The 55652-nt window shown below is 59.5% G+C and carries 55 protein-coding genes (1 of these 55 running past the window's edge); 27 read left to right on the top strand and 28 right to left on the bottom strand.

Annotated features, from left to right (window positions below):
• Both ACR0AZ_RS17435 and ACR0AZ_RS17430 read left to right on the top strand, forming a co-directional pair.
• Positions 1 to 1032: the 3' portion of a radical SAM protein gene (locus ACR0AZ_RS17435; protein ID WP_480667969.1), read on the top strand. Its footprint begins 354 nt before the window's first position; only the last 1032 of its 1386 coding nucleotides appear in the window; its start codon lies off the left edge, out of view; its stop codon occupies positions 1030 to 1032.
• Entirely contained in the window at positions 1029 to 1868 is an 840-nt protein-coding gene (locus ACR0AZ_RS17430) for a DUF547 domain-containing protein (RefSeq protein ID WP_480667968.1), read from the top strand. Before ACR0AZ_RS17435 ends, ACR0AZ_RS17430 begins: the two co-directional genes overlap by 4 nt.
• Before the next feature lie 17 nt (positions 1869 to 1885).
• Here the strand turns inward: ACR0AZ_RS17430 and ACR0AZ_RS17425 are convergent, their stop codons facing one another.
• Positions 1886 to 2875 carry an adenosine kinase gene (locus tag ACR0AZ_RS17425; RefSeq protein ID WP_480659925.1) on the bottom strand — a complete coding sequence of 330 codons (990 nt, stop codon included), beginning with the start codon at positions 2873 to 2875 and terminating at the stop codon, positions 1886 to 1888.
• Positions 2872 to 3516, bottom strand: a complete 645-nt coding sequence (gene nth / locus ACR0AZ_RS17420) for an endonuclease III (protein WP_480667997.1) — start codon at positions 3514 to 3516, stop codon at positions 2872 to 2874. The genes ACR0AZ_RS17425 and nth overlap by 4 nt, the downstream gene beginning before the upstream one ends.
• A gap of 118 nt (positions 3517 to 3634) precedes the next feature.
• Here nth and ACR0AZ_RS17415 point away from each other — a divergent pair, with 118 nt between their 5' ends.
• The gene (locus tag ACR0AZ_RS17415; RefSeq protein ID WP_480667967.1) at positions 3635 to 4486 is read left to right on the top strand and encodes a methylated-DNA--[protein]-cysteine S-methyltransferase; all 852 of its coding nucleotides are present in this window, start codon (positions 3635 to 3637) and stop codon (positions 4484 to 4486) included.
• 55 nt (positions 4487 to 4541) lie between these two features.
• On the opposite strand, the gene ACR0AZ_RS17410 is transcribed toward ACR0AZ_RS17415, so the two are convergent.
• Positions 4542 to 5981, bottom strand: coding sequence for an aldehyde dehydrogenase family protein (locus tag ACR0AZ_RS17410; RefSeq protein WP_480667966.1), 1440 nt, complete (start codon positions 5979 to 5981; stop codon positions 4542 to 4544).
• Between the two features lie 209 nt (positions 5982 to 6190).
• On the opposite strand from ACR0AZ_RS17410, the gene ACR0AZ_RS17405 reads away from it, so the two are divergent.
• The gene (locus ACR0AZ_RS17405) at positions 6191 to 6841 is read left to right on the top strand and encodes a peroxiredoxin (RefSeq protein ID WP_480471599.1); all 651 of its coding nucleotides are present in this window, start codon (positions 6191 to 6193) and stop codon (positions 6839 to 6841) included.
• Positions 6842 to 6933: 92 nt separating this feature from the next.
• Here ACR0AZ_RS17405 and ACR0AZ_RS17400 read toward each other — a convergent pair whose 3' ends face one another.
• Together ACR0AZ_RS17400 and pnp are read right to left on the bottom strand one after the other, a co-directional pair.
• Positions 6934 to 7773: an isocitrate lyase/PEP mutase family protein gene (locus ACR0AZ_RS17400; protein ID WP_480471600.1), complete on the bottom strand. Its 840-nt coding sequence runs from the start codon at positions 7771 to 7773 to the stop codon at positions 6934 to 6936.
• Between the two features lie 140 nt (positions 7774 to 7913).
• Positions 7914 to 10061 carry a polyribonucleotide nucleotidyltransferase gene (gene pnp, locus ACR0AZ_RS17395; RefSeq protein WP_480667965.1) on the bottom strand — a complete coding sequence of 716 codons (2148 nt, stop codon included), beginning with the start codon at positions 10059 to 10061 and terminating at the stop codon, positions 7914 to 7916.
• 426 nt (positions 10062 to 10487) lie between these two features.
• On the opposite strand from pnp, the gene ACR0AZ_RS17390 reads away from it, so the two are divergent.
• Complete coding sequence (locus tag ACR0AZ_RS17390; protein ID WP_480471602.1) at positions 10488 to 12089, top strand: BCCT family transporter; 1602 nt, start codon at positions 10488 to 10490, stop codon at positions 12087 to 12089.
• Positions 12090 to 12492: 403 nt separating this feature from the next.
• Here ACR0AZ_RS17390 and ACR0AZ_RS17385 read toward each other — a convergent pair whose 3' ends face one another.
• Entirely contained in the window at positions 12493 to 12867 is a 375-nt protein-coding gene (locus tag ACR0AZ_RS17385; RefSeq protein ID WP_480471962.1) for a hypothetical protein, read from the bottom strand.
• 546 nt (positions 12868 to 13413) lie between these two features.
• Here ACR0AZ_RS17385 and ACR0AZ_RS17380 point away from each other — a divergent pair.
• Positions 13414 to 14709: a hypothetical protein gene (locus ACR0AZ_RS17380; RefSeq protein WP_480472871.1), complete on the top strand. Its 1296-nt coding sequence runs from the start codon at positions 13414 to 13416 to the stop codon at positions 14707 to 14709.
• A 357-nt stretch (positions 14710 to 15066) separates the two neighbouring features.
• Here ACR0AZ_RS17380 and rpsO read toward each other — a convergent pair whose 3' ends face one another.
• The 6 genes from rpsO to rbfA all read right to left on the bottom strand — a co-directional run bounded on the left by rpsO (position 15067) and on the right by rbfA (position 19211).
• Positions 15067 to 15336: a 30S ribosomal protein S15 gene (gene rpsO / locus ACR0AZ_RS17375; protein ID WP_008757925.1), complete on the bottom strand. Its 270-nt coding sequence runs from the start codon at positions 15334 to 15336 to the stop codon at positions 15067 to 15069.
• A gap of 143 nt (positions 15337 to 15479) precedes the next feature.
• Entirely contained in the window at positions 15480 to 16496 is a 1017-nt protein-coding gene (locus tag ACR0AZ_RS17370) for a calcium-binding protein (RefSeq protein ID WP_480667964.1), read from the bottom strand.
• 94 nt (positions 16497 to 16590) lie between these two features.
• Positions 16591 to 17094: a DUF1643 domain-containing protein gene (locus ACR0AZ_RS17365; RefSeq protein WP_480659910.1), complete on the bottom strand. Its 504-nt coding sequence runs from the start codon at positions 17092 to 17094 to the stop codon at positions 16591 to 16593.
• A 21-nt stretch (positions 17095 to 17115) separates the two neighbouring features.
• Complete coding sequence (gene truB / locus ACR0AZ_RS17360) at positions 17116 to 18021, bottom strand: tRNA pseudouridine(55) synthase TruB (RefSeq protein ID WP_480659909.1); 906 nt, start codon at positions 18019 to 18021, stop codon at positions 17116 to 17118.
• Between the two features lie 60 nt (positions 18022 to 18081).
• Entirely contained in the window at positions 18082 to 18819 is a 738-nt protein-coding gene (locus ACR0AZ_RS17355; protein ID WP_480659908.1) for a phosphodiester glycosidase family protein, read from the bottom strand.
• Entirely contained in the window at positions 18816 to 19211 is a 396-nt protein-coding gene (rbfA, locus tag ACR0AZ_RS17350; RefSeq protein ID WP_480471610.1) for a 30S ribosome-binding factor RbfA, read from the bottom strand. The genes ACR0AZ_RS17355 and rbfA overlap by 4 nt, the downstream gene beginning before the upstream one ends.
• Positions 19212 to 19302: 91 nt before the next feature.
• Here rbfA and dapB point away from each other — a divergent pair, with 91 nt between their 5' ends.
• Positions 19303 to 20112 (top strand): 4-hydroxy-tetrahydrodipicolinate reductase, encoded by an 810-nt coding sequence (dapB, locus tag ACR0AZ_RS17345; protein ID WP_480471611.1) that lies wholly within the window; start codon positions 19303 to 19305, stop codon positions 20110 to 20112.
• 39 nt (positions 20113 to 20151) lie between these two features.
• Positions 20152 to 20835 (top strand): DUF2306 domain-containing protein, encoded by a 684-nt coding sequence (locus ACR0AZ_RS17340; protein WP_480667963.1) that lies wholly within the window; start codon positions 20152 to 20154, stop codon positions 20833 to 20835.
• Here the strand turns inward: ACR0AZ_RS17340 and ACR0AZ_RS17335 are convergent.
• The 4 genes from ACR0AZ_RS17335 to tmpA form a co-directional block, all read right to left on the bottom strand.
• Entirely contained in the window at positions 20832 to 21692 is an 861-nt protein-coding gene (locus tag ACR0AZ_RS17335; RefSeq protein WP_480667962.1) for a hypothetical protein, read from the bottom strand. The genes ACR0AZ_RS17340 and ACR0AZ_RS17335 overlap by 4 nt on opposite strands.
• A 92-nt stretch (positions 21693 to 21784) precedes the next feature.
• Positions 21785 to 22453: an ureidoglycolate lyase gene (locus tag ACR0AZ_RS17330; protein ID WP_480667961.1), complete on the bottom strand. Its 669-nt coding sequence runs from the start codon at positions 22451 to 22453 to the stop codon at positions 21785 to 21787.
• On the bottom strand, positions 22450 to 23040 hold the full coding sequence (gene tmpB / locus ACR0AZ_RS17325) for a (R)-1-hydroxy-2-trimethylaminoethylphosphonate oxygenase (RefSeq protein ID WP_480667960.1): 591 nt from the start codon (positions 23038 to 23040) through the stop codon (positions 22450 to 22452). The genes ACR0AZ_RS17330 and tmpB overlap by 4 nt, the downstream gene beginning before the upstream one ends.
• Positions 23037 to 24173 (bottom strand): 2-trimethylaminoethylphosphonate dioxygenase, encoded by a 1137-nt coding sequence (tmpA, locus tag ACR0AZ_RS17320; RefSeq protein ID WP_480667959.1) that lies wholly within the window; start codon positions 24171 to 24173, stop codon positions 23037 to 23039. Before tmpA ends, tmpB begins: the two co-directional genes overlap by 4 nt.
• Positions 24174 to 24271: 98 nt before the next feature.
• Here tmpA and ACR0AZ_RS17315 point away from each other — a divergent pair, with 98 nt between their 5' ends.
• Positions 24272 to 25132 (top strand): LysR family transcriptional regulator, encoded by an 861-nt coding sequence (locus ACR0AZ_RS17315; protein WP_480471617.1) that lies wholly within the window; start codon positions 24272 to 24274, stop codon positions 25130 to 25132.
• Here ACR0AZ_RS17315 and ACR0AZ_RS17310 read toward each other — a convergent pair whose 3' ends face one another.
• Positions 25133 to 25315 carry a DUF1674 domain-containing protein gene (locus ACR0AZ_RS17310; RefSeq protein ID WP_480471618.1) on the bottom strand — a complete coding sequence of 61 codons (183 nt, stop codon included), beginning with the start codon at positions 25313 to 25315 and terminating at the stop codon, positions 25133 to 25135.
• Positions 25316 to 25405: 90 nt separating this feature from the next.
• On the opposite strand from ACR0AZ_RS17310, the gene ACR0AZ_RS17305 reads away from it, so the two are divergent.
• The 7 genes from ACR0AZ_RS17305 (at position 25406) to ACR0AZ_RS17275 (ending at position 33875) form a co-directional block, all read left to right on the top strand.
• Positions 25406 to 26665 carry an RsmB/NOP family class I SAM-dependent RNA methyltransferase gene (locus ACR0AZ_RS17305; RefSeq protein WP_480667958.1) on the top strand — a complete coding sequence of 420 codons (1260 nt, stop codon included), beginning with the start codon at positions 25406 to 25408 and terminating at the stop codon, positions 26663 to 26665.
• 88 nt (positions 26666 to 26753) lie between these two features.
• Positions 26754 to 28493 (top strand): heparinase II/III family protein, encoded by a 1740-nt coding sequence (locus tag ACR0AZ_RS17300; RefSeq protein WP_480667957.1) that lies wholly within the window; start codon positions 26754 to 26756, stop codon positions 28491 to 28493.
• Between the two features lie 22 nt (positions 28494 to 28515).
• Complete coding sequence (gene purH, locus ACR0AZ_RS17295) at positions 28516 to 30105, top strand: bifunctional phosphoribosylaminoimidazolecarboxamide formyltransferase/IMP cyclohydrolase (protein ID WP_480667956.1); 1590 nt, start codon at positions 28516 to 28518, stop codon at positions 30103 to 30105.
• A complete protein-coding gene (gene lspA / locus ACR0AZ_RS17290) occupies positions 30105 to 30581 on the top strand; it encodes a signal peptidase II (RefSeq protein WP_480471622.1) in 477 nt (158 codons plus the stop codon). The genes purH and lspA overlap by 1 nt, the downstream gene beginning before the upstream one ends.
• A gap of 50 nt (positions 30582 to 30631) precedes the next feature.
• Positions 30632 to 31144, top strand: coding sequence for a DUF3035 domain-containing protein (locus tag ACR0AZ_RS17285; protein ID WP_480471623.1), 513 nt, complete (start codon positions 30632 to 30634; stop codon positions 31142 to 31144).
• A gap of 89 nt (positions 31145 to 31233) precedes the next feature.
• Positions 31234 to 32574: a M16 family metallopeptidase gene (locus ACR0AZ_RS17280; protein ID WP_480667955.1), complete on the top strand. Its 1341-nt coding sequence runs from the start codon at positions 31234 to 31236 to the stop codon at positions 32572 to 32574.
• A complete protein-coding gene (locus ACR0AZ_RS17275; protein WP_480659893.1) occupies positions 32571 to 33875 on the top strand; it encodes a M16 family metallopeptidase in 1305 nt (434 codons plus the stop codon). Before ACR0AZ_RS17280 ends, ACR0AZ_RS17275 begins: the two co-directional genes overlap by 4 nt.
• 3 nt (positions 33876 to 33878) lie before the next feature.
• On the opposite strand, the gene ACR0AZ_RS17270 is transcribed toward ACR0AZ_RS17275, so the two are convergent.
• The 4 genes from ACR0AZ_RS17270 to deoC form a co-directional block, all read right to left on the bottom strand.
• The gene (locus ACR0AZ_RS17270; protein WP_480667954.1) at positions 33879 to 34610 is read right to left on the bottom strand and encodes a Crp/Fnr family transcriptional regulator; all 732 of its coding nucleotides are present in this window, start codon (positions 34608 to 34610) and stop codon (positions 33879 to 33881) included.
• An 88-nt stretch (positions 34611 to 34698) separates the two neighbouring features.
• Positions 34699 to 35514: an SDR family oxidoreductase gene (locus tag ACR0AZ_RS17265; protein WP_480667953.1), complete on the bottom strand. Its 816-nt coding sequence runs from the start codon at positions 35512 to 35514 to the stop codon at positions 34699 to 34701.
• A gap of 24 nt (positions 35515 to 35538) precedes the next feature.
• Positions 35539 to 37872 (bottom strand): aldehyde dehydrogenase family protein, encoded by a 2334-nt coding sequence (locus tag ACR0AZ_RS17260; protein ID WP_480667952.1) that lies wholly within the window; start codon positions 37870 to 37872, stop codon positions 35539 to 35541.
• 11 nt (positions 37873 to 37883) lie between these two features.
• Positions 37884 to 38882, bottom strand: coding sequence for a deoxyribose-phosphate aldolase (gene deoC / locus ACR0AZ_RS17255; protein ID WP_480667996.1), 999 nt, complete (start codon positions 38880 to 38882; stop codon positions 37884 to 37886).
• Positions 38883 to 39083: 201 nt separating this feature from the next.
• Here deoC and ACR0AZ_RS17250 point away from each other — a divergent pair, with 201 nt between their 5' ends.
• The 6 genes from ACR0AZ_RS17250 (at position 39084) to ACR0AZ_RS17225 (ending at position 46405) form a co-directional block, all read left to right on the top strand.
• Complete coding sequence (locus tag ACR0AZ_RS17250) at positions 39084 to 40037, top strand: metal ABC transporter solute-binding protein, Zn/Mn family (RefSeq protein ID WP_480471630.1); 954 nt, start codon at positions 39084 to 39086, stop codon at positions 40035 to 40037.
• A gap of 3 nt (positions 40038 to 40040) precedes the next feature.
• A complete protein-coding gene (locus tag ACR0AZ_RS17245; protein WP_480471631.1) occupies positions 40041 to 40844 on the top strand; it encodes a metal ABC transporter ATP-binding protein in 804 nt (267 codons plus the stop codon).
• A gap of 3 nt (positions 40845 to 40847) precedes the next feature.
• A complete protein-coding gene (locus ACR0AZ_RS17240) occupies positions 40848 to 42053 on the top strand; it encodes a metal ABC transporter permease (protein ID WP_480667951.1) in 1206 nt (401 codons plus the stop codon).
• Complete coding sequence (locus tag ACR0AZ_RS17235) at positions 42050 to 42979, top strand: metal ABC transporter permease (protein WP_480471633.1); 930 nt, start codon at positions 42050 to 42052, stop codon at positions 42977 to 42979. The genes ACR0AZ_RS17240 and ACR0AZ_RS17235 overlap by 4 nt, the downstream gene beginning before the upstream one ends.
• A 284-nt stretch (positions 42980 to 43263) precedes the next feature.
• Positions 43264 to 45123: a DNA mismatch repair endonuclease MutL gene (mutL, locus tag ACR0AZ_RS17230; RefSeq protein ID WP_480667950.1), complete on the top strand. Its 1860-nt coding sequence runs from the start codon at positions 43264 to 43266 to the stop codon at positions 45121 to 45123.
• 52 nt (positions 45124 to 45175) lie between these two features.
• Positions 45176 to 46405, top strand: a complete 1230-nt coding sequence (locus ACR0AZ_RS17225; RefSeq protein ID WP_480471635.1) for a DNA recombination protein RmuC — start codon at positions 45176 to 45178, stop codon at positions 46403 to 46405.
• A gap of 3 nt (positions 46406 to 46408) precedes the next feature.
• Here the strand turns inward: ACR0AZ_RS17225 and ACR0AZ_RS17220 are convergent, their stop codons facing one another.
• Genes ACR0AZ_RS17220 through ACR0AZ_RS17210 form a run of 3 tightly spaced genes read right to left on the bottom strand, consistent with a single transcriptional unit; the run spans position 46409 to position 48176 of the window.
• Positions 46409 to 46813, bottom strand: coding sequence for a hypothetical protein (locus ACR0AZ_RS17220; protein WP_480667949.1), 405 nt, complete (start codon positions 46811 to 46813; stop codon positions 46409 to 46411).
• Positions 46814 to 46858: 45 nt separating this feature from the next.
• Positions 46859 to 47509 (bottom strand): ChrR family anti-sigma-E factor, encoded by a 651-nt coding sequence (locus tag ACR0AZ_RS17215; RefSeq protein ID WP_480471947.1) that lies wholly within the window; start codon positions 47507 to 47509, stop codon positions 46859 to 46861.
• A 10-nt stretch (positions 47510 to 47519) separates the two neighbouring features.
• Positions 47520 to 48176, bottom strand: a complete 657-nt coding sequence (locus ACR0AZ_RS17210) for a sigma-70 family RNA polymerase sigma factor (RefSeq protein ID WP_480667948.1) — start codon at positions 48174 to 48176, stop codon at positions 47520 to 47522.
• 144 nt (positions 48177 to 48320) lie between these two features.
• Between ACR0AZ_RS17210 and ACR0AZ_RS17205 the strand changes: the two genes are divergently transcribed.
• The 4 genes from ACR0AZ_RS17205 (at position 48321) to ACR0AZ_RS17190 (ending at position 50367) form a co-directional block, all read left to right on the top strand.
• Complete coding sequence (locus tag ACR0AZ_RS17205) at positions 48321 to 49094, top strand: DUF1365 domain-containing protein (RefSeq protein ID WP_480471639.1); 774 nt, start codon at positions 48321 to 48323, stop codon at positions 49092 to 49094.
• 86 nt (positions 49095 to 49180) lie between these two features.
• Positions 49181 to 49498, top strand: a complete 318-nt coding sequence (locus tag ACR0AZ_RS17200; RefSeq protein WP_480471640.1) for a DUF3775 domain-containing protein — start codon at positions 49181 to 49183, stop codon at positions 49496 to 49498.
• Positions 49499 to 49904: 406 nt separating this feature from the next.
• Positions 49905 to 50138: a DUF1127 domain-containing protein gene (locus tag ACR0AZ_RS17195; RefSeq protein ID WP_480471641.1), complete on the top strand. Its 234-nt coding sequence runs from the start codon at positions 49905 to 49907 to the stop codon at positions 50136 to 50138.
• Between the two features lie 28 nt (positions 50139 to 50166).
• The gene (locus tag ACR0AZ_RS17190; protein ID WP_480471642.1) at positions 50167 to 50367 is read left to right on the top strand and encodes a DUF1127 domain-containing protein; all 201 of its coding nucleotides are present in this window, start codon (positions 50167 to 50169) and stop codon (positions 50365 to 50367) included.
• Between the two features lie 71 nt (positions 50368 to 50438).
• Here the strand turns inward: ACR0AZ_RS17190 and ACR0AZ_RS17185 are convergent, their stop codons facing one another.
• The 4 genes from ACR0AZ_RS17185 to ACR0AZ_RS17170 are packed head-to-tail and all read right to left on the bottom strand — an operon-like array spanning position 50439 to position 53930.
• On the bottom strand, positions 50439 to 51581 hold the full coding sequence (locus tag ACR0AZ_RS17185; RefSeq protein WP_480667947.1) for a saccharopine dehydrogenase family protein: 1143 nt from the start codon (positions 51579 to 51581) through the stop codon (positions 50439 to 50441).
• 3 nt (positions 51582 to 51584) lie between these two features.
• Positions 51585 to 52640, bottom strand: coding sequence for a saccharopine dehydrogenase (locus ACR0AZ_RS17180; protein WP_480471644.1), 1056 nt, complete (start codon positions 52638 to 52640; stop codon positions 51585 to 51587).
• A gap of 14 nt (positions 52641 to 52654) precedes the next feature.
• Positions 52655 to 53269 (bottom strand): glutathione S-transferase family protein, encoded by a 615-nt coding sequence (locus ACR0AZ_RS17175; protein ID WP_480471645.1) that lies wholly within the window; start codon positions 53267 to 53269, stop codon positions 52655 to 52657.
• Between the two features lie 10 nt (positions 53270 to 53279).
• Positions 53280 to 53930 (bottom strand): histidine phosphatase family protein, encoded by a 651-nt coding sequence (locus ACR0AZ_RS17170; protein WP_480471646.1) that lies wholly within the window; start codon positions 53928 to 53930, stop codon positions 53280 to 53282.
• A 129-nt stretch (positions 53931 to 54059) separates the two neighbouring features.
• On the opposite strand from ACR0AZ_RS17170, the gene ACR0AZ_RS17165 reads away from it, so the two are divergent.
• The gene (locus ACR0AZ_RS17165) at positions 54060 to 55244 is read left to right on the top strand and encodes a Zn-dependent hydrolase (protein ID WP_480471647.1); all 1185 of its coding nucleotides are present in this window, start codon (positions 54060 to 54062) and stop codon (positions 55242 to 55244) included.
• Positions 55245 to 55652: the final 408 nt, after the last annotated feature.

The following is a 55652-nucleotide window of genomic DNA, read 5'->3' as shown; positions in this document are numbered from 1 at the left end:
GACCTCGAAGCGCTGTGCCGCGAGATCAGCCGTCTGGGGATGCGGTCCTGCCTGATGACCAACGGCATCCGCGCCAGCCGGGCCGCTCTGACACGGTTGGCGGCGGCGGGACTGGATGATGTGGCCTTTCACGTCGACCTGACGCAGGAACGTCGGGGATTTGAAACCGAGGTCGAACTCAACACGGTGCGCAGCGCCTATATCCGTCGGGCCGAGGGGCTGGGTCTGCGCATCCTGTTCAACACCACCGTGTTCGAGGGCAATTTTGCCGAGCTGCCCGCACTCGCGCGGTTCCTGCGCGACCAGCCCGAGGTTGCCTTCGTGTCCTTCCAGATGCAGGCCGATACCGGGCGTGGAGTACTGCGTGAACGGCCCGACATGATCACGCAGGACAGTGTTATGAGTGCCGTGGAAGAGGGCTACGAGACCCCCTTGCATTTTGGCGCCGCCGCAGTGGGTCATGCGAAATGCAACCGCTATGCCAGCGTGTTCACGGCGGGTGGCAAGGCCCGGTCGACCTTGTCCAACCACCGCCTCGTGCATCGCGTGATCGACGCGCTGGAACAGCAGGACCGGTCCGAGGACGGGCATCTGGACATCCACGACAGCGTGCGGCGCCTGGCACTGCGTCGGCCCTTGCTGGCCTTGCGCGCCGCGGCGCATCTGGTGGAATGCGTGCTGCGTCTTGGAACCGGTTTGCTGCGGGGTCCTGTGCGACGGCAGGCGGTGTTCATCCATAACTTCATGGCGGCTGACGCGCTGGAGGAGGATCGCTGCGCCTCCTGCGTCTTCATGGTCGCCACCGCCAATGGCCCGCTGTCGATGTGCGCCCACAACGCACAACGCGATCTGCATCTTGCGGCCCCCGACCGGATTGACGGTGAGGACGGTCCGCGCTGGTGGAACGCCGCCGCGCAAGATCTGTCCAAAGGCCCCGATTTGCCCGATTTGAACGACCCCGCGCTTGCGCCGATGAAAAAGCTCAAAGGACAGCTGAGGGCGCAACGCGCCAACCGGAAGGCCGCCTCATGAGAAACCTGCTTATCCTGCTGCTGCTTCCTCTGCTGGCCGCCTGCGCCAGCGTCGAACGTCTCGCCTTGCCCGCCGCCGCGCCGCTTGAGAACACGGCCCTGACCCGCACCGCGCTGCCACCCGGTGAGCGTGTCGACCATCGCGACTGGAGCACCTTTCTGAACCGCTATGTTATGACCGATGCGCAGGGTGTGAACCGCGTGACCTACGCGCAGGTCACCGAGGCGGACAAGGCGCGGTTGGACCGGTACCTGAGTGATCTGCAAAAGGTTGACCCGGCAGCGCTGACCCGTGATCAGCAACTCGTTTACTGGATCAATCTGTATAACGCTCTGACGGTTGATCTGATCCTTGAAAACTATCCCGTCGCCTCGATCCGGGACATCACGGATGGCGCGTTTTCCTTTGGGCCATGGGATCGGCCTCTGGCGTTGGTGCAAGGGCAGACGTTGACGCTGAACGAAATCGAACATCGCATCATCCGCCCCACATTCGATGAGCCGCGCATCCACTATGCTCTGAACTGCGCCGCCGTAGGATGCCCCAATCTGATGGACCGTGCGTGGCAGGCAGAGACACTGGAGCGGGACTTCGCAGCGGCCGAACGCGCCTATGTCAACGACCCGCGCGGCGTGCGGTATGACGCCCGCGGACGGCTGATCCTGTCCAAGATTTACATCTGGTTCCGCGAGGATTTCGGGCCGAACGAGAAGGCGGTGATCGCCTATCTCGAAACGGCGGCGGAGCCCGAGTTACGGGCGCGATTGCAGGAGACGCCGCGCGTGAGTGCCTATGAATACGACTGGGCACTGAACAACGCTGCGGTGGGTTCCTAAAGGCGCGACTCAGCGTTCTAGAGCAGTCCTTCGGCGCGCAGCAGTTCCTGCATATTCGCTTCCGGCCTCGGGCCGATATGGCTGATCACTTCACGCGCGCAGACATTGCCGATCCGGGCGCAGGTCTCGTAATCGCGGCCCGTGGCCATGCCGAACAGGAACCCGGCGGCGAACTGATCGCCCGCGCCAGTGGCATCCACGGGCACCACTTTTTCAACCGGCACGTCAACGCGCTGGCCGTCATACAGCACCGTCACGCCATCGCCCGAGCGGGTGCATACGATCAAAGGGCAGATCTCAGCCGTTTTGGCCAGCGCTTCCTCCAGATCGTCGGTTTCGAACAGCGACTTGATCTCTTCCTCATTGCCGATCACGAAATCCAGCTCATTTTCGATCAGCAGCAGGAAATCGACCCGGTGACGTTCCACGCAGAACGGATCCGAAATGGCGATCCCCGCCTTGCCGCCACCCTTGTGACAGGCGCGCGCGGCCTCTAGGAATGCGGCCTTGCCCTTTTCCTTGTCGAACAGATAGCCCTCAAGGAACATGATCTGGCTGCCGCCTGCGACGTCACTGGACACATCCTCGGACGACAGTTCCGAGGAAATCCCCAGATAGGTGTTCATCGACCGCTCGCCATCGGGTGATACAAAGATCATCGAGCGTGAGGTCGGCAGCTCACCGCCCGGCACCGGCGGGTTGACGAAATCCACCCCGTCTTCGTTCATCGCATCCGCATAGAACCGGCCCAAGGCGTCATCATGCACCCGTCCGATGAACGCGGAATCCAAACCCAGCGCACCTGCACCGGCAATCGTGTTGGCCACCGAGCCGCCCGGCGTCTGCACCCGACTTTCCATCGAAGCATAGAGCAGCTCACCCCGCTCCTGCTCGATCAGCTGCATGATGCCCTTTTCGATGCCCATCAGCTCCAGAAAACTGTCATCGGCCTGGGAAATCACATCCACAACGGCATTTCCGATGCCGGTGAGCTGGTAGGTCTTCATTGGGTCTTGTCCTCGAATTGACAGAGATCACGGATGATGCAGGTCGGGCATTGCGGCTTGCGCGCCTTGCAATGGTACCGGCCATGCAGGATCAGCCAGTGATGCGCATGGAGTTGAAAGTCAGCAGGAATATTGTCCTCGATGGCGCGTTCAACCGCGTCCACGTCTTTGCCGGGGCAGATGCCGGTGCGATTGCCGACACGAAAGATATGCGTATCCACCGCTTGCGCCGGTTGCCGCCACCACATGTTCAGAACCACATTGGCGGTTTTGCGGCCCACCCCGGGCAGCGACTGCAGCGCTGCGCGTGAATTGGGTACCTCGCCGCCATACTCCTCGACCAGAATACGGCTGAGCTTGATCACGTTCTTGGCCTTCTGGCGGAACAGGCCGATGGTCTTGATATGTTCGATCAGCCCCTCTTCGCCCAGATCCAGCATCTTCTGCGGCGTGTCGGCGATCTTGAACAGTTCGCGCGTGGCCTTGTTGACGCCCGCATCGGTCGCCTGCGCCGACAGCGCCACGGCGACGACCAGAGTATAGACGTTCACATGCTCCAACTCGCCCTTGGGTTCGGGGTCGGCGTCCTGAAAACGCGTAAAGATCTCGCGGATCGTGTGATAATCGAGTTGCTTTGCCATCCGCGCCTTAATGCCGCCCGCCGGGCCGTGACACAAGCCCAAAGCCAATGCGCAAGTTCCGGGTCGCTTGGGCGTGGCCCGCGCGTTATGGTTTAACCCAGAGAATGAGGTGAGACCCATGAACATCCAGACACCGGAAAGCGGATATCACTACAACGTCATGCGACGCGCGATCGAGCTGATTGATCAGGGCGGGGAAACACTCAGCCTCGAAGAACTTGCCCGCCAGATGGACATGAGCCCCGCGCATTTTCAGCGCCTGTTCTCGCGCTGGACCGGGGTTTCGCCGAAACGCTACCAGCAATACCTGACACTTGGCCACGCCAAGGCGCTGCTGCGGGAACGCTTCACCACTTTGGAGACCGCCCATAACGTGGGCCTCTCCGGCAGCGGGCGACTGCACGATCTGTTCCTGAAATGGGAATCCATGAGCCCCGGCGAATACGCCCGCAGAGGCGCAGGGCTGACCATCTATTGGGGCTGGTTCGAAAGCCCCTTTGGCCCGGCACTGGTCATGGGCACCGACAAGGGCATCTGCGGCATGGCTTTCGGCGCTGAGACCGGCGAAGAAGACGCGATGGACGACATGCTCTCCCGCTGGCCGCAGGCAGAGTTTATCGAAGACCCGATGCGCCTGCGCCCCTGGGTTCTAAGCGCTTTTGGCGCCGCCAGTGAAAAGTTGGAGCCGACACCCTTGTACCTGATCGGCTCGCCCTTGCAGATCAAGGTGTGGGAGGCGCTGATGCATATCCCCTCGGGCCAGGTCACAACTTATTCCGAGATTGCTGAGCGGGTCGGCTCACCGCAAGCCGTGCGTGCGGTCGGGACAGCCGTCGGGCGCAACCCGGTAAGCTGGCTGATCCCTTGCCATCGCGCCCTGCGTAAATCGGGGGGCTTGGGCGGCTATCACTGGGGTTTGCCAGTGAAGCGCGCCATGCTGGCGTATGAAGCCGCTCAGGCGGATGCCTGAGAAACAGAGCGAGGCACCCTTGGGTGCCTCACAATTGGATCACAACGGGCCGCGACTACTCTGCCGCCCAGCCGCCGACGGCCTTGACCTCAAGGAAGTCTTCCAGCCCGAAAACACCACCTTCGCGCCCGTTTCCGGACTGCTTCATGCCGCCAAAGGGTGAGCCTGCGCTGCGCGATTGCCCGTTCATCTCAACCATGCCCGAGCGCAACGCCCGCGCCATACGGTTGGCGCGGTCGCCATCCTGCGTCTGGACATAGTTGGTCAGCCCGTAAGGCGTGTCATTGGCGATCTCGACAGCTTCTTCCTCGGTATCGAACGGGATCATGGTCAGAACCGGGCCAAAGATCTCCTCGCGCGCGATGGTCATCTGGTTGTTGGCATCGGCAAAGACCGTGGGCCGCACATAGTAGCCCTTGTTCAGACCTTCAGGGCGACCAGTGCCACCTGCAACCAGCCGCGCGCCCTCATCGATGCCCTTCTGGATCAGGTCCTGGATCTTGGTCCATTGTACCTCATTCACAACGGGGCCAATATGACGGCCTTCCTCTGTGGCCGGGCCAACCGCGACCTTGTTGGCCACCTCGGCAGCGGTCTCAACCGCTTGGTCATAGATCGGGCGCTGCACCAGCATACGGCTTGGCGCGTTACAGCTTTGACCGGTGTTGTTCATCATGTGCAGAACACCACGCTTCACGGCCTTCTCATCCGCATCCGCAAAGACCACATTGGCACCTTTGCCACCCAGCTCAAGATGCACTTTCTTCAGCGTGTCCGCGGCATTTTTCGAAATCGCCGTGCCTGCGCGGGTTGAGCCGGTGAAGCTGACCATATCGACATCCGGGTGACCCGAAAGCCGTGATCCCACGCCAACGCCGTCGCCGTTCACAAGGTTGAACACACCAGCCGGGAATCCGGCCTCATCCATCATCTCGGCAAAGATCATTGCGTTCAGCGGGCTTTGTTCCGACGGTTTCAGCACCATCGTACACCCGGCAATCGCCGCCGCACCGACCTTGAGCGTGATCTGGTTCATCGGCCAGTTCCACGGCGTGATCAGGGCGGCCACGCCGACGGCTTCATAGATGATCCGGTCGTTTGGCGCGTGATCGCCCAGCGGACGCTCGAAGGGGAACGCCTTGGCCGCGCGGATGAAGTTCTTCAGATGCCAGTTCCCGGCCCCGACCTGCTGCGTGCGCGACATATCGATGGGCGCGCCCATTTCATGTGACATGGCCTGCGCCAGATCCTCGGTACGGGTGCTGTAGACCTCGACCAGCTTCTCGACCAGCGCGATGCGTTCTTCAACCGGAGTTGCCATCCAGCCGGGCAGGGCGGCCTTGGCTGCGGCAACGGCGGCATCCGTATCGGCGGTACCGCCCAGCGAGATCACCGCGCAGGGTTCTTCCGTCGAAGGGTCGATAACCTGAAAATCGTTGGGCTCGGCCGGTGCAGTCCACTGGCCATTGATATAGAAATCACGTTTTTCGATCATTGAGCGTGCCTCCGCAATAAAAGAAATCGACCGCTTGGTCGGTTATTAGCACTTTGTCACTGCATGTTTCCCGGGGCAAGTAGAAAGCTTTATAGATTTGCGGCACCGGCTGAAATGACGCTGGGTCAGGAATGAAAGGTTTAACCCGGCGGCAAAGTGATTAAGTTGACAGCAACCGAGTCGATAAACACAAACAGAGGAGACGCCCCATGGGTTTACGCATCAATGATACGGTCCCGAATTTCACGGCAGAAACGGATCAGGGAACCATTCAGTTCCACGACTGGATCGGCGACAACTGGGCGATCCTGTTCTCGCATCCCAAGGATTTCACCCCTGTCTGCACCACCGAATTTTCTGCCGTTGCGCAGCTGAACGACGAATGGACGGCCCGCAATACCAAGGTGATCGGCGTATCGGTTGATGGTGTCGAAGACCACAAGAAGTGGAAGAAAGACATCGAAGAGTATGGCAAGGCCAATCCCGGTTTTCCGATCATCGCCGATGACGGGCTCGCGGTATCCAAAGCCTTCGACATGCTGCCCGCCGAAGCCTACCTGCCCGATGGTCGCACTCCTGCTGACAGTGCCACTGTGCGCTCGGTCTTTATCATCGGGCCGGACAAGCAGTTGAAACTGTCGATGACCTATCCGATGACCGTGGGCCGCAACTTTGCCGAAATCTTGCGCGCGCTGGACGGGTTGCAGATGTCGGCTAAGGGTGTTGCGACGCCTGCGAACTGGGTTCCGGGTGAAGACGTAATCATCCCGCCTGCGGTTTCCAACGAAGAAGCCAAAGAGAAGTTCGGCGAGTTCGAGACGATCTTTCCGTATCTGCGCAAGACCAAAGCGCCGGGCTGAGTTGAAGGCTGGTCAGGGGGGCTGTCTGCCCCCCATCGCGCCTGAGGGCGCGATTCCCCCCGAGGATATTTCTGGCCAGATGAAGCTGGGGACTAGGATCTGTTTGTGGTTTTGGTCTGCGACATGAGCTGGCTTATGGCTTCGCCGGGCATTGCGTCCCGCGCGTAGTCGAAGGTTCCCGAAAGGCGGACTTCTTGCGCAGCGCGCATCAGCGCCCCGAATGCAGCGCGCGCGAAGGACCCGCCGACGCTGATGCGTTTCACACCGGCATCGGCCAGTTCAGCGACGCTGTATCCCGGGCCGCTCAATCCCATCACCACATTCACGGGTTTGTCCACTTCGCGGCAGACCGTTCGGATCGCTTCGATATCGGGCAGGCCCGGGGCGTAGAGCACATCTGCTCCGGCCTCGGAAAATGCCTGTAGGCGGCGGATTGTATCGGTGAGATCGGGGTTGCCGCAGATGAAATTCTCGGCGCGGGCGGTCAGCAGGAAATCTTGCCCCGATGCCGCCTCTGCCGCAGCGCGGATACGATCGATGGCCTGTGCGAACTCATAGATGGGGGTGCCGGGGTCGCCCGTGGCATCTTCGATCGATCCGCCGACAAGGCCGGCGGCGCAGGCCTTTACGACCGTCTCGGCGCAGATGTCGGAGGTTGCGCCAAACCCATCTTCGAGGTCTGCCGATACCGGCAACTCGGTCGCCGCAGTGATTTCGGTGGCATTGATCAGAATCTCCTGCCTGCTCAGGCCTGCGAAGGAATCACGCTTGCCTTTCGAGAAAGCGTAACCCGCGCTGGTGGTGGCCAATGCTTCGAATCCAAGGCTTGTCAGCAGCCGGGCCGACCCGGCATCCCATGGGTTAGGCATGACAAAGGCGGTGTCTCGTTCATGCAGCGCCTTGAAATGCTGGTATTTCTCGCTTCGGTTCATAGCTGTGACCCCGCGTGTAGAAGAAGATAGGGTCAGCATAGCGAAAAGGAACATAAAGTGAACAGTTGTGCTCCGGCCACAGCATAAAAAAAGACCCCGGCCTGAACCGGGGTCTTTCGTTTCTGGAAAGCGAGGGCAGATTACTCTGCGTCTTCTTTCTTTTCTTTCTTCTCGGGAACGACCTCTTCGCCGGTTTCCTGATCGACCACTTTCATCGACAGGCGCACCTTGCCGCGGTCGTCAAAGCCCAGCAGCTTGACCTTCACTTCCTGACCTTCCTTCAGAACATCCGACGGATGGTTCAGGCGGCGGTTTTCGATCTGGGACACGTGCACCAGACCGTCGCGCTTGCCAAAGAAGTTCACGAAGGCACCGAAGTCGACGATCTTGACCACTTTACCGGTGTAGATCTGGCCTTCTTCCGGCTCAGCAACGATCGAGTGGATCATTTCATAGGCCTTCTTGATCGATTCACCGTCGGGCGAGGCGATCTTGATGACGCCGTCGTCATTGATGTCGACCTTGGCACCCGAAACTTCGACGATCTCGCGGATGACCTTACCACCCGAGCCGATCACTTCACGGATCTTGTCGGTGGGGATGTTCATGGTCTCGATGCGGGGGGCGTGGACCGAGAATTCGTTGGTCTCGGACAGAGCTTTGCCCATCTCGCCCAGGATGTGCATCCGGCCGTCCTTGGCTTGCGCCAGGGCTTTCTCCATGATCTCGGGCGTGATGCCCGCAACCTTGATGTCCATCTGCAGCGAGGTGATGCCGTTTTCGGTACCAGCCACTTTGAAGTCCATGTCGCCAAGGTGGTCTTCGTCACCCAGAATGTCCGACAGGATGGCGTATTCTCCGTCATCTTCCAGGATCAGACCCATGGCCACACCGGCAACCGGTGCTTTGAGCGGAACACCCGCATCCATCATCGACAGCGAACCGCCACAGACCGACGCCATCGAGGACGAGCCATTGGATTCCGTGATCTCGGACACGATGCGGATCGTGTAGGGGAAGTCGGTCGCCGCAGGCAGAACCGCCTGCAGGGCGCGCCATGCCAGCTTGCCGTGGCCGATCTCACGACGGCCCGGGCCACCAACGCGGCCAACTTCACCAACCGAGTAGGGCGGGAAGTTGTAGTGCAGCAGGAAGTTCGATTTGAAGTTGCCGTGCAGCGCGTCGATGAACTGCTCATCGTCGCCAGTGCCCAGCGTGGTCACGGCCAGCGCCTGTGTTTCACCACGGGTGAACAGGGCGGAACCGTGTGTACGGGGCAGCATCGAGGTTTCTGCAACGATCGAACGGATATCGGTGGTCGAACGACCGTCGATACGCTTGCCGCCTTTGACGACGTCACCGCGCAGAATGCCGGCTTCCAGCTTTTTCATCGCGGAACCGAGGTTGCCGTCTTCCAGCTGCTCTTCGGTCAGTGCTTCCTTGATCGCTTCACGCGCAGCGGCAACAGCGGCGGTGCGCTCCTGCTTGTCGGTGATCGCGAACGCGGCGCGCATCTGCTCTTCACCGGCAGCTGAAACAGCGGCAGACAGCTCCGAGTAGTCGGGGGCAACGAATTCGAACGGCTCTTTCGCGGCTTCTTCGGCCAGCGAGATGATCAGGTCGATGACCGGCTGAATCTGCTCATGCGCAAAGTTCACCGCGCCCAGCATTTCCGCCTCGGACAGTTCGTACGCTTCCGATTCCACCATCATCACGGCGTCTTTGGTACCGGCAACAACCAAGTCCAGACGCTGTTCGGGGTTCAGGCGCAGGTCCTGCATGTCGTCGACGGTCGGGTTCAGAACGTATTCGCCATCCTCGAAACCAACGCGGGCACCGGCGATCGGACCCATGAACGGCGCGCCGGAAATGGTCAGAGCGGCTGAGGCCGCGATCATCGCAACGATGTCGGGATCGTTGACCAGATCGTGGCTCAGCACGGTGCACATCACCAGAACTTCGTTTTTGAAGCCGTCAACGAACAGCGGACGGATCGGGCGGTCGATCAGACGCGCGGTCAGCGTCTCTTTCTCGGTCGGGCGCGCCTCGCGCTTGAAGAAGCCACCCGGAACCTTACCGGCGGCATAGTATTTCTCTTGATAGTGCACGGTCAGCGGGAAAAAATCCTGACCGGGCTTTTGAGCACGGGCAAAGGTCACGTTTGCCATGACGCTGGTTTCGCCCAGCGTGGCAATCACGCTGCCGTCCGCCTGACGGGCAACCTTGCCGGTTTCCAGTGTCAGCGTCTCTTCGCCCCACTGAATCGATTTCTTTGTTACATCAAACATATGCGTATCCTAGAACGGAGCACTCCCGCCCCTGCGGGTCTCCGGTTTGCATGGCGGCCCCATTGCCGCCGACCCCATTTATCTTCCGTTCGAGTGCCGGGGTCAGGGCACAACGTCTCAGATACCGCGCGCATACATGAGATCGCGTTGAAAGGAAAGGGGAACTGAAGGGATTGGCAGACTTGCGCAGACTCGTTTTTTGGGAACCCTGTACAACGCTGTTTCGGTGACAACAGAACATCACCATTTTTGGCCCTACAACTTTAAGAATATAAATGCGTTTTGATAAAAACTGATTGCAGTGTAGGCTGTTACCACTGAACCCGCGGTCGAACAGACGGAAACGCGCCAAGGGGGCAATACACTCATAACCGTCACCCGGCCGACTACCTTGGCGTTTGCAGCTTGCGAACAGAGGGGCGAAGTATGGCTCAAACCAAGAAAATGCTGGATCCCGATCCACGGATCTACGACTTCGAAACCGAGTATGAACTGGGGCAGGATAATGTGCGCCCGTTCGGGCTCGATATCCACAATCCGGTTTTCCTGATTTCCAGTATATTGATCTTTGCGTTCGTCCTGATCGCATTGGCCAACCAAGAGGCCGCAGCTACCTTTTTCGGTTGGCTCAGACCATGGCTGACCAGCACGTTTGACTGGTTCCTCGTGCTGTCGGTCGATGCGATTACCCTGTTCTGTCTGGTGCTGATCATCCTGCCGGTGGGCAAGGTGCGGATCGGCGGCAAGGACGCCAAGCCTGACTATTCCTACGCGGGCTGGATCGCGATGATGTTCGCGGCTGGCATCGGTATCGGGCTGCTGTTCTTTGGCGTGATGGAGCCGGTCTATTACAATTTTGCCGAAGGCGGTAACGCCGCCCCATTGGGCATCGATATCGCGGTGCCCGGCAATGAATATGCCGGTATCGTGGGCACGATCCACCACTGGGGTCTGGAAGGCTGGGCGGTTTACGCCGCCGTTGGTCTGAGCCTCGCGATCTTCAGCTACAACCTCGGCCTGCCATTGACCCTGCGGTCCGCATTCTACCCGATCCTGGGTGAGCGCGTCTGGGGCTGGTGGGGTCACATGATTGACACGCTGGCGGTGTTTGCCACGCTCTTTGGCCTGACCACATCACTGGGTCTGGGCGCGCAGCAGGTCGCGGCGGGGCTGTATGAGGTCTTTGGCATCGAACCCAGCCCAACGGTGGTGGTCCTGCTGATTATCGGCATCACCGCGATTGCGCTTGGCTCGGTTCTGATGGGCATGGATGCGGGCGTCAAACGACTGAGTGAGATCAACATGATCATGGCCGTGGGCCTGTTCATATTTGTCATCGCCGTCACCGGTATCGGGACCGCCATCGCGCGGTATTTCAACGTGATGGTCGATTACGTGTTCCACCTTCCTGCACTTTCGAACCCGTTCGGACGCGAAGACACCAGCTATTTCCACGGCTGGACGACCTTCTACTGGGCGTGGTGGATTGCTTGGTCGCCTTTCGTGGGCATGTTCATTGCCCGCATCTCCAAGGGTCGCACGGTGCGTGAGTTTGTCATCTGCGCGCTGCTGGCGCCCACAGCGGTCTGTGCCCTGTGGATGTCGACCTTCGGTGGTGCCGCCATCGACATGCTGAACGCAGGCGGAGCCGAAGGTGTCCGCGCCACGGTGATCGACAGCTACGCCCCCGAAGGCGCACTGTTCGGCTTCCTCAAGGAGCTTCCGCTTTATGGCATCATCGCCCCCATCGCGTTGATCCTGATCGTGGTGTTCTTTGTCACCTCGTCTGACTCAGGGTCTCTGGTGATCGACACGATCACCGCAGGCGGCAAGATGGACGCGCCGGTGATCCAGCGCGTGTTCTGGTGCACGCTCGAAGGGTTGGTGGCCATCGCCTTGCTGCTGGGCGGAGGTCTCTCGGCCCTGCAAGGTGCCGCGGTCTCGACCGGCATCCCGTTCACGCTGGTGGTTCTGATGATGTGCTACTGCCTGTGGCTGGCGCTGAAATCCGAGAAAGCCAAGATGTAAATCTTGACGTTGCCAAACCAAAACGCCCGCCCTTTGGCGGGCGTTTTTTGTGCGGGTTGCGGGATGTTATGAGCCCTGAGCAGCCTTTGCCGTACCGCTAAGTTGCCGCAGAGGCATTCGGCAGGTCTCAGCCCGAAGCGGACTTTCAATACGAGACTCTGCAAGTGCGGATTGCGGGCTTTACTGCTTTCCGCATCTTTGCTCTTGAATGGTGCAATAGCTCATTAATGGACCCGATTAAGCCGGCAAATCCACATTTCTAGGCAGCAGTGTCAACATCTGGTTTGGCGGGCAGCAGTGTTGGGATCAGTCTTATTAACTGGTTAGAAAATGGTAGAGGCGTGATGTTCAGAACGTCTTGTAATCGATTTGCTCTAAGAATCCATCGCATCTCGCATTCCTACTATTGTTGCAACTGAACAAGAGCATTGAAGTCACAAGCAGCCCCGTGGTGGTAACTGCATTCTGGCCCTTCCTGTGTCTGAAAGCTCGTCGCACTCTGAGGAATGAGGGCAACCGCGCACTGCGACTCGTCATAGAGGTCATCGACCAGAAAGAGCTGTCCCTTGTCATTGCGCGCCAGAATGCCCTCCACGAAGCCAAGGCAGCCATTGGCGAGAATTGTGATGTCTCCCCGCTTGTTGTTGATGTTCACGACCACGGTCGTGCTGGCCTGCGTGGCTCCGCTGTAATTACCGTTCCGTATTTCTTGGGCGTGAGAAGCCGTTGGCACGGATAGCGCAATAGCAGTAAGTGTTTTCCAGTTTGCGGGTATCATGAATAGCCCCTTTTAAGTTGGTTTCGGCTGAAAATGGAACGGCCCACATCCAAAGAGGCCGCCCCGAAAAAACTTTTCGTCTTCTTCATGTGAACACGATCATCTTGGTGTCATCCAATTCTGCGCAGGGCCTGTATAGACTGTCGCGGGGGACCAGCGTGCGAAGAACTGAAGCCCATCTGCGGCAAGTTTGGGACACGCCAGAGCCCGGAAAATTCCCTAGCCTTTCCGTTTTTGCTACATCGCGCAATCTCAAAACAGCTTTCCGGACTGTCATAGACCGGCTTTGGACCGAATGCCAGCCGTCCAGGCTGAGCGATGTTGCAGCAACCTGCATCGCCATTGCACGACACCGGAAGCATCCGTCAACGCATAGTGTACCGACGCGTAAGGGGTTGCCAACAAGAAACATTTCGAGTGATCTGCTAAACAACATGCACAGATGTGAAAATTTTTGACGCGTCTCAAATGTGAAGATTGCGCCGTTCGTAAATTTAGAGCCGGTTTCGAGTTCGACTATGTACCTGAGTAAAATGGGATAGAATCATGAAGCATATTGTAGCTGCAACAGCGGTGTCGTTTACCTTCTTGTTGGGGCAAGGCGCACAGGCGCAGGAACAAAACGGTGGGTTCTATGCGGGTAGTGTCGGTCCCAACGCTAAGCCTGAAGGCTTTATTGAATTGGCAATTGGCGAAAATGCAGGCCGTTTTCGGCTGGTTCACAAAGTACTTCGGTGCAACGGTTTATTACGGAAATCGGAAGCCAGTAAAAATTGGGTGTCTGTACCTGACCCCCAAAGCTGTCCTGAATCTTTTTTGATGAATGTCGAACTAGCGGACAGTGTCGCGTCGATAGATGTTTCCGCGGGCAACAAATCTGCGGAGTTTTCTGCCGAGCGGATATTGCCACTTTCTGTTACGTCAGAAGCAAAAAGCCCCGCAAACCTCGACGTATTGGGACTTGAAGTCGGTATGAGTAAAGAGGATGTCATACAAATATTGATCAACGAGCGCGGCTATAGCGAGAGCCCCGCCGACAAAAATTACCCTGCTAACGGGGCATTCATCCTCTCAAATCTTAGCTGGTTCTCAACCAGACCTGATGGTCAATCTTACACTTTACCAACCACCAACCTGGACTTGATACAACAAGGTTCGATGCGAGATGCCCTAGAAAACAACCCTCGAATAGAAGGAATGCAGTTCGTTTTGGATGAGGCCAACCCTGGCGATGAGAGAATTTCTGTTGGCTTTTTGGATAATCGAGTGTTTGCAGTTTTTCGGCAACTCTCTGTTGATAAGAACTCTCTGGATGCTGTCTACGCGGCCATGAACGAAAAATACGGCTCCTTTGAAAAAGGGACTTACGCGGGGCGCGGCGATTTAGGCGACGTCGCCTATAGTGAGTTTTTTATGGGTGCCGATCCGAACCGCGGCGCTCAAGTATTTGGAGGTTCTCGCGAGGGCAGATGGGGTGCTTCAAGCTATCGCTCAGATGCCACGTTAATCGATCAGAAACTGATCGCGAATTTGCATCGTGAACCAAACATCAAAGACGGTTGCATGATTTCTTTCCGCTTTGATGCAGTCGATGTGGTTTTTGCAAATAAGGTTAGTCTTCCAATTCCATCTAACTGCGCCACAGATGCTTTTTTTGGCATTCGGGAACAGAACCGTTCGGACAAAGACAAGGCTTTTATTGCAATTTACCAAGCATTTGGCGTCTTGGATGCCCATTTCGAAGCAACGCTCGCATTTCACGAAGATAATTGGCTCGACGAGCTTCAGAAAATCCAGAACGATGCCGAAACGCAAGTAGAGACAATAGTACCTGAGCTGTGATGTGAAAAAGCCCGACTTGCAGGCAATAACGGGTTCTGGCGTTTTCGTGATTGCCTTGCAGGATACCTCTTTTGATTTCTGGTATTTGTGATTTCCAGCGAAATATGTGGGATCGTTAGGTTCGTCGCAAAATCACCTTTCTTTGAACTAAAGGTAGCATCGGGCTGCTGCTCGGAATTTGCAAAGTCCGCTTCCTGCGCAAAGCTGACCTCGGTAGGGCTTAATATTGCAAGAGCAGCGAACGGCAGCTGTGTGGCCCCATCCGGAAGAAAAACGCCCGCCAAAATGGCGGGCGTAAGAGATGTACAAATTGGAAGAAACGATCTTCAGATCGTGTACAACTCGGACAAAACGCGCTTAGCGGCGGATGCCCAGCTTTTTGATCAGGTCCTGGTAGCGCGCTTCTTCTTTGCCCTTCAGGTAGTCCAGCAGCTTACGGCGCTGGGCAACCATCTTCAGCAGACCGCGACGACCGTGGTTGTCTTTCTTGTGGGTCTTGAAGTGCTCGGTCAGGGTGGTGATGCGCGAGGTCAGGATGGCAACCTGGACTTCAGGCGAACCGGTGTCGCCGTCCTTGGTTGCGAATTCTTTCATGACGCGTGCTTTTTCAGCGGCAGTAATCGACATCGGGGTCTCCTTTAAAGGTTAGAGTTGATGGCGCAGGCCGGGATGTCGTCCAGCACAGGCCCATGGAGAAAACCGCACCGATTCCGATGCGGATGGGCGCGTATAGGCGCTTTTGCTGCGAATGGCAAAGGGATTCTGATAGGTTAACCGGTTGCGGTCAGCTGCGCCAGATACTCTTCTGTCACCAGCTGAATGTCTTCGGCTGAAAACCCTTCTGCACCATAGAGCTGAGCGATCGTTTCCCCGTTGATGTTTACATGAATCAGGTCGTTGTTTTCGCTATCTTTTTCAATCCCGATTTCCGGCTCATCAGCGCTGTCCCAAGTGACCAGCAGCTTATCTTGACCCACCTCAAAATCCATAATTGTCACGCCGTCCTGCTCGGGTGCCGCATGAACCACAACGCTGTCGCTGCCGCTGCCGCCCGTCACCACATCGCCATCATGCGCGATCAGGATATCATCGCCCGCCCCGCCATTCAGGAAGTCGCGTGTGTCGTCGTCCAGGCCGTCGTCGCCGGTTAGAACGTCATCCCCATCTCCCCCGAACAGAGCGTCTTCGCCTGTGCCACCAGCCAGATAATCTGCGCCCTTGCCGCCTTGCAGTGCGTCGTCGCCCTTGCCGCCCTCAAGCGTATCGTCATCCTGACCGCCATAGAGGGCATCATCACCCTCGCCACCTTGCAGATTGTCCGCGCCGAAATGGCCGTACAAAATGTCGTTGCCAGACTCCCCAAGCAAGACATCCGCTCCCGCTTCGCCGTGCAAAACATCATTCCCGGCGTTGCCCATCAGAACATCTTCGCCCGCGCCACCATGCAGGACATCATCCCCGGCTCCACCGTCGATCTGATCGTCACCGCCATATCCGTTGATCTGATCATCGCCGTCTCTCCCGGTCAGGGCATCCGTGCCCTCGTCTCCGGCAATGATCAGATCGCCTTCATGTTCCGAGATGATTTCGCCCGTGCCAACCTCTTCGGGGTCTGCCGGTTCGTCGATGCTTTCGTCGGGATCCAAGAGATTACCCTCGGGTACGTCTTCCTCGACCGTTTCTTCGATGCGGTCGTCTTCATCCTCTTCTTCTGGGGCGAGGAGATCTCCCATAGCATATGCCGCACCACCCATTGCGGCCAGCCCGAACAATCCGATGAGAAACATGATACCCTCCGCAAGCATGCTGCTTCGAGTGTAAAATGTCTCATGTTCTCAGGCGCTTGGTCAAAGCCAAGTTGGGGGCGTGGTTAACCCTTTGTCACCACGGCTCGGGCTGCTGGGTGTAGGCGATATAGAGCGGGTGTTTCGGGTGCCCGGCCTTGGAAAGCCCCAGATGGAACAGAGGCTGCCCGGTACCGCGCAACAGTGCCTCAACCGCCGGACCCCGGTCCAGATGTGCGCCATGCGTGCCCCATCCGGCGATGACCTGATCAGCCCATTCCACGCCATCCAGAATGGCTGCGTCATTTTCGGGGCCCACCGGATCGGCGGCGGCGCGCATCTTGCGCGGATCGGTGTCGCGCCAGGCGAAAATGTTTGTGACCTGAAACGCCCCGAACCCCAGTGCCCGCGCGCGGCGTTCGCAACGTTCGACCGTTGGGTCATTCTGTACCTCGGTCGCCGTCGACGGGTTCAGCATCACAAACAGCGCCTTGCGGCCTTTGGGATCCCACACGCGGGTGAGGCTATAGCGATACTTCTCGCAATCGGAGTAAATGGCGGTCGAGGGCGCATCGCCCTTGGTGTGCGTTCGGGTGATCATGCCCTTCGCCTAGCACGGAGTTTAGGCGACGAACACCCGGCTTGGGTGTAGCTCACCAGATTTGTAGATGCCCACGGCCACCGCCTTGCCATCCAGCGAGGCCCAGGCTTCGTCACCGTATTCCACGTCTGAAGCCAGCACCATGCCCGGATTGCCATTGCGCAGACGGGTGGCGCCCTCGGGGGTGCATTTTAGTTCGGGCAGGTCGGCAAGACCGGTTTCCAACGGGTGCAGATATTGGTCCAACGCGGTGGTCTTGGCCATCTCGTCGATCTGTTCGATGCTCAAACCATCCTCGGCCTCGAACGGACCGGACCAGATGCGGCGGAGTACCTTCACGTGGCCGTGGCACCCCAACGCATCACCTAGATCACGCGCAATCGAGCGGACGTAACCGCCTTTGCCACAGGTCATCTCCAGCACTACATGGTCCTCGTCGGGGCGGTCGACCAGAACCAGTTCTTCGACCCACAAGGGGCGGGCGGTCAGTTCCACAGCCTCGCCATCGCGGGCCAGTTTGTAGGCGCGCTGGCCGTCGATTTTAACGGCTGAGAACTTGGGCGGAACCTGCATGATGTCGCCCAGGAACGGAGCCAGTGCCGCCTTGATGTCATCATCCGACGGGCGCGCATCGCTTGCCGCAATCACTTCGCCCTCGGCATCGTCGGTGTTGGTTGCCTGACCCAGCCGCACGGTGAAGGTGTAAGCTTTCAAAGCGTCGGTGATATAAGGAACGGTCTTGGTCGCCTCACCCAAAGCTACGGCCAGAACGCCGGTTGCCTCGGGGTCCAGCGTACCCGCATGGCCCGCTTTTTTGGCGTCCATCGCCCAACGCACCTTGTTGACCACCGCGGTCGAGGTCATGCCCGCGGGCTTGTCCACCACCAGCCAACCGGAAATGTCGCGGCCCTTGCGTTTGCGTCCCATTCTGCACCTTGAATCTTGCTAAGGCGCGCGACCTAGCGGATCACTCAGGCGCTGTCAATTTCAGGGTGCGTCTTCGACCACACCCACGATGGGTCCCAACGAGAACCCGATATCCGACCGGTTGCTGGCGCGCTCATACATGCGGGAAATGTTGCCATCGAGGAACAGCGCATTCGGCGTATTCAGCACGTCGCGGAACAGCCCGCCAAACTCGTGGAAGGTTACGTAGTCGTCTGAGATCGCGAACACCGCGCGGGTGCCATCGGCACTGGTTCCCACCCCGTTGCGGATGTAGCGCGAGGTTGAATCGGGCAGAAAGCGCGGGTGCAATTCTCCGTCGATCACCAGCATGGGACCGGATTGGGTGGCAAAGCGGCACTCGGGCGCCTGATCAACGAAGTCCAATGTCTCGAACACATCGGCGCGGCCTTCACGGATGCAGAACACGCCATTAGGCAGCAATCCGAAATTGCCAGGTCCGGCATTTGAGATCACCCGCATCTGCTCCTGACCGTCTTCGACGTAATGGCCGACGGGCGAACGGTCGTCATGGTACATGCCCGCATTCATCGCGAAAGCCAGCCGTTTGCCCTGAGGCTCTAGAACCTCGTTCACCGCAGAGAAATGGCCGAGCACTTCGTCGTTCTCATCGTTCAGAAACAGGCGTAGGTCCGCCGCGGACGCGTCCACCTCGCAGACCGTGTAGCGCTTATCTTCATGGGTCAGCTTCTCGCAGGTGACTGCAGAAGCTTGCGCAGCCCAAAGGACAGCGCCCAATGTGACAAGCGTGCGGATCACTCGTCCAGATCGCGGCGCACCGCGTCCTGTTCGAACATGCGGCGGGTGTCGTCCAGACGGTCGAACGTGTCATCCAGACGGAACCGCAGGTCGGGCGAGAATTTCAGGTTCAGCTTCTTGCCGACTACGCGCCGCAGCTCGCCCTTGTTGCGAGCCAGCAGGTCGATCACGTCTTCCTGCCCTTTGCCGCCCAGGGGCAGCACATAGGCGGTGGCGATCTTCAGATCGGGCGAGGTACGGACCTCTCCCACGGTGATCGACATGCGGTTCAGGTCGGGGTCGTGGACATCTCCGCGCGCCAGAACCTCGGACAGGGTGCGGCGGATCAGTTCGCCGACGCGCAGCTGTCGTTGGGACGGGCCGGGGCCATCGTGGAATTTGTTCTTTGCCATTCCCCCGATCTAAGCGCAAAGCAGGGCTTTGCCAAGCGGGCGCGAACGGGGTAGGAGGCTTTGAGCCGACTTAGCGAAAAGGACCAGCGCAATGACCCATATTCCGGGGATCGTCATCACAGGGGCTTCGGGCCGTATGGGGCAGATGCTGATCAAGACCGTGACCGACAGCGATCAGGCGCGTCTGGTTGGCGTGGTAGAACGCACAGGCCACGACTGGGTTGGTCAAGACGTGGGTACTGCAATGGGCGGCCAAGCGTTGGGCGTCACCGTCACCGACGATCCGCTGGAGGCCTTCGCGCAGGCACAGGCGGTGATCGACTTCACCGCGCCCGAGGCGACTTTGGAATTTGCCGCGCTGGCCGCGCAAGCGCGCTGTGTGCATATCATTGGCACCACCGGCATGAGTGATGAGCAGATCGCGGCGCTGGAACCAGCCGCGCGCCATGCGGTGATCGTTCGGGCCGGAAATATGAGCCTCGGGGTCAACCTGCTGGTACAGCTGACCAAGAAAGTTGCCGCAGCGCTGGACGAGGATTTCGATATCGAAGTCATCGAAGGCCACCACCACCACAAGGTCGATGCGCCCTCGGGCACTGCGCTGATGTTGGGAGAGGCCGCCGCCGAAGGGCGTGGTGTCAAGCTGGCGGACGTGGCTGACCGGGGCCGCGACGGTATCACCGGGGCACGGCAACGTGGTCAAATCGGTTTCCACGCCATTCGCGGCGGCGACATCGTGGGTGAGCACGACGTCCTGTTCGCTGCCCCCGGAGAGCGCATCGTTCTGCGCCATCTGGCCACTGATCGCGCGATCTTTGCCCGCGGCGCGCTGAAGGCGGCGCTTTGGGGGCAGGGCAAGGCCCCGGGTCAGTACGATATGGTGGATGTGCTCGGGCTCTGAACCCATGGACGGATCGCCCGTCGGCGCTAGACTTTCGGCATGCGCTCCTTAAAGGCGAAACTGGCAGCCGGCCTGATGCTGACGGTGTTCTGTCTGACACTGTTGCCGTTTGTTGTGCATGGTTTTGGTATGATCGGCATTGGCTTGTCCGAAAATGCCCCTCAGCAGAGCTACTTGTTTGCAAATGGGCAGAGCGTCGGCAACGCGGCCATGATGCTGCACATCTTTGCAGGTACGCTGTTGGTGATACTGGTTCCATTGCAGTTGCTGAAAAGTGTTCGGCTCAGGTTCACCGGTTTCCATCGCCTGCTAGGAAAACTGCTGGTGACTCTTGCACTGATCACCGGCATGGCGGGGATGACCTATATCCCCCTGCGCGGGACAATTGGTGGGCCGGTTATGTCCGCCGCCTTCTTCCTCTATGGCCTCTGCCTGTTCACCGCAGCCCTGATGGTGGCGCACAACGCATTGGCTGGAAATCGTGCGGGCCATTGGGCCTGGGGTCTGCGGTTGTTCTGGCTGGCGCTGGGCTCCTGGCTCTACCGTGCGCATTATACTGTTTGGTATCTGCTGACCGGTGGCCTGGGATCCGAGCCTGATTTCTCGGGCCCGTTCGACCTTTTGCAAAACTTTGCGTTCTTTGTTCCATACCTGATCGCCGTGCAGGTCTGGATCGCGCGAAAACGCGATGCGCACCAAAGCGCACTGACGACGGACGCTTAGCGGAAAGCAGCAAGTCCGGGCGGCTCCGCTCCGTCCTGTTCAACCTGCGCGAACAAAGAGCTGAGCCGCTCATCCCATGTGGGGAACAGTCCCGTCAGCGCATAGGTCAGCCGTTCGGCGCCGATCGAGACTCCCAAAGGCGCGGCTTCCCCGCCGATGATGATCTCTCCGATCTCTGTCCAGATGGCTGATGGGGGATAGGCTGCAGGTGCAAGCTCATCCCCGTCGCCGATGCGGTAATAGACGCCCATCGTGACCAAGTAATCCTCACCGAACGGGTCGGGAAAGAAATAGCCCGAGGCATCGCGGGCGGCCAATGCCTCAGCCTCATCCCGCAATAGCACCTTTTGGTCAAAGGGCAGGTCCAAAGCGTCCAAAACGGGGCGCATATCATTGGCCTGCGGGACGCTGACAAACGCGATGCGGGATGGTTCGAGGCCAAATGTATCGGTCAGCAGACGTAGCATCAGCTGGGTGGTATCGCGACCCGTGACCGTGCCGTCCGGGTGGCATCCGACCTCGTGAAACAGGGGCAGCACATCGGGGCGGGTTTTCTCGTCGATATCACCGACGCGGGCCAGAGGTTGAATGATGAAAGCATTAGTCGGCAGGGCGGATTGATCGAAATCATGCCGCAGGCCGCCGTTGTAGCTCGGATTTCCGGTGGCAATCGATAGCGGTTCCATCTCCTTAAAACCAAGCGCGCCAAAACCCGCGCGCAGGCGATTCAACGTGTCGGCGAACTGCGCCTCGAACGCCTCATTCTGACCGGCTGCGCCAGCGGCAAACCGGGGAAGCGCCGCACTCATCGAGGCTGCGGTTCCCAGCTGTACAATTTTCCGTCGGTTCAGTCTCATCTGCGCCTCCCTTGCACACGCAAAAGGAGAGTATCGCAGAAGTTTGGGGCAAACGTTAAGGGATTCTGAAACACGCCCCGAAGGGCGCATCCTCAGAGATCTCTGATCTTGGCTGCACTCAATGGGCAGGCGAGGTAGACGCCGAATTCTTTGCCGATATCGGCGCTGACTCGGGCGTGAACTGCGCCCTGACGGTCGAGGAACCGCTGGTTGTCTTCAACCGGAAATATCCCCTCATGCCAGATGCCGGGATGGATATAGAGTCCACGCGAGCCGTCGCACCAGAAGGCCACGACCTTTTCCGGTGTCAGGTTGTCACCAGGCAGGGCGGCGGGGATGATGAAGGGCTTGTTGTCCAGCGGCCAGAACATCTGACCCCCATCCGGGTGATAGTTCATATGCCACAAGAGCACCTGATCGCGCGGCGCTGTTTGCCGAGCGGTCTGCGCTTGCTGTGGGTCGGTCGACCAACCCAGAACATAGTGGCCATTGACCGCTTCGTTCTCTCCGTAAAGCACATCGCCCTTCCATTCACCGCGAAAGGTGCCCTCGACCCAACCGCCTTCGTCACCGGTGCCTTCGTCGATGGGCCGCCAGCCTTGCTGCGGCCAGCGGGTGATCTCGATCTCGAAGCCTTCGGGGTCGTCGACCAGACAGCCATAACCTTTGACGGAGGCATCGGTGGCGCGGATCAGCGGCACCTCATGCCAGGGCAGCGAGGGCTTGGTGCTGGCCTCGAAAATGTATTCGGGGGCGTTCATGCGACCTCCATGTGCTTATCGACCATACGCTGCACCATCGGGGCGAAATGGGCAAAGTCCGGGGTTTCCATATCGGCGCGCTTGCCTGCCTCGTCGAGATAGCGGACCTGAACGATCTCTTTCAGGTTCGGATTGGCCTCGAACACGGCGACTTCCTCGGCATTCATCGGACCGCCCTGCAGTTCCAGCGTATGGACCGATGCGGTCGACAGGCGGTTGAAATACTCAGGCTTCGTGGCGCAGAGATAGCGCTTGGCTGCCACGTGATAGCGACAGCAATCGGTGATGACCGAGGGGAAGAACTGCTCCAGCACCTCGGCACCCGCGTCCTCATGATGGCGATCCTCTGTGTCGTCGGGATGGTAAGTGCCGAATTCCGATGTGAAATGGCCGATGTCATGCAGCAAGGCACCGACGATGATTTCCTCGGGCATGCCGTTCTGTTCGGCAATAGTCGCCCCTTGCAGCATGTGTTCTGCCATGGTGACGGGTTCACCCAGATACTCCTCGCCGCCGCGACGCTCGAAGATGTCACCAATGAACGCGACGATGTTGTCGCGGTTCAGGGTCGAGAAATCGGGTTTCATTCTGCCGCCTCCGGTTGCGCCATTTCCATCGCCGCGAGCGTAGACAGCAACCCGTCCTTGTCGGCGTAACACCCCTGCAACCAACGCGAGCCCGCGCCGGAGTAGCCCAGACGCGCGTGCAGCACGCGGGTGTTGTCGACGATGAAACTTTCGCCCGGCTCCAGCTTGAACGACACGCCCATGGCCGGGTCGTCGATAATCTCGCCCAACTGGCGATAGGCGGCGTAATAGGCTTCCATCTTGTCGAACGGGATGTCTACGAAAGGCGCCGAGGAACGGTTATTGAATCTGATGCCAACCAGCTCGCCATCCGGCGATAGCTCAATCATCGGGCGGCGCGCACGCAGGCAGACCCCGTCCGAACCTTTGTACTCAAATCGTGCCGGATAACCCGCCAGAAGGGCGAAACCTTCGGAGTTTTGTTCACGCAGCTTTTCGGCAGCACGGAAACCGTCGACCACGATGGAATCCCCACCCTCGGCGCTGTTTTCCAGGCAATAGAGGATTTGCAGCGTCGGCACCGGATCGCGATAGGGGTTGTCGGTGTGGGCCTGCAGACCCAGCCCGGTATAGGCGAGGTTGGTAGGGTTCACCTCAGTCCGTACCTCAAAATAGGGGCCGTAATTGGTCTCGCGAACATAGCCGAACAGATCGGCCACTTTCAGTAGCGACTCGGGCTCGGTTGGGCCGCCTGTCAGTTTGGCGAAGCCGAACTCGGCCACTGCGGCCAGCCAGTTGCGCTTGGTCGCGGGGTTGATGTGAACTTCGGCCCAATCGGCGCTGGGCGCGTCGATACCGCGTTCCCAAGTGGTGATACCCGGGGCAGTGCGACGGGTTTCCTGAGACTGATCGGAATCATAGACGTGATCGGCCAGCCAATCGGCAGGGAAGGTCACGGTCTTGTTTTCGGGCTGGAAAGTGACATTCAAATCGCCATTGAGGACCTCAGCGGTGCTGACCGAGATGTCAGCGGGGATGTCACCGATAGTGATCAGGCGCTGGCCGTTTCCCGGGGCGCGGGTTTCGGGGTCTAGCGCGTTGTCGCGTAGCCAAATGGTATGGAAGCGGGCCTGTGCGCCTGTATCGAAAGTGACGGTCACGACCGAGGCATCATGGGTGGCGGTGCGCAGCATGGGGATCTCCTGTTCAGCGCGGGCTTTGCTTGAGGAGATACGCGCTTCGTGGCATTACCACAATTAAACCTTATTGCCACTGAGGCTTGGAAAATCTTATGGCTAAGAAAAAGATCGGATTACCCCCACTGGACTGGTTGCGCGTATTCGAAGCCGCAGGACGATTGGGCGGCTTTTCCGCGGCCGCACGCGAGTTTGGTCTGACGCAGGCGGCTGTCAGCCAGAGAATCGGCAACCTCGAGGCATGGCTGGGCCGGTCGTTGTTTGTGCGTGAGGCGCGCGGCGTGTCGCTGACCATTGAAGGCGAGAGCTATTTGCCGCTGGTGCAGGACAGCCTGCAGGCGCTGGAACGCAATACCGAGGATCTGTTCGGCAAATCCCCGCGCGAGTTGAGGGTCGCTGGATTGTCGTCGCATATTCACGCGTTGGTTTTGCCTGCCTTACCTGCTTTTTTAGAACTTCGGCCCAAGGTACGGGTGATGACGGACTCCATGGCCCGCCGCTCATCTCTGGATGAGGAGCGGACATGGCTGCAGATCCGATATGGTCGAGGAGTTTGGTCCGGGCGCAAGTCCAAACTGATCGCGCCCGAGGTGCTGGCCCCGATGGCGACACCGGGGGTCGATTGGGGCGCGCCGCTGATTGATCTGCGTGGAGAACGCCCCGGCTGGCAGGACTGGGCGCGCGTTGCCGGGGTCGAGGATTTGCCGACGGGGCGACTGAGTTTCGATTCCGTTGGTCACGCGATCACGGCGGCGCGGCAGGGGATGGGGATCGTTCTGGGCTCGGTACCCCTGGCGGAGGGCAGTTTGCAGACCGGTCGATTGTGCAGGCTTGAACTGCCCGAGCTGCAGACAAAAGATGGATACTGGCTGACATGGCCCGAGGATCGGGTGCGGTCGAAACGGCAGCGGGCGCTAATAGACGACTTTCTGCAAGCGCTGCGGGGCGCGGCCTGATCAGAAGTCGATGGCGATGCCCTTCTTCTCCCAATCACCATAGCGAGCAGGGTCGGGGCCGTCGCGCCCGCCCAGTTCCTTGGGCTGATCCTTGGCGTCGGCCAAAGCCTTCTTGCGACGTTCCTCAGCCTCGGCGAGGGCGCGCTGTGCGGCAGGGGGCAGGTCTTTGCGCTCGTCACTCATGCATCGGGTTCCTTTCCGTTCAGCGCCTTGATATACGCCCTCGTCCGCCCAAGGCAATGCGGGCAAAGGTCACGAGGGACACTCAGCATCATGTCAAACTCTGCAACAGCCGCGCGGCGCAGCGCCATCTATCTGCTGGATCAGATATTGGGTGAGGGCCGGTTGTTGCCAGAATGCCTTGCGGCCGGAGCGTTGGACCGCCTTGCGCCGGAAGATCGCGCGCGCGCTCAACGATTGACTGTTGAATCCCTGCGCGGGCTAGAGCGTGCCGATCGGTTGCTGGCCGATCATCTGCGACAAACACCGGCGCTGACCGTGCACAACGCTCTGCGGCTTGGCACGGTTGAACTGTGTCAGGGTGAAGCTGCCCATGGGGTGGTCAATTCGATGGTCGAAATCGTTGGCCGCTCGCGCAAGCACGGGCGATTGAAGGGGTTGGTAAACGCGGTTCTGCGTAAGATTGCCGCCGATGGCCCGGACGCTTGGCCCAAAATGCGCGTGCCCCGCCTGCCCGAGTGGCTGCGTGATCCGCTGATCATGGCGTGGGGCGAGGACGCGGTGAAGGGTATGGAACAGGCCCATTTCAGCGGCGCGCCTTTGGACGTGACATTGAAGCCCGGAGCTGACGCGCCGAGTGGTCAGGTGCTGCCCACTGGCTCGGTCCGGCTGCGGGATGCGGGGCAGGTTTCAACTCTGCCGGGATATGAGGCGGGCGCCTGGTGGGTACAGGATGCGGCGGCGGCCTTACCCGTGCGGGTCCTGGCCCCGAAAGCCGGGGAAAAGGTGCTGGACCTCTGCGCCGCGCCGGGCGGTAAGACGCTGCAACTGGCTGCGGCGGGAGCCGAGGTCACAGCGCTGGATATTTCCGAGGCGCGGCTGGCGCGGGTGCGTGAGAATCTGAAACGAACAGGCCTCAGGGCCGAAGTGATCACCAGTGATGCGTTGGAACATCAGGGGCAATACGACGCCATCCTGCTCGACGCGCCCTGTTCGGCGACAGGCACGATTCGCCGCCATCCGGATTTGCCTTTCGCCAAGGACGGCTCGGAATTCGGCGGGCTGATCGAGTTGCAGGCGCAGATGCTGGCCCACGCATGGTCCTTGCTGAAACCGGGCGGGCGGCTGGTCTATTGCACCTGTTCCCTGTTGCCCGACGAGGGCGAAGTGCAGATCGAAGAGGCGCTGGATCTGCACCCCGAGATGCAGATCGACCGTGCCGCGCTTGAACTAGAAGGCGTTGAAACAGGCTGGATCACTGAGGAAGGTGGCCTGCGTTTGCGCCCCGACTACTGGCCCGACAGGGGCGGTATGGACGGGTTCTATATCGCCTGCCTGAACAAATCCGCCTGACGCGACGCTTTTCGATGACTTGACGAGCGGACCGGTCTATCGTGTGGTCAAGCGCCCGCAGAGCGCAAGGGGCAGAATCGCAAGCGTCATGTCAAACTCGGACACAATGGCCAATCGCTGGACGCGGTTTCAGAACCGTCTCTACGCGCGCCTGAGTCAAAGGCAAAAACCCGCCGCCGGTTTCGTGGGCCAACCCGAACCGCGCACGGTGGGGTCTTTTGCACGCGGTCGGCAGCTGGTAGCCGGGAACCTGCTGTTCGCCGGGTATCTGGTTGAAGCCGATGATACAGATCTCTGGGATGTGACCGCCCCCAGCACGGATTTCGACGATGAACGCCACGGATTTTCCTGGTTGGATGATCTGGCCGCTGTCGGTGATTATCGCGCGCGTGAAAAAGCGCAGCGTTGGGTATGGGGTTGGGTTGAGGCGCATGGGCGCGGGCACGGTCCCGGCTGGGCCCCGGATCTGACAGGGCGGCGGGTAACGCGCTGGATTAACCATGCGCAATTCCTGTTGCGCGGGATGGATGAGGCGCACAGCAAGCGATTTTTCCGGTCGCTGGCGCAACAGACATGGTTCCTGTCCAAACGCTGGACCTCGGCGACGCCGGGCCTTCCTAGGTTCGAAGCGCTGGGTGGTCTGGTGCAAGCTGGTTTGGCTTTGGATGGGTTGGAGCAGATGGCTGATCCAGCGCTCAAGGCTATGGCCCGTGAATGCGAACGCCAGATTGATGCGGAAGGGGGTATCCTGACCCGCAACCCCGAGGAGCTACTCGAGGTTTTCACCCTGCTTGCCTGGACCTCGGCGGCTCTCAGCGAGGTGGGCCGGGGCACGCCTGCGGCCCAGACCGGGGCGATCCGGCGGATCGCTCCGACATTGCGTAATCTGCGCCATGCAGATGGCGCATTGGCGCGGTTCCATGGCGGTGGGCGCGGGCTTGAGGGGCGGTTGGATCAGGCGCTGGCGCAAAGCGGGGTCAAGCCGCAGGATCATTCAGACCTATCGATGGGCTTTGCCAGGTTGGCAGCGTCGCGGACCACGGTGCTGGTCGATGCTAGCGCGCCGCCAAAAGGGGCTGCATCATACAATGCCCATGCTTCGACCCTTGCGTTTGAACTGACCTCGGGCCGTCGCCCCCTGATCGTGAATTGCGGCTCGGGCGGCAGCTTCGGGCAGGACTGGCGCCGGGCGGGGCGGGCCACGCCCTCGCACTCGACGCTATGCGTGGACGGATATTCCAGCGCCCGCCTTGCCGCGCCGATGAAAGGCGCGGCGCATGAGGCGCTGGTCGACGGCCCTCAGGACGTGCCGGTGGATTTCGAAGACGCCTTCGAGGGTACCCGTTTCATGGCCGGTCATGACGGTTATGCCAAGGTTTTCGGTCTGACCCATGCCCGAACCCTGGAGTTGCGCTTTGACGGGCGCGAGCTGGCGGGCGAGGATATTCTGCTAACGGCAACCGACAAGGCCAAGCGGCAGTTCGACCGGGCGATGGATGCCGCCAACCTCAAGGGGATCGCGTTTGACATCCGCTTTCACCTGCATCCCGACGTCGATGCAGCGCTGGATCTGGGCGGCGCGGCGGTGTCGATGGCGCTCAAAAGCGGTGAGATCTGGGTTTTCCGTCATGACAACATCGGAAAGTTGTCTGTTGAACCAAGCGTTTATCTGGAAAAAGGCCGTTTGAAGCCGCGCGCGACAAAACAGATCGTTCTATCTGGCCGCGCAATGGAGTATGCGACGCGCATCCGGTGGACGCTCAGCAAGGCTCAGGATACAGCCTATGCCGTGCGGGACACGCACCGGGACGAGCCCGTATTCGACTGACGCCAAAAGGACCTTTGGACCCATGACCGATCTTCACCCCGTGCGCCGCGCGTTGCTTTCCGTTTCCGACAAGACCGGGCTGATCGAGCTGGGCAAGGCGCTGGCCGAACGTGGGGTTGAGTTGCTGTCGACCGGTGGCACAGCGAAGGCACTGCGTGAGGCTGGCCTTGAGGTGAAGGACGTCAGCGAGGTCACCGGCTTTCCCGAGATGATGGATGGACGGGTCAAGACATTGCATCCGATGGTGCATGGTGGGCTGCTGGCATTGCGGGACAATGACACCCATGTCGCGGCGATGGAGCAACACGGCATTGGTGCGATCGACCTGCTGGTCGTGAACCTCTATCCCTTCGAGGCGACCGTTGCCAAAGGCGCAGGCTATGACGAGTGCATCGAGAACATCGATATCGGCGGCCCTGCGATGATCCGGGCGGCATCCAAGAACCATGCCTTTGTGAACGTCGTGGTCGATGTCGAGGATTATTCATCGCTGTTGGATCAGCTCGAAGAAAACTACGGCAAGACCTCGCTGGGCTTCCGCCAGTGGCTGGCCCAGAAGGCTTATGCACGTACTGCCGCCTATGACACCGCCGTGTCGAACTGGATGGCTGACGCGTTACAGCTAGAGGCCCCGAAACGCCGCGCCTTTGCTGGCGAGCTGAAACAGACCCTGCGCTATGGCGAGAACAGCCATCAGCAGGCGGCATTCTACACCGATGGTTCGGGCCGTCCCGGCGTGGCAACAGCCGTGCAGCATCAGGGCAAGGAACTGAGCTACAACAACATCAACGACACCGATGCGGCCTTTGAGCTGGTGGCTGAATTCGACCCCGCCGACGGCGCGGCCTGTGCCATCATCAAACATGCCAACCCTTGCGGCGTAGCCAAGGGTGCAACCTTGCTGGAAGCCTACAAAGCCGCGTTCGACTGCGACCGCACCTCAGCTTTTGGTGGCATCGTGGCGCTGAACCAGCCCTTGGACGCAGAAACTGCGCAAGAGATCACCGGCATTTTTACCGAGGTCGTCATCGCCCCCGGCGCATCAGACGAGGCCAAGGCGATCTTTGCCGCCAAGAAGAACCTGCGCCTGCTGACCACCGAAGCGCTGCCCGATGTGACCGCCGGTGGCAAAACCGTGCGTCAGGTGGCGGGCGGCCTGCTGGTGCAGGACAAGGACAACGGCTTTGTCGGCATGGATGACCTGAAGGTCGTCACCAAGAAGGCCCCGACTGATGAACAGATGCGCGATCTGCTGTTCGCGTGGAAGGTGGCAAAACATGTCAAATCCAACGCTATCGTTTACGTCAAAGATGGCGCGACCGTAGGCGTTGGTGCGGGCCAGATGAGCCGCGTCGATTCGGCCCTGATTGCGGCCAAAAAGGCCGAGCGCATGGCCGAAGCACTGGACCTGCCGCAACCGTTGACCATCGGCTCGGCCGTGGCGTCAGATGCGTTCTTCCCCTTCCCCGATGGTCTGATGGAGGCGGCGCAAGCCGGGGCCACGTGCGTTATCCAGCCCGGCGGTTCGATGCGTGATGACGAAGTGATCGCGGCAGCGGATGAGGCTGGTCTGGCGATGGTCTTCACCGGCATGCGTCATTTCCGTCACTGATGCGAAATGCGCTCCTCCTCTGGGCTGGTCTGGCCGCGTTTCTGATCGACCAGATCAGCAAGTATCTGGTTGTTCATGTGATGCGCGTGGTCGAACATCCCAATGGCATCGACATTCTGCCACCGCTTGTCGTGTTCAAATACGGCGAGAATCGCGGCATCAATTTTGGCCTGTTTCAAGGCAACAGCGACGCCGCGCGCTGGGTGCTGATCGGCATTTCGCTGGTGATCTGCCTTGGCGTCCTGATCTGGCTGGCACGCGCGACCCCCACCAAGTTCATGCTGTTCTGCGGAGGCCTGTTGATCGGGGGCGCGCTGGGAAATGTCGTGGACCGAGTGCTTTATGGCTATGTTCTGGATTTTCTGAACATGTCCTGCTGCGGCATCGACAATCCGTTTGTTTTCAATCTGGCTGATGTGTTCATATTTGCGGGAGCTTTGGGCCTAGTGCTGTTTGATAGCAAAAAGCCCTCGTGACGCGCTTTGCGATATGCGATAAAAGCCCCTGAAACTGGCTGGAGATACCGATGCGACTGCCGCGCACCATTCTTGTCCTGACACTCGCCGCTTCGGTTGCGGGCTGTGCCGATATTGGTCTGCGCAACCTTCGGGCCCCGGGGCAGGGACCGGATGAGTTTGCGGTGCTGCCGGTCAAGCCGCTGACCCAGCCAAAGGACTATGCCTTCCTGCCTGCCCCGACGCCGGGTGGTGGCAACCTCACCGATCCCAACCCCACGGCGGATGCAGTTGTGGCGCTGGGTGGAAGTGAGGCTGCACTGAACCCGAACGCTGGCATCCCGTCGGGTGATGCGGCACTGGTGACGGCATCAAGCCGATATGGCGTGCCGGCGAACACCCGTCAGGTAGTTGCCGAAGAAGATGCCGAGTTTCGCCGGAAGAAGCAGCGCCTGACGCGTATTCGCCTGTTCCCTGTGGACCGTTACGCGCAAGCCTACCGGCGTGAGGCGATTGATGCGAACGATGTGAACGAAGCGGCGCGCAGCCGTGGGCTTGAGACTCCGTCCGCACCGCCGCAGTGATGAATTCTTCTTAACTTTCTGTCATTGGCCTTGAACCCGCGCACCACCACCGTAGTTTGATTGTCATCAAACGAAACGGAGGACGCCCCATGGTTCGGGCCCTGGCACTGTCGGCAGCCCTGATCGCTGCAACCCCTCTTTGGGCGCAAGAGGGGCAAGAGGCGGTTACAACTTTTACGCTTGATAACGGCATGGATGTCGTGGTGATCGAAGATCGCCGTGCGCCGGTCGTGCAGCATATGGTCTGGTATCGGGCCGGATCGGCAGATGAGCCCATCGGTTCATCAGGTGTGGCGCATTTTCTTGAGCATCTGCTGTTCAAGGGAACCGACACGCTGGCTCCGGGAGAGTTTTCGGCCACCGTTGCTGCCAATGGCGGCAATGACAATGCCTTCACCTCTTATGACTACACCGCCTATTTTCAGCGCGTTGCCGCCGACCGGCTGGAACTGATGATGCGGATGGAATCAGATCGGATGCGCAACATTCGTCTGACTGAAAACGATATTGTCACTGAACGCGATGTGATCCTGGAAGAGCGTAATCAGCGCACGGAAAACAGCCCCCGCGCACTGTTCGGCGAGCAGATGAATGCGGCGCAGTATCTCAACCATCGGTATGGCGTGCCCATTATCGGCTGGCGTCACGAGATGGAGACGCTGGATATGGATGACGCTCTGTCCTTCTATCAAACCCATTACGCGCCCAATAATGCCATTCTGGTCGTCACGGGCGATGTCGACCCCGATGAGGTCAGAACGCTGGCAGATCAGTATTATGGCGTAATCCCTGCCAATTCAGATCTGCCAGAACGCATCCGCTCGCAAGAGCCACCCCAGACGGCCGAACGTCGTCTGACCTTCAAGGATGCCCGCGTTGCGCAACCCTATGTCCAACGCAGCTATCTTGCGCCGGAACGGGATGCGGGTGCGCAGGAGAAGGCTGCTGCGCTATTCCTGCTGGCCGAATTGCTTGGCGGTAGCACGACGTCTTACCTGAACGAAAAACTGCAGTTTGAGCAGCAGAAGGTTGTTTATGCCGGCGCGTTCTATCGTGGCGTTTCGCTGGATGACACCACGTTTGACCTGCTGGTGGTGCCCGCCGAAGGCGTCTCATTGCAGGAGGCGGAAGATGCAATGGATCAGACCGTTGCCGATTTCATTGCCGAAGGTGTCAACGAAGACGACCTTGACCGGATCAAGATGCAGCTGCGCGCATCGCAAATCTACGCGCGCGACAATGTGGACGCCATCGGCAACCGCTATGGCCGGGCGCTGACCAGTGGTCTGACAGTCGAGGACGTGCAGGACTGGCCCGATATCCTTCAGGCTGTCACCGGGGACGAGATCATCGCAGCAGCACGCGAGGTGCTGCAGTTGGAAACCTCGGTCACCGGCTGGCTGATGCGCGACGATGAGGTGACCCAATGAAACGGATTTTCGCGACGCTGATCGCATTTGTCGTTGCCCTGCCTGCCTGGGCCGAGATCAATATCCAAGAGGTTACCTCTCCCGCCGGGATCAAGGCCTGGCTGGTCGAGGATCACTCGATCCCCTTCACGGCGCTGGAGCTGCGTTTTCGGGGTGGGACATCGCTGGATGACGCCGACAAGCGAGGCGCTGTCTATCTGATGAGCGGCCTGATCGAGGAGGGTGCCGGAGATATGGACGCCCGGACCTACGCCCGCGAGCTAGAGTCACTGGCGGCCTCGTTCACGTATCGCGCGACGGATGATACCGTTTCGATCTCAGCACGGTTCCTGACCGAGAACCGCGATGAGGTGGTTGATCTGTTGCGCACCACCCTGCACGAACCTCGGTTTGATCAGGACGCAATCGACCGGGTGCGCGCCCAGGTGATTTCGGGGCTTAAATCGGATCAGACCGACCCGAACGACATAGCCGGGCGCAGCTTCGCCCAGATGGCCTACGGTGATCACCCCTATGCCACGGATGGCAAGGGGACGATCGAATCCGTCTCGGCCCTGTCGCGTGAGGATATCGTGTCCGCCTATGACAATGTATTTGTCAGGGATCGTCTCTATGTCGGAGCCGTTGGCGACATCACAGCCGAAGAGTTGGGTGCACTGCTGGACACCCTGCTTGCGGATTTTCCGGCGACCGGCAAACCGATTCCGGACCGGGCTGAGGTGAATATCCCCGGTGGAATCAGCGTGGTGGATTTTGATACTCCGCAGTCAGTTGCCTTGTTTGGTCATGCGGGGATCGACCGCGATGATCCGGATTTCTTCGCCGCCTTCGTTCTAAACCACATCCTTGGAGGTGGCGGGTTTGAGAGCCGCCTGATGCAGGAAGTGCGCGAAAAACGTGGCCTGACCTATGGCATCTCGACCTTCCTTGTGCCCAAGGATCTGGCCTCGGTCTATCTGGGGTCGGTATCGTCGGCCAATGATCGCATCGCAGATGCGGTGGAGGTGATCCGCGATGAATGGGCCCGTGCGGCGACCGAGGGGGTAACCCAGAAGGAACTGGATGACGCCAAGACCTATCTGACCGGAGCCTACCCGCTGCGTTTCGATGGCAATGGCCAGATCGCCGGGATCATGGTCGGGATGCAGATGGAAGAGCTCCCTATCGACTACATCGCCACCCGCAATGACAAGGTAAACGCAGTGACACTGGAAGAGGTCAACCGCGTCGCCTCTGAACTGCTGGACCCAGAGGGTCTGCACTTCACCATTGTGGGCAAGCCGGTGGGTCTGGATGGTTGACGCCTAGGCCGCAACTGCGGTGGTGCGCGCTTTGACCGTGTGATTGTTACTGCTTAGCAGCTTCTGGCGCGCATGCCGGAAATGCGCGGCCTTGAGCGCGTCGTCGATCTGGCGATTGCGCCGCAGCAGACGGGCAAGGCGCTGGCTGTCGAAAACCAGACAGGTGGTCGGTTCGGCTGCGCGCACCGTTGCGGTTGCAGGCACTCCGATGCCAAAGGTCAGCTCTCCGAGAATCTGGTCGGGGCCGCATTGGTTGATGACCTGACCAGTCTTGAGGATGGTGGTGCGGCCCGACAGTACATAAGCCAGATAGTCGCTGGTGATGCCTTCTTCGATCACCGTTTCGCCGGGTTCAAACGTGACCAGAATGGCCGTGTTCAACAGCCTGCGTGCATGATGCGGCTTCAGCGTCTCAAGATAGTTCTCGACGAATTGCCGTTCGGGTTTGGAGAACCGCACAAGGTGATGCGAGAGATATCCGCGTACCAGGCCCATGACCGAGATCAGGATATAGGCCATCTGGATGATCGAACCCGCGAGGTTGAATTCTTCGGCCATGCTGATCAGCACGCAGCTGGCAGCTACAATCACCAGCGCCGGATACAGAACACCGCTGCCCCGCACGATCCCCATTTGCAGAAGGAAATAGTTCAGGATGTATAGCCCTGCGCCCAGTACACCGATCATCACGATGATTTGCGCTGTTTCCGGGGTGCCAAAAGGCAATGTCAGCATGTCTTGGCCCATCCTTACATTGTGATGGGCAGGACTCTGCGGAATTGGTTACATGCTGTATATGAACAATTTCACAGGCTAATTTGTTTTATGTCTGTGCCTTAGCCTGTGCGCGCAGCATTTCTCCCATCATCTGGCCGAATTTGCCGGAGCCACGTTGATAAAGTGCTCCGTCAACGGCCAGAACCGTCCCGCTGATATAGCTGGCAAGGTCCGAGCTGAGGAATAGGCAAGCGTTGGCGACGTCCTGCGGCTGACCCCAACGTCCCAACGGCACGTCGCGGCGCAGCGCTTCACCGGCATCCGGGGTCGGAGCCAGACGTTTCGCGCCCTCGGTCCCTTCAATGAACCCGGGCACGACCGAGTTCACGCGGATCCCTTCGACCCCCCATTCCATCGAGAGCGTCCGGGTGATCTGGTCCACGCCCGCCTTCGCCGCGCAAACATGCGCTTGCCCCTCGTAGGGAAGATAGGATTGCGGGGCCGAGATGTTGATGATGCTCGCACCGGGGCGTTTGAGGTAAGGATACGCCCCTTTCATCACATGGATTGTGCCCATCAGATCGATATCGATCACCGTCTTGAACGCGTTGACCGACATCTCAGCTGCCAGTGCCGGAAAGTTTCCGGCTGCGCCTGAAACCAATACATCGAAGTCTCCGAACGTCTCATGGAACTGCTTCAGACCCGCTGCCACAGCATCAGGATCACGCACGTCGAACGCCGCACCGATGGCGTCTTGCGCGCCCGCCGCCTTTAACGCTGCAACGGTATCATCCACCTTCTCCTGCGACCGGCTGGCCACAGCCAGTTTGGCACCCGAGGCCGCAAAAGCCTCGGCAATGCCCCGGTTGATACCGCTGGTGCCGCCAATGACGATGACGGTTTGTCCTGAAAAATCCATACGGGCCTCCCTGATGCGGGGGCCCTACTCGCCGTAGGGCACCCAGATGTTTTTAACTTCGGTCGCAGCCTGCAGGAAGCGGCGTGAATGGTCCACGCTCCAGTCAAATGCCGTCGCGTTATTCACCCAGGTCCGTTTCAGGTTTCCGGCCGAGACGACCTCGATCTCTTTCGACAAATCAGTGGACGAGAATGACCAGACAGCATCGACGTTCAGATGCGAGGCCAGCGGTTTGGCCAGTTCCGCATGACTGCCGGTCAGGATGTTGACCACGCCTGCGGGGACATCGGAGGTTTCAAGGATCTGGTAGAAGTCGGTCGCTGCCAGTGGATAAGGCTCGGATGCGGCCAATACCACTCGATTGCCCATCGCAATCGCCGGAGCCATGGCCGAGATCAGACCCAGCAAAGGCGCCTCGTCCGCACAGAGCGCAGCGATCACGCCAACCGGTTCCTTCATCGCAATCGCAACGCCCCGGATCGGAACGCCATGCACCTGACCGTCATATTTGTCTGCCCACGCGGCGGCGGTAAACAGGCGCTGGATTGAGGCGTCGACCTCTTTTGCGCCATCCTTCTTACCGGTCATCGCATCAATGCGTACGGCGAATTCATCGGCTCGGGCTGAGAGGTTCTCGCCAATATAATACAAGATCTGCGCCCGCAGGTGACCGGTGGTCTTGGACCAGCCTTTGGCGCCCGCCGCAGCCTCAACCGCGTTACGAACGTCTTTGCGGTTGGCAAGGCCTACATGGCCCAGTAGGCCAGACTTGCCCCAGATGGGTTTCGAATACCCACCGTCGGGTCGCGCCTGCTTGCCGCCGACATACATCTTTGCCGTGCGATCGATGGGGTCGACCGGGGCACCTTCGCCCATCGCGGCCTCGACCTTCGCCAGCGGCTTGGCCTTGCCCTTGGGCTTGGTATAGGCGGTCAGCCCTTCCCAGCCGCCTTCACGGCCAAAACCGCTCTCACGCACACCGCCGAACCCAGCGGCAGCGTCGAACAGATTGGTGGCATTCACCCAGACCACGCCGGCAACCAGCTTGGGCGCGATATCCAGCGCGAGGTTCACGTTCTCAGTCCAGACCGTTGCTGCCAGCCCGTAGCGGGTGTTGTTGGCCAGCTCGACCGCTTCTTCCGGCGTGCGGAAGGTGGACGACACCAGCACCGGGCCGAAGATTTCCTCCTGCATCAGCGGGTCGGAGGTTTCGAGGCCTGAGATCAGCGTCGGCGGGTAGTAGCAACCGTTTGCGGGCAGCTCACACGCCGCCTGATGCACGTGACCCACCGTGTTGCTATCGACCATGCCCTTGATGGTCTGCAGCTGGACAGGGTCAACAACCGCGCCTACGTCGATGCATTTGTCCAGCGGATCGCCAATGCGCAGCGTGTCCATGCGCGCGCGCAGTTTCGTATGGAACCGGTCGGCGATGCCTTCCTGCACCAGCAGGCGCGAGCCCGCGCAGCAGACCTGACCCTGATTGAACCAGATCGCGTCGACCAGTCCTTCGATAGCTGAATCAATGTCGGCGTCGTCGAAGACGACATAGGCGGACTTGCCGCCCAGCTCCAACGTCAGTTCTTTGCCCGAGCCAGAGGTGGCTTCACGAATGCGGCGCCCCACAACGGTCGAGCCGGTGAAGGCGATCTTGTCTACATCTGCGTTCACGATCATCTCGCCCACCGCGCCGTCTCCAGTCACGATGTTAACCACGCCCTTTGGCAGCCCGGCCTGCGAGCAGATATCGGCAAACAGCAGTGCGGTCAGCGAGGTATATTCAGCGGGTTTCAGAACCACCGTATTCCCCATCGCCAGCGCCGGAGCGATCTTCCACGCCAGCATCAGCAGCGGGAAGTTCCATGGAATGATCTGCCCGCAAACCCCCAGCGCTTGAGCGTCGGGCAGTTCGCTCTCCATCAATTGGGCCATGCCTGCGTGGTAATAGAAGTGCCGCTGCGCCAGCGGGATGTCGATGTCGCGCGATTCACGGATCGGCTTGCCGTTGTCCATGCTCTCCAACACAGCAAACAGACGCGAGTGTTTCTGCAACAGCCGCGCAATGGCATAGAGATATCGCGCCCGGCCCGCGCCGCCCAACTTCTCCCATTTTGGCTGGGCCTTGCGCGCGGCGGAAACGGCGGCGTCCACATCGGCCTGTTTCGCCTGTGTCAGCTTGGCCAGCACCTCTCCGGTCGCCGGGTTGCGGCTGTCGAATCCCTTGCCAGGTTTGGTGAAGGCACCGTCGATATAGTGTCCGAACTTGTCGCCCTGATCGACCAGCCAGGCCAACGCCTCGGCAGCGCTTTCGGGAGCGGGGCCGTAGTCCATGGTTTCGAAAATCTCTTTGACTGTCATTGTTTTCGTCCTCAGCCCATCGAGTGCCTGTAACCGGCGGAATAAGCGCCCGTCACGAAGTGTTCCAACTGCCGCTCGATATCGCCCAGCAGCGACGATGCGCCAAACCGGAACAGATCGGGTTCCAGCCAGCGGTCGCCTAGCTCGTCTTTGATCAGCGACAAGTACACCAGCGCGTCCTTAGCTTTGGAAATCCCGCCTGCAGGCTTGTAGCCAACGCGATATCCCGTGCGGTCGAAATAATCGCGGATCGCGCGGATCATCACCAGTGACACCGGCAAAGTGGCGTTGACGCTCTCTTTCCCGGTCGAGGTCTTGATGAAATCAGCCCCGGCCATCATGCAGACCAGCGAAGCACGCGCAACATTACGCAGGCTGCCCAGTTCTCCGGTGGCGAGGATGGCTTTGACATGGGCATCACCACAGGCCACGCGGAAGGCCTTCATCTCGTCATACAGCGCCTGCCAGTCGCCAGAGAGTACGTGACGGCGAGAGATCACGATGTCGATCTCATCCGCGCCCGCCTTCACACTTTCTTCGATCTCGGCCACGCGCAGATGAAAGGGCGACAAGCCTGCTGGAAAGCCGGTCGATACAGCGGCCACGGGAATCCCTGTGCCTTTCAATGCATCCACCGCTGTTTCGATCATGTCGTGATAAACACAAACCGCGCCGGTGGTGATCAGCGGCATATCCATCGCCTGCAACAATGCGGGCGTAACAGGCTGGCGCGCCTTGGCGCAGAGACGGCGCACGCGGCCCACGGTGTCGTCACCGGCCAGCGTGGTCAGGTCGATCATCGTGATCGCTTTCAGCAGCCATGCCGCCTGATAATCTTTTTTCACTGACCGCCGACCGGGCAGTGTCGCCGCGCGGCGTTCGATCGCCGAGGTGTTGGCCTGCACGGCCCGCACCCAGTCCAGGTCGAGGTCCATACCTGGGTTCCGGGGCTCGGTCACTTGTGGCAGATGCGCGGTGCGCACGGGGCTCTGAGTGCTCTGCGTTTCCATCATCGCGTCCTTTGGGAGGTTTGCGCCAAAATCGCACGGGTTGGCCGCAATTGAAAGGTGCAGCGCGGTACAGATATGCAAAAATTTGACCATTTGGACAAATTATGGTACATTTTCTTGCGAGTAATTCTCAATAGCATTGACTTAGTTGCGAATGGTTCGCATATTCATTCTCAAGTGAACATTCAGTGGGGATCGAACATGATTCGTCGCAGCTTTCTTGCAGCCCTGACATTTGCCGCAACATTGCCCCTCGCAGCCTGGGCCGAGGCACCGCTCAAGGTGGTTGCGACCACGGGTATGATTGCGGATGCGGTGCGTCAGGTCGGCGGCGATCAGGTTGAGGTCAAAGGCCTGATGGGCCCCGGCGTCGATCCGCATGCCTATCGCCAGACCCGGACCGATATCGTGGCGATGACCCGTGCCGATCTGGTGCTCTGGCATGGTCTCTATCTTGAGGCCCAGATGGAAGAGTTCTTTCACGATCTAGGTCGCAAGCGCACCGTCATGGCGGTGGCAGAAGGGATCGATGCATCCAAGCTGCGGGCGCATGATGATTATGCCGACAAATACGACCCGCATGTCTGGATGACCCCGGAGTTGTGGCGTGATGTGATTGCCGAAGTGCAATCCGCATTGACCGACGCCCGCCCTGAGGCTGCCGAGGTTTTTGCTGCAAATGCGCTGGTTCATCTGGCCGATATTGACCGGCTAACCGCCTATGCCAATGACGCATTGGGCTCGGTGCCCGAACGCAACAAGGTGCTGGTCACGGCACATGATGCTTTTGGCTATTTCGGCGAGAGCTTCGGGTTCGAGGTTCTGGGCATTCAGGGCATCTCAACCCAGTCCGAGGCCGGTTTGAACCGGATCGGTGAGCTTGTTGACCTGCTTGTCGACCGTCAGATCGCCGCCGTTTTTGTCGAAAGTTCGGTCTCTGACCGTTCGATCCGGGCACTGATCGAAGGTGCCGCGGCCAAAGGGCACAAGGTCACGGTCGGGGGTGAGCTATACTCGGACGCCATGGGCGAACCCGGCACTTACGAGGGTACCTATATGGGCATGCTTGATCACAACATCACCGTGATTGCCGCAGCGCTGGGCGGAGATGTGCCGGGTCGCGGCATGGATGGAAAACTGTCGGCGGGGTTTTGAATAATGTTGGAACTTGCTTCCGTTCAGGGTGTCTCGGTCGAAGATCGCGGGATTGACGACAGCCCTCTGGCCATTCGTGGGCTGACAGTTTCCTATGGTCAGAAGCCAGCTGTGTTTTCGGTGGACATGACCGTGCAATCCAGCGCGATGACTGCAATCATCGGTCCGAACGGTGCTGGCAAGTCGACGATGCTGAAAGCTGCCTTGGGCATCGTCCCGACCCTGTCCGGGCAGGTGACGGTATATGGCAAGTCGCTCGACGCGCAGCGTGCACGCATCGCTTATGTGCCGCAACGCGCAAGTGTGGACTGGGATTTTCCGACCCGGGTGCTCGACGTTGTGCTTATGGGCCTGTCACGAGAGCTGGGTCTGTTGGGTCGCGTTCGTGCCCGTCACATGGCCTGCGCAATGGATTGTCTGCACCGTGTGGGCATGCGTGACTTTGCTAACCGTCAGATCGGGCAATTGTCGGGCGGTCAACAGCAGAGGGTTTTTCTTGCGCGCGCGCTGGCTCAGGATGCTGATTTGTACCTGTTGGACGAACCTTTCGCAGGTGTTGATGCAGCCACCGAAAAAGCTATCATTGCAGTGCTGAAATCCCTGAAAGAGGCAGGCAAGACGGTCGTCGTCGTGCATCATGATCTGGCCACGGTCACCGACTATTTCGACCATGTGTTCCTGATCAATACCCGTAAAGTGGCCGAGGGCCCGGTGGCCGAGGCCTTTACGCCTGAGACCTTGCAAACCGCTTATGGGGGCCGTCTGGCCACTGCTCAGATCGATCAGGTCTCGCGCGAGATAGGATAATTCATGCTTTGGGACGCTCTGAGCCTTCAGCTTGGCTATAACGCCACGCTGGTTGCGATTGGTGCGATTTTGCTGGGCATCTCGGCCGGGGTAACGGGCACCTTTCTGTTTCTGCGCAAACGCGCGCTGGTCAGCGATGCGATCAGCCATGCCACGTTGCCCGGTGTCTGTCTGGCCTTCATGGTGCTTGTGGCGTTTGGCGGTGATGGCCGGAACCTGATCGGATTGCTTGCAGGCTCGGCCGTGTCGGCGTGGATTGGCCTGCTCTGCATGAACTGGCTGACACGCCATACGCGACTGGCCGAAGACGCAGCGATCGGTGCGATCCTGTCGGTGTTCTTCGGTCTGGGTATCGTCCTGTTGACTGTCATCCAGACCATGGGCGTGGGCCGTCAGGCCGGGCTTGAGGGGTTTCTGCTGGGGTCGACTGCGGGAATGCTTTGGGCGGATGCTCTAATCATCGCGGTCGGTGGCGCTCTGACGCTGGCATTGGTGCTGGTTATCAGACGTCCGATGATGATGGTGGCCTTTGATCCCGAATATGCGACGGCGCGTGGGTTGCCCGTGTCCCGGATCGATTTGGCGATGATGGGCCTGGTGATGGCGGTGACGGTTGTGGGGCTGAAAATTGTCGGCCTGATCCTCATCGTGGCCTTGCTGATCATCCCGCCGGTCACGGCCCGGTTCTGGTCGGAACGGTCGGACCGTGTGGTGCTTTTGGCCGGACTTGCCGGAGGGCTGGCGGGCTATATCGGAGCGGCGTTGTCGGCATCAGCCCCGAACCTGCCGACGGGTCCGATCATCGTGCTGGTTAGCTTCGGGTTTTTTGCTCTTTCATTGCTGCTGGCTCCGGTACGTGGCGTATTGGCTGCCGTCTTGCGCCACCTACGGTTCCAGCGCCGGGTTCACGTGCGGCAGGGGTTGCTTGCATTGGCGCAGGGTCAGAAGATTTATGAGCCTTTGACTCTACGCCTGCTGCGTCGTGCCGGGATCGTGCGGGCCGATGGTGTGGCGACCGAAGCGGGCAAGGCGCGCGCCGCCAAAGCCCTGCGTGATGAGAAACGATGGGAATTCGTCCGCGCCGATCAGGCGCATGAGGCGACAGCCGCGCTCTATGACGGGCTGCGCGATATCGAAACGGTTCTGACCCGTGACCAGATTGCAGAAATCGACCGCCGCATTGGCGGCCCGCAGGGGGTGCCCTCATGAGTGGTGAAGAATTTGTCCCCCTGTCACTGACACCGATGCTGATCGGAACCTTTGCCGCGATTGCTTGCGCGCTGCCTGGCAACTTTCTTGTGCTGCGCAAGCAAGCGCTCATCGGGGATGCAATCAGCCACGTGGTTCTACCCGGCATCGTTGTGGCGTTCCTGTTGACCGGGGTGATCTCGACCTGGCCGATGATGCTGGGGGCCGCCGGTGCCGCCATTGTCGCGGTCGTCATGATCGAGGCGATCCGACGGCTGGGCCAGATCGAACCCGGTGCCGCCATGGGCGTCGTGTTCACCACCATGTTCGCAGCAGGCGTGCTGCTGCTAGAGCAAACCGATACATCGAACGTCCATCTGGACGTCGAACATGCGCTTTACGGAAATCTGGAAAGCCTGATCTGGCTGGACGCGACAGGCTGGTCCTCGTTGCTGGACCCCGTGGCGCTGGCAGGGCTCCCGCATGAGCTTCCGCGTATCGCTTTGACGCTGGTCGGAGTGATCTTGTTTACCTGGCTGTTCTGGCGTCCATTGAAGATTTCCACCTTTGACGAAGGATTCGCGCGCACCATCGGCATTCGGACTGGCGCGCTTGGCATGGCGTTGGTCATCACGGCTGCCATCGCCGCTGTGGCCGCCTTTGATGCCGTTGGCTCAATCATTGTGATCGCGATGTTCATTTGCCCGCCCGCCGCGGCGCGCATGATGACCAATCGGCTGGAATTTCAGGTCGCGTGGAGCGTTGTGTTCGCCACCATCTCCGCCATGGCGGGGTATGTACTCGCGGGGTATGGTCCGCTCTGGTTGGGGGCAGCGGATGCTGTCAGCGCTGCCGGTATGATTGCGACGGTCTCGGGGCTGATTCTGGCTGTGGCGGCGGTCTTTGGACCGTGCCGAACCCGCTCCGGAGCCCCAAGCACGGCTTGACTTGGCGTATTTGCGCCAGTGCCATCTGCAGAGCATCGGCGCATCTTTGCCAAGTGGAAACAATAGCGCAGTCTTAACAAGATTTATTCCATTTCTCGTGGTACGAGTCCTTCAATTGTTAAACGGATGACCACCACTCACTTCGGTAAGTCCGGCCAGCTCTGACCAATGTCGCTACCCCCTTGACGCCGCGGTCAGAGCCGGTCGGACACCTTATTTCTAGACCCCCGAATTCTATTCAAACCGGTGGCAGAATCGCGCGCATATGTGCTAGGTCTAGCGGTATGGCGCATACGAACCCCAATATCAGCGAAAACAGACCGGTCATCCGGCAGCTAGACGATGCCGCCATTAATCGGATCGCTGCAGGTGAAGTGGTGGAACGTCCGACCTCGGCGGTTAAAGAGCTGGTCGAAAATGCAATCGATGCCGGGGCGACTCGGGTTGCGATTGATATCGCGGATGGCGGGAAGACGTTGATTCGCGTCACCGACGATGGTTGCGGCATAGCTGCAACGGAACTGCCATTGGCGTTGTCGCGCCATGCGACCTCTAAGATCGATGGTTCTGATCTACTCAATATCCACACGTTTGGATTTCGGGGTGAGGCATTGCCGTCTTTAGGGGCTGTCGGGCGCCTGACCATCACCAGCCGGGTGCCGGGTTCGGATGCAGCTCAGATCCACGTGTCCGGCGGCAAGATGGAGGCGGTGAAACCTGCGGCCTTGCGCGCGGGCACAGTGGTTGAACTGCGCGATCTGTTTTTCGCCACGCCGGCGCGGCTGAAATTCATGCGCACCGACCGGGCCGAGGCGCAGGCTATCACCGATACGGTCAAGCGTCTGGCGATGGCTGAACCGGCGATCACATTTACACTGCGCGACGTCTCGGGAGGCGGCGAAGGGCGGGTGACCTTTCGCGCGGATCGTGAGAATGGCGATTTGTTCGACGCCATGCACGCCCGATTGGCCCGCGTGATAGGACGTGAGTTCGCCGAGAATGCTCTGCAGATTGATGCGACGCGCGAAGGTATCCGGTTGTATGGCTACGCTGCCTTGCCGACCTATTCGCGCGGTGCGGCGGTTGCGCAGTACCTGTTCGTCAATGGCCGTCCCGTGCGGGATAAGATGCTGACAGGTGCGCTGCGGGCGGCGTATTTCGATTTCCTCAGTCGCGACCGTCACCCGGCGGCAGCGCTGTTCATTGATTGTGACCCGACGCTAGTGGATGTGAACGTCCATCCGGCGAAATCCGAGGTTCGTTTCCGTGATCCCGGCGTGGCCCGGGGACTGATCGTTTCGGCGCTGCGCCATGCTCTGGCTGAGGCTGGGCATCGGGCCTCGACCACTGTTGCTAATGCGACCTTGGGTGCGATGCGGCCCGAACCGGCCCAGCCCGCTCCGGGGCGGGTGTATCAGATGGATCGGCCATCGCTCTCGGCACGACAGGCGGCTTATCAGGCGCAGGCGCCTGGCTTTGCCGAACTGTCCCGCGACTATAGCGGAAGTGTGGTCGAACCTGCTCCGGTGGTCCCGGTTGCCGCTGAAGAACCTGCGCCGCAAGACCTGCCCTTGGGTGCCGCGCGTGGTCAGGTGCACGAGAATTACATCATCGCCCAGACCGCCGATGGTATGGTGATCGTTGACCAGCACGCGGCGCATGAGCGGCTGGTTTATGAAAAGCTCAAAAACCAGATGGCCGAAAATGGCGTCGCCGCTCAGGCACTGTTGATCCCCGAGATTGTCGAATTATCCGAGGGAGACTGTGCGCGTCTGATGGCCGTAGCCGATGATCTGTCTCGCTTCGGCCTGACCATTGAGCCCTTCGGAGGCGGAGCTGTCGCCGTGCGTGAAACCCCGGCTATCCTGGGTGAAGTCGACGCCCGCGCGATGATCCTCGACATCCTTGATGAACTGGCCGATCAGGGCGAGAGCCAGATGGTGCAGGCACGGATTGAGGCGATCCTCAGCCGGGTGGCCTGCCACGGCTCAGTTCGCTCTGGCCGCCGGATGAGGGCCGAGGAAATGAACGCTCTGCTGCGCGAGATGGAGGCGACGCCTCATTCCGGTCAGTGCAACCATGGGCGGCCAACATATGTGGAATTGAAGCTGGCCGATATCGAGCGTTTGTTCGGCCGCAGTTGATCCCGTGCGTTTGGCGCGGTAAGAAGAATAAAACAAGAACATCCGAGGCGATATGATCGAGATTGCTGGCACCCAAGTTGCATTGAACGACCCCGTGATCCTGATTGCGGGTGGAGTGGTGGCATTGATCCTGCTTCTGCTGTTTATGTCCATGCGCGCGGCGCAGCGCTCGGCCCGGATGGCGGAGCCTCTGGCCCGACAGATGGCGCATCTGGGCCAGCATGTGCAGCAGTTGGGGCAGGGGCAGGAGCAACTGCGCGGCGGATTGCAGCATGTTTCGGACACGCAAGCCAATGCGCAGGTCCAGGTGATCCAGACAGTCGAATCCCGCCTGTCCTCGGTCCAGCAGCAGATGAACGACCGGCTGGCGGATAACGCGATGAAATCGGCGCGTGCTCTGGCTGAGATGCAGGAGCGGATGAAGGAATCGCTGCATGGGTCGTCAAAGCAGACTGCGACTTCGCTGACGCAATTGCAGGAACGTCTGGCAGCCATCGACAAGGCGCAGGACAATATCACCAAGCTCTCGGGCGATGTTCTGTCGCTGCAGGATATCCTGTCGAACAAACAAACCCGCGGTGCGTTTGGTGAGATTCAGCTGAACGATATCGTCTCCAAAGCGCTGCCTACAGACAGTTTTAAGCTTCAGGCGACGCTGTCGAACGGGCGTAGGGCGGATTGCTTGATCAACCTGCCGAACCCTCCGGGCCCGATTGTGATCGACAGCAAATTCCCGTTGGAGGCTTATGAGGCGCTGATTGGTGCCACCAACGATATGGAACTGAAAGCTGCAGTGCAAATGTTCCGGAGCACCGTGCGCAAACACATCAACGACATTGCCGAAAAATATATCCTCGACGGTGAAACCGCAGATGGCGCGCTGATGTTCCTGCCGTCCGAGGCGGTCTATGCCGAGCTGCATGCCAAGTTTCCCGAGCTGGTGCAGGAGAGTTTTTCGAAGCGGGTCTGGATCGTCTCGCCCACCACCTGCATGGCGACGCTGAATACGATGCGCGCGATCCTGAAAGATGCGCGAATGCGGGAGCAGGCCGGAGCGATCCGCAAGGAACTGGGCATGCTGCACAAGGATGTTGACCGATTGGGCGAACGTGTGTCCAACCTCGATCGTCATTTCGGGCAGGCGGCCAAGGATATCTCGGAAATCAAGATCAGTGCCGAAAAGGCCGGGCGTCGCGCGCAGCGGTTGGACAACTTCGACTTCGAGGAGCTTGCCCCGGACGATCACACCAATGTCGTACCGCTGGGGAAAACCGAAGGCTGAGCGCTACTGGATCGACAGGTCCAGAGTGTAACCAACTGTTTTGCCCGTATCGCGATCATTTCCCATCAGGTAGACGCGGATCGTGTAATCTCCGTCTTCGGGTAGGTCGATCCGGGCTGTATTGCCATCGATTGAGCCGTTATAGATCGCCGCCCCGTCACTGCCCGGAGGCAGGATGTTAAAATAGATCACACCATTGCCGTTCGTATCGCTGACTTGCAGATCGGCGAACATCTCTTGCCCTGATCTGGCGCCCAGGGAGTAGTCAAAATAATCGCTGCCGGTGATCGTGCCGCTGACCATCGTGCCATAATTACCCGGTTCGAATTTCACATCTGCTGAACTCTGTCCCAAGGCAACGCTTGCAAGCCCCGCAAGTAAAGCGCTCAAGATGAAACGTGTTTTCATAGTCTCCTCCGGCTGGGTCAGCGCAGCAAAACCTGCCTGAGTATGTCAGATCCGCAGAAAGGGTTGGAACAGGCGTGGCATCAGTTTGCTGAACTTCAACGGCGCGTCCGTGACTGCCAGACAGATACAGTCTCCCGACAGATCCGCGGTCGGAGTGTGATGCAGATCTTCATCCGCGATTTCGACATCGCCGCGCGCAAAGTGGTCGACCTCGTCCGAAAAGGCACCCTGTAGCACCATGGTCAGCTCAGTTCCGTGATGGCTGTGGTCAGGTACCGCGACGCCAGCAGGAATGAACAGCAGCCGGGCCGTCGCTTCGCGGGTTGTGGGCAGGATCGCCTGTTTGACACCCATCCCGATGGGCTTCCATCTGATCGCGTTCACATCGCCGCCCACATAGTCCTGCAGCGGAGCGGGTAATACCGAACAGCCTGGACGCACGGGCTTCGGGGTTGGCGCACCCTGCGCAATCAGCGCCATGGTTGCGGCCAGAGAGTCATCGGCCATTTGAGCGGACGCAGGCTGTTCCTCAAGAACGCAGCCCCCAACGGCGTCGAAACTTTCGGCCCGGGCCCGACAGTGATCGCATAAGGAAAGGTGCGTGGCGACCATCAGGTCGAACGCTTCGGGCAGATTGCCTGCGGCATAGGCCATCAGCAGGTCATCCGTCAGGTGATGTTTGATCTCGTGTTTCATCGTCTTCATCTCAGTTCATCGCGTGGCGCAGGCGGTCCAGCGCCAGCCGTATCCGTGATTTGATCGTGCCCAGGGGCAAGCCGGTTTGTGCAGCGATTTCTCGGTGGCTCAGATCCCCGAAGTAGGCCTTCTCGATCAGCTGCCTTTGCGCCTCGGGCAACGCCGTCATGGCGTCACGCAGCTGCGCGGTCTCCTGTTGCATTACCAGTACATCTTCCTGTTCCGGCTCTGCCTCGGGCCCCCAGCCAAGATCTTCGGGCTCGGGGCGGCGTTGTTTGCGCAACACATCGATGCGTTTGTTACGGGCGATCGTGAACACCCATGTGGCCACGGTCGCGCGCGTCGGATCGAATAGATGCGCCTTATGCCACAAGGTCGCCATAACTTCTTGCGCGCATTCTTCGGCCATCGCGGCGTCAGAGCCTGATTTCATAAGAAACGCTTTGACCCGAGGTGCAAAGTGCTGGAACAGCTCGGCAAAGGCCATCTGATCCCGCGCGTCACGGATGCGGGCGACGTGACTCACCCACTCGGTTCTGGTCCTACAACTGCCGTTCGCGTTGTTCACCGGCTTGCCCTTGCTGCGTTTCTTCGCGAGCAAGGCCTTGGGGGCAGGGCTCTCACCCACCGGATCATCCACGCTCACAGTATCGATCTCTGTAAACATAACCTCATTACGCAGTCGGGCCAAAGCCGGATCACTTCGCACGAATATTTTAATCCATCCTGAGGCCTACTTCGTAGTATCCATATGAAAAGGCCCTGGAATTGGGCGCCGATCGAGCGGCTTGGTGGCCAACTGGAAAGCAAAATGGACCGGATCGACCATATCGCAGGGCATACCTATCACGGACGGAAGGGTGCGATTGAAAACGCATTTCGCTATTCGGTCGACTACATCCTGCTTGATCCGGAAAAAACAGTTGCGACTCCGCTTCTGTTTTCGCTGAACCGGATAAATGTCACGAACTGGCGCAGCCGCGATCACGGAGGTGAACCCGGTAAGGGGGGCGGCGCGATTTGGCTGCGTGAACAGTTCGATAGGATGGGCATTACACAGCCCGCGGAAATCACCTTGCTGACTCAGCCCCGTGTGTTGGGACATGTCTTCAATCCGGTCAGCTTCTGGTTCTGTTTCGACACGGTACAACAGATCTATGCAGTGGTGGCCGAGGTGACCAACACCTATGGTACGCGCCACAGCTACTTGTGCCACAATGCCAATTTTGCACCCATCCAAGCCTCGGATCGCATCGTGGCGGACAAGCTGATGCATGTCTCTCCGTTCCAGAAGATCGAAGGGTCCTATACGTTCCGTTTTGACTACCGACCGGACCGGATCGGTGTCTGGATTGATTATGGCCGCGAGGCCGGAGGGTTGATTGCGACCCTGACCGGATCACGGGAACGATTGACCGATGGGATAATCTTCAAATCGTTGCTGCGCAGGCCATTTGGTGCGCGCCGCACCTTCGCATTGATTGTCTGGCAGGCGTTGAAGCTGAAGCTGAAGAAGGCCACGTTCCGCCCGTTTCGGACCGCGCCTGTACCGGATCACCCGGTTTCCCGCGTTCGCGAACCATAAGCCGCACCTGTTTGTTCAAGATCAAAGACTCAGCCCCGTCAGAGTGGTTGTTGTAGGGTTGAGACCGCGAACACGAGGAGTTGGAAATGCTGGAAATCTCGGCAAGAAAAATAGCCCAGGTCGCCATGATGGGGCGTGAATTGGACCGGGCCGAGGGTGAACTGCGTGCGTTTATCGACCGGATGGGTGAAGACGAACAGGCAGAGCTGGTCGCCGTCATGTGGATCGGGCGCGAGAGTTTCTTCGCTGAGGATCTGGCCGAGGCCGTCGCCACCGCCAAGTCCGAGGCTTCGACTCCGTGCGCGGATTATCTGATCGGCACGCCGCATCTGTCCGATCACCTTGAAAACGGCCTGGATGCGCTTGGGATATCGGCCGAAGACGTTGAGAACGATCTGATGTAGACACAGTCTGAGAGGGCAGGTGTGAGAAGCCAGCCCTCCACCATCAATGCTTGAACCGATGACGCCTCCCCAGAGTGGTTTTGTCAAACGAAGAGGCGGACGTGGACAATTCGAAGATGGTCAGCCTCGGGTCCGCGTAGATATGCCTTTGGTTGATTGGATGATTTCAGAGACTACCGTCGGCGCCGCTCAACGTCCGTTTTCATGGTTGCGAGTCGCAGCAATTTTGGTGGTTTTCGTAACAGCCGGGTCGCGCGCAAACTTGCTAGATCTGGTCTATGCCCAGCAGAAGTAAGCTGCCTTCAGTTCATTAAGCAAAGTTCATGTGTCGTTCCGGCATCGTTAATGCCGAGTTCTTTTCTCAGGTACATCACCGACCTGGTATTGAAACTTGGAGGAAAACGACATGGCACATGTACATACAGCGAACGCCCAGAAGGGTCTCTTTTTTGGCCTGTTTGCAAATCATGCTGAAGTGAAGGTCGAACAGTTCCGCCGGCGTGCGTACACCAGAACGCTTCGCGAGCTTGAGCGGCTGAGCGATGATCAGTTGCACGATATCGGCATTCCGCGCGATGAGATCAAGCAACGCGCGTATCAGAGCGTCTATCACCACATGCCGTATCGGGCGTTGGTCTGACCGCAAATCCGATTGAGGAGGTAGGATCATGCTGGATACGAACCCTGTCAATGATCAGAACCCGTCGACCAGCGCCTTGATGCTGTTTGACCGGGCAATGCAGATGCGCGCGATCCGGAAGGATATCGTCTGTGCAGCTCAGGAATTGAACCGTCTGTCAGACCAAGAGCTTTCTGAATTGGGTATCAACCGTGTCGATGTCGAAACGGTGATTGCACAATTTATCTGAACGCCTGCCCGTCTGTTCGGGAGAGATCAGAACAGCCATTCCCGTGCTACGGGAATGGCTGTTTCTCTGTTTCAGGCAAGGTGATCAACGACCTGCAGATGTTGTGCTAACCTGTCGATTTCACTCATCCAGCCCTGTACCAGTTTTGGATCGCTGGGGGCCGCGTGGACACCGGCGGGGATGGCGCGGTTCAGCACCGCCTCGACGGCCAGTGACACCGGGATTGAGACCAGGCGCGCCATGGCAGTGCCGCGCGCATCGCCCCAGGCGTCCATGACATAGGTTTTGTTCCAGACCGGAATGCCGTCCTTTTCGGCCTTCAGCCCAACACACAATACCACGCGGTCAGGCTCGCCCTCGTCATAGGCATTCTCGGCCCAGAACTGGTCGGACATCTCTTTTAGGCGGGCGTCGCCTTCGGGTTCCGAGAGGGTTTCGATCTCGGTGAACACATCCGACCAGGCATCGGCCCAGCCATTCAAACGCAAGGTGCCGCGGACGAATTCCTTGACCGGCCAGTGAACCTCGAACTGATACTCGGCCATGAAAGGGAGCGAGTCGCGGTTGGGGTAGACCTCAAAGCTTTCCGGTGTCGGCAGCGGCGCGATATAGCTGGTGATCGCATCCCACGGGCGGGCGACGTCCAGAGGAGCGTAGTCGCGGATCGATTTCGATGGTGAGCGTAGCGCCTTGAGCACACCCAAGGGCGACCAGCTGAACTTGTAGCGGAACGGGTTGGGGTTCTTGGGAATGCCGCCACAGTATGAGATGAAGCTTAGGTGGTTCTTCGCATCGAACGCGTCTGAAGCGCGGTAGTCTGCGACCAGGGCGTGCGCCATCAGGTGGTCTATGCCCGGGTCCAATCCGACCTCATTGACCAGCGCGACACCCGCTTCACGTGCTTTGTCATCCAATGCGCGCATCTCGGGCGCGATGTAAGAGGATGAGACAAAATTGACCTCTTTCGAGATCGCCAGCTCCGCCAGCGGCACGTGCCAATCACCCGGCAGCATGGAGACGATCACGTCGCCTTTTTCCAAGACCTCGCCCAGAGCGTCGATGTCGAACGCCCGGATGTCATCGGTCAGGTCTCCGACCTCGGCCTTGGCCTTGTCGATCGTTCGGTTCCAGACGGTTACCTTGTGCCCGCCTTCGATCAGGCGCCGCAGGCCGGGGATGGCCGACAGGCCGGTACCACACCAGTGAATCGTCATCGCTCAGATCCCTTCGATATGAGTTTTGTAAGTTGCTTCTGCCCGGCCCCAGACACCGCTGTCCAGATCGGTCAGGGTCAGCAAAGACGGCAGCAATTGCGCCGCATAGTCTTCCGAGCTTTCGACCGGCAGCATCGATGGCAGGTTGTCGATGGCCATGACGTCCATCACCGGGTCGGTCGCCACGCGCAGAGCAGGGGCATCCCACGTAGTGGCGCGGTCATATACCGGCACCGGGTTGTAATCGCTGTCCGGGTCGCAGGCGACATCGCCGATGGCGGTCAGCTTGCGTGGTGCGGTCAGAGCTTCGCGCGGAACAAAGACCGGGGTGCCGGGGCGCGCGAAGATGCAATTCAGGAACAGGTCGTGGTTCAGGATTTCCGGGAAAGGCCCGCCGCTTGCGGTCTCGGCCATGTCCCATTTGGTGACTTTGACACCCATGGCCTCGCAGAGGTCTGCGGCTCCGGTGCCCACACGGCCCAAAGCTCCGATGACGATGGAGTCAGGACGCGCCGCACCCGTAGCGTCCAGTTCGGCCAGCAGTTCGGAGTTCAATGCATCTTTGTTGCCGTAAACACCAACGGACGGGCATTCCTCGCCTCGTTGCTGAGCGGCCCATGTTTTCAGCGTGACCGCAGCCCCGGCATAACCGGCCCAATAGCCAAAGGCGGCAACCCGGCGGCCACCTTCCTCGACCAGATATTCCAGATCATAAAGCGTGCCGCCGCCAGTCTTGAAACGTTGCAACAGCGCGCGACCGGAATGTTGACCCTTATAGGCATGGCCGAACATGATGTGGCGGTGGGGCAGGGGCGTGCCGTCCTCGGGCAGTTCCTTTAGGCCGAAGATAATCGCGTCACGCGGCGCATCTGGCCAGGAATTCTCAGCCGCGATCTCACAGCCCGCGTCCTTATATCCATCAATCGGGATGGCCCGGACGGAGCTTTCTTCGACCGTCACTCGGATACCTGCGGCGATCAGGGCGGCGGCGCCTTCGGGGGTCAGTCCGACCCGTTCCTCGTTCGGGCGTTGTTCTGCCCGGACCCAGAGATGTGTCATTCCTATTCCTTTTGTCAGAGCATTCCGGCGGCGCGCACCGCCTGTACCGAGGGCCGGGCCTCCATCGCTTCACGGAAGGCGACGATCTTGGGAAAGGCTGAGACGTCAACGCCATCGCCTTCCAGCCAGCTGCAAACCACATAGAGATAAGCGTCGGCCAGCGAGAACGCCTCGCCCAACACAAACGGCCCACGCAGCCCGTTCGACGAGATATAGTCGCAGGACGCGGTCATGTTTTGTGCGACTTTGTCCTTCATGTCCTTCCAGCTGGATTTCTTGTCTGCCCAACGGGGCCCGCGCAACTTGTGGGCATGGTTCACATGCATGGTCGAGGCCAGATAATACATCACCTCACGCATCCTCGCGGCCATTACCGGGTCTTCAGGGACCAGCCCGGCCTGTGGGGCGATGGTTGCAATATAGTCCAGCAGCGCGCCGGTTTCGGTCAGGATGCCGCCCTCGACCGCCAGCGCTGGAACCCGGCCCTTGGGATTTATCTGCTTATAGGCGGGCATGGTCTGCTCGGCCCCGGCAAAATCCAGCTTGATGGCTTCATAGTCCAGCCCTGCCTCTTCCAAGGCAATCGCGACGGCGATCGAGATGGTGCGTGGGGCATAGTAAAGCTGCATCGGGGCCTCCTTAAAGGTGGGTCTGCGCGTATTGCCGGTCGGGCGCTTCCAGATGAGGCACAGCGTTGAACAGAACGGGGCTTAGCTGTGTGCCAATCGGGTGCAGACGATGCATCGACGTATTCATGATGGCAAGGGCCACTCGCGCCATCGACGGAATGTTCAAGCCCATGGCCTGCCGCACCACCATCGAGATCAACCCGCCCGAGGTCACGATGATTGCCGGCCCACCCTCGGTGCCGATGTCGTGCAGGGCATTAGATACACGCGTTTCGAACTCTGCGAAGGTCTCTGGCGCATCCTCGATCTCGCCCCGGGACCAGGCAGAGAAGGTGCGCGGCAGATGTTCGACAAAGCCTTCGCGGTCGGTCGGAACCTCGACCCCGTGCTGCTGGTGAAACAATTGGGCGAGGGTGAAATACTCGATCTCGTTGAGCCGCGCGTCACGGATCGGCTCGGACAACCCCATACTGTTTGCGGTTTCCACATGACGGTTCAGGGTGCCACAATAAACGCGGGGATAGTGGGTGCGCGTGTCACGCAAATGCGCACCCAACCAACGTGCCTGCTGATGGCCCAAATCACTGAGCCTGTCATAGCTCAGCTCATCCCGCGCGGTTGTATTGGCCTGCCCGTGGCGCACCAGTGTAATATGTGACATGACGATCCCTCTTGGTCTGACGTCTTAGGGCAGGTTCGGGGCCGGGGCCAGAGGGGTTTCGCATGCGCTTCAAAAAACTCCTGTGCCCGGTGCGCTTTATCGTTATGGTCGCTCCGAGAGGGAGGACCCATGGCTGTTGATCACACACGGTTTCTGGCCGATTTGCACAAGCTGCGGTCTTTCGGATCTTCGGGTGTTGGCAAGGGCGTTGTCCGCCCTGCCTATTCCGAGGCCGACATTGCCGCGCGCCAATGGTTGGCTGGGCGCATGAGCGATGCCGGTCTGACACCGCATTTTGATCCGGTTGGGAGCCTGTTTGGTCTGGCCGAAAGGCCGTCGCTGTTGATGGGGTCGCATTCCGACAGTCAACCCGAAGGCGGCTGGCTGGACGGCGCTTTGGGGGTCATTGCAGCGTTGGAAATCGCGCGTTCCAGTGACCGGCCTGTCTCGGTCGTCAGCTTTCAGGACGAAGAAGGGCGGTTCGGCGTCACCACTGGGTCGGCGGTCTGGTCGGGTGGATTGCCTCTGGCAAAGGCAGACGGTCTGACGGATGGCGCGGGCATCAGCTTTGGCACGGCAAGGGCATCGATGGCCGGGCTTGCTGAAGGTTTTGTCGATCCCGCGCGGTTCAACGGCTTTATCGAAATGCATATTGAACAAGGCCCCGCGCTGGATGCTGCTGGAGAACAGATCGGAGTCGTGACCGATATCGTCGGCATTCGCGACATGTCGATCACCTTCGAGGGGCAGCAGAACCACGCCGGAACCACACCGATGCATCTGCGCCGCGATGCGTTTCAAGCGCTGTCTTTATTCAACGCGCGTCTGAATGACCTGTTTCGCAATGTCGTCACGCCGCAAACCGTCTGGACCATCGGGCGCGTTGATTTGCATCCAAACGCGTCCTCCATCGTGCCGGGTCGCGTTCGCTTCTCGATGCAATGGCGCGATGGCGATGCCGACCGGCTGGTGCGTATGGAAGAGATCATCCGGGCCACCGCGCAACAGGTGGCCGGGGAACTGGGGATGGAGCTGAGTTACGGCCCGATGTTGGGGCTGGAACCAGTCAGCATGGACCCAACCCTGCGCGGCGCGCTGGAGGCGGGCGCGCAAGCGGTCGCGCCTGGCAAATGGCGCAGGATGCCATCGGGTGCATTGCACGACGCTACCAATGTCTCGCGGCTCATGCCGGTTGCGATGCTGTTCGTGCCATCAATCAACGGAATCAGCCATGATTTCGCCGAGGATACGGCCGAAGATGACCTGGTCGCGGGTCTTCGCGTGCTGGATCACGCTGTTCAGGCCTTGAGGTGATCTGCGCGATAAAGCGCAGTGAAAATACAAATTTTACAGCAGTTTGACCTGCGTTAAGCAAAACTCAAACGCACCATGCCCTCTGATATGCGTTGTGTTTCCATGGGCGGCGTATATGGAGTGTTGCCTAACGGAAAAAAGTTTCCTATAGGAACATTATTGATGCATACGCCCGTATACTGACGCTTTGAGATGCTGGAGAAATCCTGAATTCCAAGGCTGAATCGTTGCAATATGCGTAGCTTGGGTCAGACTGATGGGCATGCGTTGCAGCCATTAGATACAAAATGAAGGTACCCGCCATGACCGAACTAAAACGCACTCCCCTTCACGCGTTGCATGTTGAGTTGGGAGGTAAGTTGGTTGATTTTGCTGGTTGGGAGATGCCTGTTCAGTATCCCTTGGGGA

This window comes from Ruegeria sp. BE3, from assembly GCF_056538865.1.
Note: the sequence above shows the minus strand (reverse complement) of the source record. Positions and strands in the feature narration are given on the sequence as shown.

Excerpts from the sequence above, each read along its gene's own strand:
- ACR0AZ_RS17430 (WP_480667968.1), top strand. The coding sequence starts at position 1,029 with ATGAGAAACCTGCTTATCCTGCTGCTGCTTCCTCTGCTGGCCGCCTGC.
- ACR0AZ_RS17425 (WP_480659925.1), bottom strand. The coding sequence starts at position 2,875 with ATGAAGACCTACCAGCTCACCGGCATCGGAAATGCCGTTGTGGATGTG.
- nth (WP_480667997.1), bottom strand. The coding sequence starts at position 3,516 with ATGGCAAAGCAACTCGATTATCACACGATCCGCGAGATCTTTACGCGT.
- ACR0AZ_RS17415 (WP_480667967.1), top strand. The coding sequence starts at position 3,635 with ATGAACATCCAGACACCGGAAAGCGGATATCACTACAACGTCATGCGA.
- ACR0AZ_RS17410 (WP_480667966.1), bottom strand. The coding sequence starts at position 5,981 with ATGATCGAAAAACGTGATTTCTATATCAATGGCCAGTGGACTGCACCG.
- ACR0AZ_RS17405 (WP_480471599.1), top strand. The coding sequence starts at position 6,191 with ATGGGTTTACGCATCAATGATACGGTCCCGAATTTCACGGCAGAAACG.
- ACR0AZ_RS17400 (WP_480471600.1), bottom strand. The coding sequence starts at position 7,773 with ATGAACCGAAGCGAGAAATACCAGCATTTCAAGGCGCTGCATGAACGA.
- pnp (WP_480667965.1), bottom strand. The coding sequence starts at position 10,061 with ATGTTTGATGTAACAAAGAAATCGATTCAGTGGGGCGAAGAGACGCTG.
- ACR0AZ_RS17390 (WP_480471602.1), top strand. The coding sequence starts at position 10,488 with ATGGCTCAAACCAAGAAAATGCTGGATCCCGATCCACGGATCTACGAC.
- ACR0AZ_RS17385 (WP_480471962.1), bottom strand. The coding sequence starts at position 12,867 with ATGATACCCGCAAACTGGAAAACACTTACTGCTATTGCGCTATCCGTG.
- ACR0AZ_RS17380 (WP_480472871.1), top strand. The coding sequence starts at position 13,414 with ATGAAGCATATTGTAGCTGCAACAGCGGTGTCGTTTACCTTCTTGTTG.
- rpsO (WP_008757925.1), bottom strand. The coding sequence starts at position 15,336 with ATGTCGATTACTGCCGCTGAAAAAGCACGCGTCATGAAAGAATTCGCA.
- ACR0AZ_RS17370 (WP_480667964.1), bottom strand. The coding sequence starts at position 16,496 with ATGTTTCTCATCGGATTGTTCGGGCTGGCCGCAATGGGTGGTGCGGCA.
- ACR0AZ_RS17365 (WP_480659910.1), bottom strand. The coding sequence starts at position 17,094 with ATGATCACCCGAACGCACACCAAGGGCGATGCGCCCTCGACCGCCATT.
- truB (WP_480659909.1), bottom strand. The coding sequence starts at position 18,021 with ATGGGACGCAAACGCAAGGGCCGCGACATTTCCGGTTGGCTGGTGGTG.
- rbfA (WP_480471610.1), bottom strand. The coding sequence starts at position 19,211 with ATGGCAAAGAACAAATTCCACGATGGCCCCGGCCCGTCCCAACGACAG.
- dapB (WP_480471611.1), top strand. The coding sequence starts at position 19,303 with ATGACCCATATTCCGGGGATCGTCATCACAGGGGCTTCGGGCCGTATG.
- ACR0AZ_RS17340 (WP_480667963.1), top strand. The coding sequence starts at position 20,152 with ATGCGCTCCTTAAAGGCGAAACTGGCAGCCGGCCTGATGCTGACGGTG.
- ACR0AZ_RS17335 (WP_480667962.1), bottom strand. The coding sequence starts at position 21,692 with ATGAGACTGAACCGACGGAAAATTGTACAGCTGGGAACCGCAGCCTCG.
- ACR0AZ_RS17330 (WP_480667961.1), bottom strand. The coding sequence starts at position 22,453 with ATGAACGCCCCCGAATACATTTTCGAGGCCAGCACCAAGCCCTCGCTG.
- tmpB (WP_480667960.1), bottom strand. The coding sequence starts at position 23,040 with ATGAAACCCGATTTCTCGACCCTGAACCGCGACAACATCGTCGCGTTC.
- tmpA (WP_480667959.1), bottom strand. The coding sequence starts at position 24,173 with ATGCTGCGCACCGCCACCCATGATGCCTCGGTCGTGACCGTCACTTTC.
- ACR0AZ_RS17315 (WP_480471617.1), top strand. The coding sequence starts at position 24,272 with ATGGCTAAGAAAAAGATCGGATTACCCCCACTGGACTGGTTGCGCGTA.
- ACR0AZ_RS17310 (WP_480471618.1), bottom strand. The coding sequence starts at position 25,315 with ATGAGTGACGAGCGCAAAGACCTGCCCCCTGCCGCACAGCGCGCCCTC.
- ACR0AZ_RS17305 (WP_480667958.1), top strand. The coding sequence starts at position 25,406 with ATGTCAAACTCTGCAACAGCCGCGCGGCGCAGCGCCATCTATCTGCTG.
- ACR0AZ_RS17300 (WP_480667957.1), top strand. The coding sequence starts at position 26,754 with ATGTCAAACTCGGACACAATGGCCAATCGCTGGACGCGGTTTCAGAAC.
- purH (WP_480667956.1), top strand. The coding sequence starts at position 28,516 with ATGACCGATCTTCACCCCGTGCGCCGCGCGTTGCTTTCCGTTTCCGAC.
- lspA (WP_480471622.1), top strand. The coding sequence starts at position 30,105 with ATGCGAAATGCGCTCCTCCTCTGGGCTGGTCTGGCCGCGTTTCTGATC.
- ACR0AZ_RS17285 (WP_480471623.1), top strand. The coding sequence starts at position 30,632 with ATGCGACTGCCGCGCACCATTCTTGTCCTGACACTCGCCGCTTCGGTT.
- ACR0AZ_RS17280 (WP_480667955.1), top strand. The coding sequence starts at position 31,234 with ATGGTTCGGGCCCTGGCACTGTCGGCAGCCCTGATCGCTGCAACCCCT.
- ACR0AZ_RS17275 (WP_480659893.1), top strand. The coding sequence starts at position 32,571 with ATGAAACGGATTTTCGCGACGCTGATCGCATTTGTCGTTGCCCTGCCT.
- ACR0AZ_RS17270 (WP_480667954.1), bottom strand. The coding sequence starts at position 34,610 with ATGCTGACATTGCCTTTTGGCACCCCGGAAACAGCGCAAATCATCGTG.
- ACR0AZ_RS17265 (WP_480667953.1), bottom strand. The coding sequence starts at position 35,514 with ATGGATTTTTCAGGACAAACCGTCATCGTCATTGGCGGCACCAGCGGT.
- ACR0AZ_RS17260 (WP_480667952.1), bottom strand. The coding sequence starts at position 37,872 with ATGACAGTCAAAGAGATTTTCGAAACCATGGACTACGGCCCCGCTCCC.
- deoC (WP_480667996.1), bottom strand. The coding sequence starts at position 38,882 with ATGGAAACGCAGAGCACTCAGAGCCCCGTGCGCACCGCGCATCTGCCA.
- ACR0AZ_RS17250 (WP_480471630.1), top strand. The coding sequence starts at position 39,084 with ATGATTCGTCGCAGCTTTCTTGCAGCCCTGACATTTGCCGCAACATTG.
- ACR0AZ_RS17245 (WP_480471631.1), top strand. The coding sequence starts at position 40,041 with ATGTTGGAACTTGCTTCCGTTCAGGGTGTCTCGGTCGAAGATCGCGGG.
- ACR0AZ_RS17240 (WP_480667951.1), top strand. The coding sequence starts at position 40,848 with ATGCTTTGGGACGCTCTGAGCCTTCAGCTTGGCTATAACGCCACGCTG.
- ACR0AZ_RS17235 (WP_480471633.1), top strand. The coding sequence starts at position 42,050 with ATGAGTGGTGAAGAATTTGTCCCCCTGTCACTGACACCGATGCTGATC.
- mutL (WP_480667950.1), top strand. The coding sequence starts at position 43,264 with ATGGCGCATACGAACCCCAATATCAGCGAAAACAGACCGGTCATCCGG.
- ACR0AZ_RS17225 (WP_480471635.1), top strand. The coding sequence starts at position 45,176 with ATGATCGAGATTGCTGGCACCCAAGTTGCATTGAACGACCCCGTGATC.
- ACR0AZ_RS17220 (WP_480667949.1), bottom strand. The coding sequence starts at position 46,813 with ATGAAAACACGTTTCATCTTGAGCGCTTTACTTGCGGGGCTTGCAAGC.
- ACR0AZ_RS17215 (WP_480471947.1), bottom strand. The coding sequence starts at position 47,509 with ATGAAACACGAGATCAAACATCACCTGACGGATGACCTGCTGATGGCC.
- ACR0AZ_RS17210 (WP_480667948.1), bottom strand. The coding sequence starts at position 48,176 with ATGTTTACAGAGATCGATACTGTGAGCGTGGATGATCCGGTGGGTGAG.
- ACR0AZ_RS17205 (WP_480471639.1), top strand. The coding sequence starts at position 48,321 with ATGGACCGGATCGACCATATCGCAGGGCATACCTATCACGGACGGAAG.
- ACR0AZ_RS17200 (WP_480471640.1), top strand. The coding sequence starts at position 49,181 with ATGCTGGAAATCTCGGCAAGAAAAATAGCCCAGGTCGCCATGATGGGG.
- ACR0AZ_RS17195 (WP_480471641.1), top strand. The coding sequence starts at position 49,905 with ATGGCACATGTACATACAGCGAACGCCCAGAAGGGTCTCTTTTTTGGC.
- ACR0AZ_RS17190 (WP_480471642.1), top strand. The coding sequence starts at position 50,167 with ATGCTGGATACGAACCCTGTCAATGATCAGAACCCGTCGACCAGCGCC.
- ACR0AZ_RS17185 (WP_480667947.1), bottom strand. The coding sequence starts at position 51,581 with ATGACGATTCACTGGTGTGGTACCGGCCTGTCGGCCATCCCCGGCCTG.
- ACR0AZ_RS17180 (WP_480471644.1), bottom strand. The coding sequence starts at position 52,640 with ATGACACATCTCTGGGTCCGGGCAGAACAACGCCCGAACGAGGAACGG.
- ACR0AZ_RS17175 (WP_480471645.1), bottom strand. The coding sequence starts at position 53,269 with ATGCAGCTTTACTATGCCCCACGCACCATCTCGATCGCCGTCGCGATT.
- ACR0AZ_RS17170 (WP_480471646.1), bottom strand. The coding sequence starts at position 53,930 with ATGTCACATATTACACTGGTGCGCCACGGGCAGGCCAATACAACCGCG.
- ACR0AZ_RS17165 (WP_480471647.1), top strand. The coding sequence starts at position 54,060 with ATGGCTGTTGATCACACACGGTTTCTGGCCGATTTGCACAAGCTGCGG.